The organism is Sphingomonas arabinosi, from assembly GCF_036663715.1.
In the GTDB taxonomy this organism is placed as follows: Bacteria; Pseudomonadota; Alphaproteobacteria; order Sphingomonadales; family Sphingomonadaceae; genus Sphingomonas.
Window position 1 is genome coordinate 1 of the sequence record NZ_JAXOJN010000014.1, and the last position, 56017, is coordinate 56017.

Sequence of the window (56017 nt, forward strand, 5' to 3'; positions counted from 1 at the left end):
TGTTGGCGGGCTGACGCCCGCCGATGCTGCCAGGCGGGTTGTGCAACACCGCCCCGAGGGGCACCATACCAACCCCGGACTCCAGCTATGACCGGTAGAGCTTTGGGGAGCACGTCAGTCTATCTAAGCCCGTTATTATGTACCGACCCCGGGTACGCTGCATGCGGGACCGATCGGCTTTGGCCCACGTCGTTTTTGGGCTTCGTCACAAGGGGGTGATACCGCACGAAAGCCGCGGATGCGCTGCGGGGTCTGATCGGCTCGCAGCAAACCTAGGGATGGCTGCTACGAGCGTGCCGTCCAGATGCCGACGAGCGCGGCCAGTGACACGAGCATGAGAAACCCGTTCATCACTAGGAGCAACGTCGCTGGCAGGCGCTTGATGTCCGGTCGTGGCGGCGGGGCGCCTGCGCCCATCTCTCGCCACACCGCAGCGGCGAAGCAAAAGGCGCTGAACAAGATCAGCATGGTCCCGGTCGCCGTCGCCAGCCACGGGAACACGACGTCCTTGAGCAGCGCGCGCGCGCCGATACCGGAAGCGAGCGCCGCCAGTCCGGTACGTACCCAGGCAGCATAGGTGCGTTCGCCGGCGAGGATTGTGCGGTCCGCGGCAAGCTCTGTGCGACGGTCGGCGCTGTCCACCTGCTGGACTGCGCTGTCCTTCAGCTTGCTCGCGCTCTCCGCCAGCTTCGCATGGGCCCGATCGGCGTCGTGCGGCGCGTCCATCAGCCAGCGGTAACGGCGATGCGATGCCAGGCAGTCGAGAGATAGCCGGCGAAGTTCCAGATCGCCTCGGGCCGTTCGGGCTGCATCTGCCCGGCACCGTCAACGGCGCGCACGATCAGGACGTGGAGTCCGGGAGACAGATCGACCGTGACGTGCCACTGCGTCCAGCTCCAAGGCGCATCGGGTTTTGCAGTCAGTTCCGCCTGCAGCCAGTCGGTGCCGCCATTGACGGAGACCTCGACGCGCGAGACCGCTCGGCCGAAGGCGACCGCATAACCCGCGATTTCGCACGCGCCGGCGCTGACATGCGCGCCGTCCACCGGCGCGCAGATCGCAGCATTGAGCGGCATCTCCTCGATAGTCAGACCCCGATCCCAGTCCGCGTACTCCTTCGCTACCGATGCCGGAAAGAGCTTGTAGTCCTTGGCCTGGATCGGCGCATCGGACGGGCGATCGCGCACCTCGATGCGCGTCAGCCACTTGGCGCTACGAACGCCCGCATAACCCGGCACGACGAGCCGCAGCGGTGCGCCATGTTCGGGGGCCAGCGCCTCGCCATTCATGGCCCAGACGATCAGCACGTCGGGCTCTAGCGCCTTGGCGATCGAGATCGAGGCACCGAACGGTGCTGTCTCACCATCGACATCCACGTTGTCGGCCCCCGTAGTGCCGACGAACGACGCGCCGTCCTGGATGCCGGCTGCGGCGAGCACGTCGCACAGTGCGACGCCGGTCCACGCCGCATTGCCGATCGCGCCCACGTCCCAGGGATCGCCCGAAGTCTTTTCCACGTCTTGAAGATGTGCCCGACGATTGCCGGCGCACTGCATGGTCGCGGTCACTGTCCGGGTCGCAAATGCCGTTTGAAGTTCGGCAACCGTGTAGGAGCGCGGGCGGTCGACTAAGCCGTCCAGCGCTATACGATGATCGTCGGCCAGTTCCGGCGTAGGTCCGTGGCTGCGGATGTAGAAGTTCGCCTGCGGCGTCAGGAAGGACGTGATCAGGTTATCCGGGGGCGTTTCCGCATTGAGCGGCTCCGGACAGCGGAGGATCAGATTCTGTTCGGCGCGATCGGATGCGGTCATGCAAGCGGCCTACCATGATGAAATCAATAGCGAAATCGATCGTTTTGCTAGGCGATGTCACCCAGACTCTTTCGATAGCTTATCCCTTTCTAGACGGCGGTGGAGCGATCACTATGCCGTCGCGCGAAGGCGCCGAGCGCCAGACAGCCTTTCCCGTAGATCGTCGCGATGTGGCTGGACTTGCTACGACGGCTTTGTCCCAAAAGTCGTCGCTAGGTACTAGGGATGACGGAAAACCCTGTCGCCATCGCAGATGCGCGACAAACGGGTGTTTTTCGACATGGCAGGTCAATCGCCTCTCACTCAATAGGGGGATGGCTGGGAGGGGTCACGAAGCCGCACATCGTGTTCGCGTAGGGTGAGCGGCAGGTTTTGAGAGAAGCCGCCATTTACCCCTTTGCTGAGGAACGGCGTGAGTTGGTCGAAAGCGGTCGTAAGCAGCTCAGCGGATGATTGGCGCAGAATGAGCACTCTGGTGGAGAGCGGCCTCTTCGTTTTGGAGCATTCGAAGGACCTAAGCGGCCGTTCGTTCGAGCAACTTGCCGCGTAGGATAAGTCACTGATCGTGGTCTCCTATGCCTCGGCAATTATACAGCTAAATGGCATCATGCTCTTTCTGCCTGAACCCATGTCAGCGATAGAGGGCCTATGCCTGAGGTGAAGATTACCTTTTGCAATCGAGCTTATGCGGATCGATGGTACGAAAACATGCAACTCCAGAACCCAAAGCACTTTGACGTTCTGAGGGCTATTATAGAGGACGTTTCGGCAAAAAGTGGCGGCGACATCAGCAAGGCAGATATCTTCAAGCGCCATCCCGGGATTGCAAAGCGAGTACAAGACGAAGGCTTCGATATCATACCGTCGGGTGGTCAGATGCTGCGGCGTAATGGCAACGGACTTCGCCATGCAAAATACGCCAAGTCGAGAAGCATTGCAGTGTTTTGGGAACTGATCGGCGATACCATCTATGTTACCTTCGATGACCATAAGAGGGCAGAGTATCACCGGGCCATCACCCATTTGCGTCATATCAGGCTGGGCAAACCAGCACTGCCGAAGCAGGCGCGCAACACGAGCCGCTTCATGAGAACTCTTAGGTACTTCGCGAAGCATGGTTATCATCGTCGCTTCAGAGGCTTCAACGCTACGAAGGCGTATTACGAGCTCGACCCCTGAAGGTCGTCAAGGAGCGACGACGTTTATCATGCGTCCCGCGAGGCCCTGGCGAAGCGGTCGCAGGAAGGAGTCGTCAAGCTCGGGTACTCACGGTTTGAAGCGGTCAATTCGCCCCCATCGAGCGCACCCTTCGCGTTGAGCGGTCGCTGCCCTCTGTGGCTGGAAGCGTTCCCGATGGCGTCGTTCGCTAACGACGTGGCAGGATACCTTCGATTAGTGCGCGAGGCTCTTGTACTCGCCCGACCGCGTTCCCAGTTTCCGCTCGGCTGCCGGTATTTTCGGCAAACGACATAGCCCAAATGTGTTTTCGGTCACTCCTGACGGCTGATAGCGGAAAAAACCGAGTTTTGGGTCGCTCTGGAAACGGAGCGGCCCATTTCCTTTCCAGCCCGGCATTTCCGTATGTAGCCAGGCGTTGAGACCTTAAACTACCGCGCGCGTCCGGTCAGCGGAGCGTTGTGAAAGGGATAGAGCCGATCGGTTTGGCCGGTGTCTTGGGGAAAGCCGTGTAACCAGGTCTTCTGACATTGCGTCTGGTCTCGTCGTAATAGACGGAGAGGATTCCTGTCAGAAGAAACTGAAAACCGTGATGCAGTTCCGCTTCTGTCAGCTCGAGATACAGGTATCTCGAGCGCTTGTTCGTCTCGTTCGGCTTTGCTGAAGGCCTGGCCTTAAAGACGTGCCAGCCTGAGAGGTCGCCGACAAAACCGACCATATCGTCAAAGGTCGTGCCCTTGCCGTACAGTTCTTGCAGCTTTTCGAAGATCCGGTTCTGCTTGGGCGTTACCGTATCTGCGAGTTGCGAATTAGCGCTTACGAGCGCGAGGAAAGGCCCGCGACGCCGCTCCGCCATGTTGGAGCGATCGCATCGGCATATCAGGGACGCATCCTTTAGCGCCTCGCATTCCGATGATATGTCGGCATCACGTAGAACTTTCTTCACCGACAGTATGGCGATGACCCCCTCCGGCGGGACGATGACTGTTTCGGCGACGCGCTGGAAGACCGGGTAGGTTCCGGTATCGTATACGATGATGTCGAGCTGTGTAGAATGAGCGTCCTGCTCGCCTGATCTGGACCGATCGTTGCCGCCGGTCTTGACTGCTGGTCGCAGAATGAATCCGGTCAGGACCTCCAAATCTTTTGGTAAATATTTTTGAAGATAGCTGCGGATTAGGGCTTCGACATATCGGCCGTCCTCACCGCGATGATGAGCGCCTTGCGTGACCGGGTTCGGCAACAAGGTTTCGAACTGCCGATAAACCGCGAGAAGCGCCGTAACTTCTTGATTCCAGAAATCTTGCAGGCGCCGGCCGTCCATATGGTTCCTTGTCTGCCGACTCGATTCACCGAGTGACTCGCGGTCCGGCACCCTGCGTTTGCGAGCACCGCCATGAAGCACAGTGCCATCATGCGTCGCAACAGCGCAACGCGTCTGGCCTCTAATGCCGGGCTCCCGCCTCATGAAAGGAGTCCTACGACTTCGCTCAAGCATCAATATCTCCATCCACAGACCGGCCGGGAGAGCGCCATTCTGTCCTCGCCGCTTTGAAGACCGCTACGGCGATGCTTTACGCGGCTGCGGCGGTACGACGTCCTTCTCATGGCGGTTGCCCTCGCAGCTGTGCGGCTGGAGAGGTGACCGCTCGCGCCCCTCGTGGTACTCTGTGAGCATGAGCGAGGCGTGCGGGCTAGACGAACTGAAGGTCGGCGACATCATCGCCGTAAGGGGCTCGGTCGTGAGATTCTTTACAAACGAGCAATTCCGCGAGAGGAAGTCCCGCCCCGCCGTCGTGGTCTGGGCGGACGGCGGCGTGATCGCGGCGCCGATATACACCACCAATGGCGAGAAACCCGCCGAGGGTTGGGACGGCCCGCGGCGGATCGGGCTCTTCGCTGATGCTCAAAACAAACTGCGTGAGCCGCGCTCGCAGTTTGGCATTTCGAATGCTTTCATCCTGAGCCCAGACAACTTAGGGTGCAGGTTCGGACGCCTCGCAAACGACGACAGGGAGATCGCAAGGCACGAATTCCTGCGCATCGCCACCATGGAAGCCGCCAGCTGAGACCCAATGGCGGACGTTCAGGCGCCCTTTCCTGCCTCCCAACTGCGGACGCTTGTTCATCTCCACGATATCACTGGCTCCGACCCCCAATGCGCGTTCACGACCGTCTGTCGGTAAAGGTTCAAGGACAAGGTTGAAGCCAGTACCTGACCGATCGAACGATCTCTAGGTGCGCGTCACGCGTTGGCTTGGCGATAGATGGAATGACATGATCATGGCAGATCGATCCATTGGCGCTGATGACCTGGGTGCCGTTGGCGAGGCGGAGTTTGAACGACGGTGCGCCGCTGCCGGGCTCATCGCCAACAAGTCAGGCCGCGACAAGATGGGCTGGGATTACGTCGTGGAGCGGGCGCCGGACGAGCAAGGCCCCGCGCTGGACAAGCGCCGCCTGTTCCCGCTCTGCCGGGTCCAGGTGAAGACGGTATGGAAACGCGATGGCGGTCGCGTTTCGCTGACGCTCTCGGCCGCAGAGAGGCTCGCGAAGCCCGAGGATCCGGCTTTCGTGGTTGCGTTCGAGGCCGAGGATGGCGCGGATGACGTTCAGATCGTGTCCGCGAGCCTGATCCACGTGATCGGGGCCGACCTCTCCCGCGTCTTAGAAAGGCTGCGTGCTGCGGGCGCGGGCCTGAAGAAGAAGTCGCTGAACGAGCAGGAGATCACGTTCCGAATCGATAGCGGCACCCCGTTTGCGACTGGCAAGGAGCTGCTGGCCGCGCTGCGCGCGGCGATCGGAAACGATCCTGACGGCTACCGCGACGCGAAGCGCGCGGCGCTGGCCAACCTCGGGTACGACGGGCCGCGCTACAGCGTGCAGGTAGCCCTGACCGCGGAAGACCCCGACCACCTCCATGACGCGCTCATGGGTCGCCGGCCAATCGAGGTGCGCGGGACAAATGCGGTGGATCGCCGCTTTGGCAACGAGATTCCCTCGGGCCATACCTGGGAGGCCGGGCCGGGCGGACGGCTGATGGCCACGTTCAAGCCGATCCCCAAGGGTGACTGCTCGATCGTAGTGCGGGGCGAGGGCGGCGAGACCGTCGGCTTCGACGGGACATTCTCCACGCTCCCGCTTCCAAACGTGCCCAAGGCCGAAGAGAGGCTCCTGTTCACCACGCCCACCTTCGAGTTGGATGTGCGCGGCAGCGGGCGCATAGCCCTGAACATTGGCGGCGAGCGCCTCGAGGCGAGTCGCCTTCCGCTCGCAGACTGGCGGACGTTGTTCAAGCTCGTCCGGCTCGTGAACGCCGGTCCGACAAAATTCGAAATCCGTGAGCGGAAAACAGGTGCGAGGTTCGAGGTCCCGCTGTCGAAGGCGGTCGAGGACAAGCATTCGTCGACCGGGTCCGAATTGCTGAGCCTGTTAACCCGGATCGAGGATCTCTGGGGTGAAGCCGGCGCACGAGTGCGGGATTTCACCCAGAAGGAACTCGCTGCCGCTGGTGAAGAGGTGGACGCCGTCCATCGCTTCTGGAAGGGTGACCTGCTTGAGAAGCTCAACTTCCCGATCGCCGGGTCGGAGTCGGCGGAAGCTACCGAACTCGTCCTGATCCGGGTGATGTCTGTGGAGCTCGCCGGCTCGCACGTGGCGGTTGGAGAGCGTCTTGTAATGACGAACGGAAGCGGTGGTGCAGAGTACACTCAGCGAGACCGCAGTGTGGCTACGGTCGAGGAACTCGGGGAGGCGGAGGACGCGGTGACCGAGTTCGCCAAACGGATTATGGAGAAGGTGGGCGCGCACGGCATCATGACGCTGGGCAGCGACTAATCCGCGCCTGGTTACGACAAGCTGCCCTTTCTGACCCAAACCCGGTCACCTATTGTCAGACCGGCGCTCCCCGGAAGCGGACGCCCATTCATGTGGGCGAAGGACAGCACTTGGTCATGCCACCGTGTTAACCTGTGCGCGAGGCGTCATGTACCCGGCAGCCAATGTCCGCGGCTCGCCCCACGCACAAGCGGTCCTCGACGATCTGTAAAAGATGTCGAGCAGCCCCACCCCTGCTCACCTCACAGGCGTTGGCTCAGCGAGCGATAATATCTCTGCTGGGCCGATCCCGACGGATGCTCAAACTGAAAACAGCCTGCAAAATCATCGATCGCCTGCATAACACCGCGGAGCGCTGGAGCTGTGAAGGCTTGGGTCTGCCCGGTCGACCAGTGGGACAGATAGTTTGACACGATGGTCGCAACGGCCGTGCTGAGGCCGGCGACTTGGGCGGGATTGAGGACCAGCTGGTTGGCGGCGCGGTGCAGCGCGACAGCGCTGTTAATCGCGTCGATCATGTTCTTGGCCATGTGCTTCTCATCGTTGAAGGCGAGGCCGATCGGTACGGGGATGTTCACCTTGGCGATGACCTCTTCGAGCTTGAACTCAAGATATTGCCGAACCCGGGGCGCGGCGTCGGTCGTGTTGCCTGTGTCGAGAAAGCCGATCGTTGCATCGCGGATTTTGTGTATCGCACCTGACTGCGGCAGCACCGACGTGCGCGCGGTGCCCTGGATGCACTGATGCCACCAGCCGTCGCCGTTGGAATGAGTGTTGAACAGCTTTTCCAGCGCTGTGTCGTGGCTGAGCAGGATCACCTGCGGGCCGGCGGCGACGCCTGGCCGAGCAAATTGGGATTTAATCACGTTCATCAGGTGGAACTGATGCCCGGAGTCGAAGCTCGAAGTGACGTCGTCGAGGATCAGGAATTTGGCGCCGCCACCGTAAAGCGACGCGGCGGCCAGGTAGACGCTGATCGCGAAGGCGTTGCGGTAGCTTTCGGACAGCACCGCCTGGGCCGAGACGTCGGTCAGCGACCAGAAATTGGCCAGCGAGATCGAGAGGTCCTCGCTGCCCGCCCGTTTCTTTAGCGCCGGAACGACGTCGCTGAACATGATGGCGGCGAAGATGCTGCGCGTGGCGGGCTCGATCGCCGCCAGACGCCTGGCCCCCGCATTGGACTCCGCCGTAGCGAAAGCGCCGCACGCCGTGTCGAGGAAGGCTTTCACCCGGGCGATGCGGGCCAGCTCGGCGCTGACGGCTGCGAGATCATTGTTCGCCGTGCGCAGGTCGCGAAGGTTTGTCTGCAGCCGTCGCGCGGCTTCGGCCTTCTCCACCACGGCGGTCAGCTTCTCGGGCAGCGAACGCTCGAGCGCCTCCCTGGCCTGGCCGAGCGCCTCGACCTTGGCGTTGGCGCGGGCGACGAGCAGCTCGACCCATTTCGTCAGGGCCCGCGCGGTCTCTGCGCTCAGGCGTCCCTCGACGCCGCTGGTCCGGGCGAGCGCGAGCGCCGCAGGTTCGTCGGGCAGGCGGGCAAGATTCTCCAGCGCATCGAGCTGGTTCCACCCGTTGGTCGACCAAGCGTCCGACACCGCCTTCGACGTCTGCTCCACCGTATCGAATGCCGCGAGCTTAGAGCGCACATGGTCCAGCAACGAGGCGTCGCCGGCCCGATCGCATGTCGGGCACAGCGCGGAGTCCTCCCAGGCCGGGTCGCTAAGGATGGTCTCACTCAACCCATAGAGCTGGCGAAAGACGTCGCCTTGGGTCTGCCGCAAGGCCGCGTCGCGGGCCTCGGCGAGGGAGATCAGCGCCTCGGCGTCGATCGCGCTCGGCGCGGTGTTGACGGCGTCCGACCATGCCGTGTGCTGGCGCAGCAGCTTGGCCAGTTCTTCGCGCTTTTCGCCGCCCTCGGCGGCTTTCGCTGCGTTGACGCAGGCGGCGGGGTCAATCGCCTCAAACGCGCGGCCCTCGCAAAGCGGCCGCAGTATTTCGATGCCATGCAGGGCGGAATGGGCTTTCGCCAGGAAGGTGGCCTCCGGCTCGGCCGGATCAAACGCATCGCCGACCAGCGCCAGATAGGCTTCCTTGATCGCTGCTTGCGCGCGCTGGCCGCTTACGGTGGCGCTGTTGCGGGTCGTCTCCTTGGCGCTGACCGCAAAATGATTGTTGAAGGCCTTGGCGTGCGACAGCGCGGCGAGCGCCTGGCGCAGCGCCGAATAACGCTTGAGGCCGAGCAGGCCGGCGAAAGACCGGCCGCGCTTCTGCGGTGTGAGGTCGATGAAATCCTGGAATGTCCGGCCGTCGAGCAGCACAAACTCCCGGTTCAGATCCTCGAGGATCGCGGCGCCATCGGCGCCGCCGGTCGCTGACACGGTTCGGCCGCCGGCCGCGTCGCGTTCCACCGTAACCGTGACGGCGTCGCCCAGTGCGGCGGGAAGCAAGGTCAGGGCGATCCGCCCGACGCCCCCGCTATGGAAACGGTTGAGATAATAGGACGCGCCCTTTTCGCTCGCGGGCAGGTCGTCGAGCTTCGCGATGCGCCCGGTAATGGCATAAACCACGGCGTCGAATATTGAGGTCTTACCGACGCCGTTGGGCGCCGAGATCGAGTTGATCTGATCAGGCCGGAACTTCAGGACGAGTGGCGCGCCCTCATTGTTGACGCCGCGAAAGCCCTCGATCGAGAGTTCCTTCAGATACCAGCCGCTCATTGTCCCTCGCCCTCGTGGGCCTCAGACGCGCCGGCGCTGGCTGGGGCTATCGCCGCGTAGAGCGCGTCAAGGAGCTGGTCCTGATCGATCGCGACGTCCAGGCTCAGGTCGGAAAGCACGGGGGCGAGAATGTCGGCCAAGGGTGCATCCGCCTGCTTCATCGCTTCAGCGAAGGCGGCGAGCGTCTGGTCGGCCGTCAGATTGTCATCGATCTCGAAGGCAATTGTCTGCTTGGGCATTTTTGTCCTCCCCCGCGCGCGATGCGGCCGACTCGCGCGACCAACGATACTAACGCGTGATTGCACAATAACAGAATTAGAGTTAGTGTGCAGCACGATGTTAGCGACCTCGACAGACCGGCATCTGACCCTGCTCGCGGCGACGGGGGCCTATGTCGAGACGGTGCTGCAGGCGCCGCTGGTCATCAACGGACCCATATCAGGCTCCAAGCTGCCAGCGTTCCTGACCCAGCGCTATGTCCTGATCGAAGGCGAAATTCTCGAGCGGCCCTGCATCCTGATGCTGGCGGTCGACATTCAGGACGATACCCCTGCCACGATCGCGAAGCATCGCGATCTCGTGCGTCGCCAGGCGCCCGGACGCGCGGTGATCCTCGTGACCGAGCGGCTGAGCAACCACAACCGCCATCGCCTCATTGCCCAGCACGTCCCCTTCATCGTGCCCGGCAATCAACTGTTCGCGCCGGAGCTGGCGGTGGATCTGCGGGAGCATTTTCGCAGCGAGCGCGACGCTCCGGCGGATGGTCTCGCGCCGACGGCGCAGCTGATCCTCCTGGCGGCCTTGATGGACCGCATCGCGCCCGAGACCACGGCGACCGAACTGGCGTCGCAGTTTCGCTACAGCGCGATGAGCATGGGCCGGGCGATCACCGAACTGGAGGCCTTCGAGCTGGCGCAGACCGAGGCCGCCGGCCGCTTCCGCCATGTTCGCTTCACGCTTCCACGCGAGGCTCTGTGGGCTCGCGCGCGTCTCCATTTGCGCTCCCCCGTGCGCAAGCGCCGCCGAGTGCGACAGCCTCCGCACGGCATCGACCTGCCGCTGTCGGGCGAGACGGCGCTTGCCGAACGAACCAACTTGTCGGCGCCACGGATCGAAACGCGGGCCGTGGCGGCGGCGGCCTGGAAAACCCTCGCGACGCGCTACCAGCTTGATGGTCCACCGGCCTGGGACGAGCCGGTGATCGAACTCGAGACCTGGACCTATGACCCTCTGCTCCTAGGCGACGCCGGGCTGGTCGACGTCCTGTCGCTATGGCTGAGCCTGCCAGACGGCGCCGATGATCGCGTTGCGGCCGCGAAGGACGCCCTGCTTGGCCAGGTGGGTCTGTGAAGGGACTCGACGTCTTTCGGCAGCATTTCGACGGCCTCTCACACCATTATGTGCTGATCGGCGGAGCCGCGTGCGAGATCGTCATGGAGGAGGTCGGTCTGGACTTCCGGGCAACGAAGGACCTCGACCTGGTCATTCTGGTCGAGGCGCTCGACGCCGCGTTCGGCGCGCGATTCTGGGCGTTCGTCGAATCGGGCGGCTATCAGCAGCGCGAACGAAGCGGCGGCGGGCGGGAATTCTACCGCTTCCAGAAGCCTGCCGATCCTCAATTTCCGGCGATGCTCGAACTCTTCTCGCGCGCGCCCGACGCCATCACGCCTTCCGAGGGCAGCGCGCTTACGCCGCTGCCGATCGATGAGGATATCGCCAGCCTGTCAGCCATTCTGCTCGACGACGCGTATTACAATGCCCTGATCGAGAACGGCCGCACGGTTGACGGCGTCGCGGTGCTCGATGAGCGAATGCTGATCCCGTTCAAGGCCAAGGCCAACCTCGATCTCGCCGCGCGGCGCGAGGCCGGCGAACCGGTCGACCAGAAGACGGTCCGCAAGCATAGAGCCGACGTATTCCGGCTGTTGCAGCTTTTGGCCGATGACGAGCGGATCGCTTTGCCAGAGGCGATCGCGGCGGACCTAGCGGCCTTCGCCCTGAAGGTCGATGCCGATGGAGATTTCCAGCCCAAGGACATCGGACTGGCGGGCGACGCCGCTTCCCAGACCGCGCGCTTGCGAAGCATTTATGGCGTCGCTGCCGCATGACCGCCGAGAGTGTTCAAGCGGAGCCGGCGGTCTCGCATGAGCGGCGCGCCCATGGTCCCTGGAGCGACCTGGCGCTGCACACGATCGGCTGGCGCGCTTTCCAGGATCTCTGCTCGCAGGTGTGCGAAGTGGTGCTCGGCCGCCCGGTCGAGATCTTCCGCGAAGCGCAGGACGGTGGCCAGGATGCCGTCTTCCTCATCCCCGGCGGCCTCAACGCATCGCCGATCGGCACGGTCCAGTGCAAGCATACATCGGACGCGGGCAAGGCGCTGAAGGTCTCCGACCTCACCGGCGAGATCAGCCATGTCGAGGAGCTGGTGAAAAACGGCCAGGCCGACACCTATGCATTCATGACCAATATGAGCGTGGACGCGCCGGTCGCCGCCGCGATGCGCGCCAGACTGCGCGCGCTTGGCGTGCGCAAGCCGCATATCCTTGGGCGGCAATATATCGTCCGCGTCATCCGCGGCAGCGCGCGCCTGCGCGCGTTGGTCCCGCAGGTCTACGGCCTTGGCGATCTCACCTTGATCGTCGACGAGCGGCTTAGCGAGCAGAGTCGCGCGCTGCTCGACAGCTGGATCCCGAAGCTGCGTACCTACGTACCCACGAAGGCGCATCGCGATGCCGTCAACGCCATCTCCGACCATGGCGTGGTGCTGTTGCTTGGCAACCCTTCGAGCGGCAAGTCAGCGATCGGCGCCATCGTCTCCACCATCGCGTCGGAGAATCCAGACAACACCGTCCTGGCGCTGACCAGCCCGCGCGATTTCGAAGCCGGCTGGAATCCCAACGATCCAGGCCGCTTCTTCTGGATCGACGATGCCTTCGGATCGAACGTGCTGCGCGATGACTATGTCCAAGACTGGGCATCTGCGTTCTCGAAGCTTCGCGCGGCGATCAAGCACGGCAACCGCTTTCTGCTGACGTCACGCAAGCACATCTACGAGGCGGCGCGCCGCCGGCTCGGCCAGCGCAATCTCGCGCAATTCGCCGATGGCAGCGCCGTCGTCGACGTTGGTGAGCTGACCTTGGAGGAGAAGGCGCAGATCCTCTACAACCACGTCAACTTCGGCGAGCAGAGCCAGAGCTGGCGCTCCAGCATAAAGCCGCACTTGGCGGCGGTCGCCGCCGTCCGCGATTTCTTGCCTGGTATCGCCGAGCGTCTTGGCGATCCGAACTTCACCAAGAGCTTGGCGCCGCGCGAGGCCTCGCTCGTCCAGTTCATGGAAGAGCCGACCGAACATCTCGTCGACACCGTAAATGCGTTGGACGATTCGCTGCAGGCGGCGCTGATCCTCGTCTATGTGCATCAGGCCGGTTTCGACCCGACCGATTACGACGCTTCGGCCGCCCAGGCCGTTGCCGAACTGACGGGCTTCGCCCAGAGCAGGATCCAGGATTGCTTCGTCGAGCTGAAGGGCTCTTTCCTCAAGCTATCTGGCGCCAGGTGGACCTTCGCCCATCCGACCATCTCCGACGCGCTGACGGAAATCCTGCGCCAGAAGCCGCACATGATGGCGGCGCTCCTGCGCGGCGCGACGATCGATACGATCCTGAGCAGTTTCACCTGCGAAGGGTCGCCCCTGATCCGGGACGCGCTGGTGATCCCGTCCACGCTCGACGATGCGCTGGTCGCCCGCCTAGGCCGGACTCGAGACGAGTGGCACCGCAACTGGATGCTCTTTCACTTCCTGTCCTATCGCGCCAGCGAGGCGGTGTTTGCCAAAACGGTCCGGCAGTTCCCCGACGTGCTCCGCCGGGATTGCTGGTCGACCGATCTTGCCGGGAACGATCCCCGGATGGCCACCTACGCCCGCGCGCATTCGCTCTCGCTGTTGCCGCAGGACCTGCGCACGGAGGCGGGCGAGAGCCTGGAATCCTCTGCGATAAACGGGCTCGACGTGTCCTTCTTCGCCGAGGAGGCGATGCTGGCCCTCATCCCGCCGCTGAAGCTCGTCGGACTGGGTCTCGCGCTGCGAACCACCGTTCTGCCCTCGATCGAAGATCGGATCGACGAGATCACCTCCGACGCCGATTTGGATGAAGAGCCCGACAGCCACTTCAAGAAGCTGGTGGGGGTCCTCGACCGCGTCGAGGAGATCGGCGTCGATGCCGAAGCTGCGGCTCTGATCGACGACGCGCGCGATCAGGTCAAAAGGTCGATCGAGACGCTCGAGGAGCGCAAGCGGGAACGGGACGAAGAGGTGAAAGACGACACCGACTGGACCCACATCGTGACCCAAACGAAGGACGAGCCGCCTTTACCGCCGGCCGCCGCATCGAAGCGCTCGGTGTTCGACGACGTCGACAAGTGATGCAGATCTCCTCAACCGATGCAGCGCCCATCAATGCGCTGTCCATCGCAACTGCGCTTATCGAAGCCGCCTCCGACGCCCATGGCCGATAACGAAGAGGCGCTCTGCGAAGCGCTGATCCGTCTCCTTGAGGGGGATCTCGAAGCCGAGCGCAGCGACGTCACTTATCCAGAGACTGATCACTCCGGGCCTCCGGTCCAGATGCGGCTGCGCCTCGGTGCGCAGAGGTTCGCCATCGAGCACACGCTCATCGAGCCGTTTCCCCAGGCGATCCAGACCGGAAAGTGGTTCCATGAACTGACTGAGGAGATCGAAGCCGGCCTGAACGGGGTGATGCCGCCGCCGGGAACCTACCGCCTGGTCTTCCCGATCCATCCCACCGAGGGCAAGCCGCGACGGACACACGCCGCGCTGCGTGAGCGTATCATGCAATGGGTTCGCGAGGCCGGCGAGGCGTTGCACGGCGAATGCCCCGAGCGGCTTGACCGAAACCGCCGCCCGCATGGCTATCGCGGTGTACGGACGACCGAGATCGAGGGTATTCCGCTCTCGCTATCGCTCGTCGTCCATTGGTCGGAAAGTGGTCGCCACGACGGCGCGCTGTTCTTGTCGCGCGCGGTCGGCGACGACGTCGAAGACCAGCGCCGCATCCGCATCCGGACCGCCCTCGACAAGAAGCTGCCGAAGCTCGCGGCGTGCCGGGCGGAAGGCGATGTAACCGTGCTGATCCTCGAATATTCGGACATCGCTCTGACCAACCAGGTGCTGGTCGCCCAAGCGCTAGAGGCCGAGCTGGTCGGTCGGGACGACTGCCCCGACCACATCTTCCTCGCCGACACCACCGGCGAGGAGATGTGGTACTTCTTCCAGCCGGTGGCCGACGGCCGCTTCTCGATCGACATGGACTATATCGACGTCGAGCCGCCCGTTGACGGCGCCACGAAAGAGGATCCGTGATGCTCGACGTGCAGGACATCCGCGGACCCACGATCGCACTCAGTGGCCTGGAAGGCGTCGATCGGGCCCTCACGTTCCACTATGATGAGACGAACAATATCCGTCGGCTGCTGCTGACGCCCGGCGGCTTGAATGTGCGCGCGCCCCAATGCTTTGTGCTTGGCGGCGTCGTGCATACCGGGCCCGTTCCGCAGCTCGAGTTCGAAGACATACGCCAGGCGTTCGGCCTGCAGAAATCATCGGTCGAACTGAAACTGGAGCACCTTGGCAAAGGCGATTTCCTGTCGCTGCTCGGCGCCCCCCGGGTTGGTCGCTTCCTGGACTGGCTGTCGGCTTCTGGCGCGCTTGCGCACTATCAGGTCCTCGACCCGCTCTATTGGTCTCTCGTCGATGTCGTCGATTCGATCATCACAGAGGATGGCAATGTCCAGCTCATGACGGTCGCCCCGTTGCTCAAGAACGACCTCTTCACGCTGCTGCGCGACGACGTCGACGGCACGGCTGAAATGCTCGGACGCTACAGCTATCCTGATGTCGGTCCAGCGCGGCGCTCGGCCTTTGTGGCGGAGCTCCGCGATCTCGTCGAGGCCCGATCGGGCCTGCTGCCCGCCTTCAACTACCAGATGCTGAAGGGGCTGCTGGAGATCGCTGCCAAGCTCGACAGCCTTCCGTATCTGGAGGATGAAAACCCCAATATCCTGATCGACGGCTTCGGCGCCTTCTACCTCCATCGCTTGGCGCTGTTTAAGAACGCGACGCACATCCTCGACATCGAGAAGACGATTGAGACCTACCTCGCGTCGCTCGATCTGCGGGATGGCTCGGCGCCGCTGAAGCATTTCGAGTTTGTCGACTCTCGCGCCAGACCCTGGGTCCAGCTGTCGGATGCCCTGGTGGGCCTGTTGGGCAAGCTCTTCAGCTACGCGAGCCACACACCCTTGCTGGAGATCGAGGCGGCGGTCGCCAATCTGAACGCTCGTCAGCGTCGCGCGCTCGACGCGCTCACGGACATCCTCAGCCGATCGCTCGACGATTGTGCGGGCTTCGCTCACTATATCGTGTCGCTCGAAGATCATCGGCGCCGCACCGCGATCCTCGGCTTCTGAAGATCAGATCTGCGACGATATGAGGCGGGCGTCGAATTGGCGGTGGACCAGCCATGAAAGCCGATCTTCGATCAGCCGGCCGTAGCTGCCGGCGGCGCCGCGCCGCCCGAGGCGATCGCTTCGGTGACCTCGCGCACCGTGGCGACGAACGCTTCAAGGAGCTGACAGCCTTGCTCGACCGGGTGCGTGTCGGACGCCGCGACCTTGGCGCGCTCTTTCCCGCTCGCGACGAGACTCGATCCAAGATGCGCGTCGGCGTTGCGGAGGTCGTTGATCCCGAACAAGGGCGCCATCGCCACCCGCGCGGCGGCGTCCCCCAGCGATTTCGCGACAAGCCGCTCCAAGGTCTTCAGCTCGCGGAGCTTCTCCTTGGCCGCGACACCCGCCGGCCCGCGCAAGGCGTCCAGATCGATGCGCTCGGTGAGCAGTCGGTTCAGTTCCTTGGCGAGGGCGAGCAGCCCGTCCTGCTCCACCGCTCGGAACCGATGCGTCCGTCTGATGATGGCCTCGACCGCGCCATGATCGCGAAGCACGGGAGCGCCGAACCGGCTCTGGAACGCCTTGTCGAGCGCATCGAGAACACCGGCGATCTGCGCCTCGGGCGCCGCCGTAGCAGCGGGTTTGCAGTTCATCTGGGCATCGAACAGCTCGCGGGACGCGCCGCCGTCCAGCGGCGTGCTGTGAGCCGCCCAGATCCGCTGCTCCCACCCATCGAGCTTTGCGATGTCTTTCGCAAAGATCGTGACCAGACCCAGCGCATTGACGCCGAAATGGATGCCGGTGTCGGCGGCGGCGATGCCGCCCGTGTCGCGGCTGTACCAACCCAGCCGTCCGCTCCGGAAGTGCAGCAGCGCGGGCACCAGCGTCGGCTTGAACGCGAGATAGGTCATCGCGCCGATGCACTGCGCGGCGGTCTTGCGATCGCCGTCCGTGCCGACCGCGAAACTCACATCATCGGGCTCCGGGTCGCCGCGAACGCGGATGCTCTGCTTGCCCGGCTCGAACCACTCGGTGCGCCAGAGGGCGCCGAGGCCCCGGAAATGAAACGACGGGTCGGGCGGGAAGTCCGCATCGGTGATGTAGAGTTCCCGGCTATCGCGACCGGCCGACCATTCACGCGGCATGTCAGCCCAGCTGTACGGCGGCTTCTCCGCGAAATAAGCGGATCGCTCGTGGTAGCTCGAAAGATACAGCGCCATTCCGCGGGCAGCGAGATAGTCGGACAGCATCTCGGCGCGGATTTCCAGAAGGACGGGGCTTCCCTCCGCATCCCGTTTCAGCCGGGCGACCTCGATCCATCCCTCATCGGGGCGGAACCAGGTGTCGCCCTCGCGCTCGAGCTTCAGGGCGATCGCGAGGTCCTGATGCAGGTGCCATGTCTGACGCTCGAAGCCATCCTTGCCCTGGGCGACGACGAGGCGCGTCCCGACGATCGCGCGTTCATCGCTCCAGTCGCAATGAACGTCCGCCTGCCGGTAGAGGCCTTTTTCAACGCTCGGGCTATGCGTCGAGGTATCGACGTCGCTCCACGTGAGCGTGTCGACCGCGCCGCGGTCGGCCGACAGAACCGCGAGGGTCGCGATGCCCGCATATTCGCGGATCGCGCCGATGCCGACGAACGGACTGTCGTGCTCGGTCTCCCCATCCTGGCGCAAGGGTATCCAGCTTCTCCCTTGCACCGGGCGGACATCGTCGAGTTCAAAGAACCGTGGGCTCAGGGTCGAGGATTCGGTCATGGCGAAGATATAGAGCTGGGCCGCGTCGGATGCCCGAGTAATTGTGTCCGTCCGTTTGTTTCAGCGGCCTCGAGCCGACGCGGCACGGTTCCAACAACCTGCCTCCAACCGAATCGGGGAAAGCGACGTCATGGGGAAGACTGCAAAAGCTCCCGCGAGGCTTTATAAATATCGCGGCTTCAGCAACCTGACGCTGGAGATGCTGGTCGGCGATACCCTGTATTTTGCTGATCCCAGCAGATTCAACGACCCGCTGGACACCAGACCGACGCTCGACACCGACGTCAATGCGCCTACGCTGGAATCGATGCTGACCCGTCTGGTCGAGCAGCGCGCCGAAGCCGAGATGTCGGCGGCCGCCAAGACCATCCGATACCGGGGACCGAAGACGATCGAGCATATCTCGCGGCACAGCCGGCGCGAGGCCGCGCGGTTGATCGAGCGCATCCGCTACGACGCGACCAATCCGGACTACGAGATCGCCGATCCCGAACGGTTTCTTCTCGGCCATTATGTCGAGAGCGAGCTGCTCCAGCGCTACGACAAGGGCGTGCTATCCCTGGCTGAACGGGCGCACTGTCCGCTGATGTGGAGCCACTATGGCGACCAGCATCGCGGGCTCTGCATAGGCTATTCCATTCCCGACGACGTCCGGCCAGACCTCCACAGGATCAGCTATGGCGGCAGTCGGTTGGTGCAGGCGAGCGCCGTCGGACGGATGCTCGACGGCGACAGCGCCGCCCGCGCACAGGTCGACGAGGCTGTGCTGCTGCGCAAGGCGGCCGAATGGCGCTACGAGAAGGAATGGCGCTTGATCGGGCCGCGCGGGCTTCACGACTCTCCACTCGAGCTTGAGGAAATCGTCTTCGGAATGCGGTGCACCAGCGCGGTGAAGTATGCCGTGATCAAGGCTTTGGAAGCGCGCCATCGCCGGGTCCGATTCTTCGAAATTCGCGAACAGGCAGGCCGGTTCACGCTTGAGAAGCGCGTACTCGACATCGACGAGTTGGCGTCGTCGTATCCACGCCGCGCCCGCTCAGTCCACGAAGCCTTCGAGGACGTCGAACGGCCCCAGTAAGGGCAGCGCAACCCGCCCACTGCGGCCTGCCCATCACCAGCTTGGAGACGGCGTTGAACGCATCGATGCGCTTGCCGATTGGTTCAGCCGCCAGCGGGGGAAAGCCTTCTCCTGACGGCGAGCCCTCGGTCTCGCCGTACCCCTTCTGCGGAAACTCGGTCGCCTGATCGGCCGCGCCAAGCCTCTCAGCCATACAACGAAGCTCGTCGGACGCGTCGAAGAAAGTCGGCGAGAAACTCCGGGTCATTGATTGCGCCGACTAACCGCGGGCGGAGCATGCGAATCGAGGAAAGCTGACGAAACCAAGCATGGAAGTGGTCGTCCCCAGCGAGCCCTTGCAGCGATAGGGTGATCGCGAACGGTCCCATCAGGCCCTGCTGCTTGAAGAAGTCCGCCAAGGCATCAAGGTAGTGCCGCGTCCCCTCCTCGAATTCGCCTAGACCAAGCCTCCCCTCTCCGCTCAACTGCTGGATCGCGAAAGCCGCATGCGCGTGAACGAACCAGTCGTCGCGCACAAACAAGCGCTCGATTCCGCGCGAGCGCAGATCTCGCGCGAAGACCTCATGACCATCCTCGGCGACCTTGAACCAAGGATCGGAATGTTCGTGAAACACAGGCCCGGGATGGCGGACGGGGCCGTCCTGCTCGAACGCGGCGCGGCGATGATCGAAATGCTCGGCAGGGAGGATTGCGATCCGCAAAGCCTGACGCGTTTCAACCTTCCCGCTGGCGGCAAGCGCGGTGTCTTCGGCCGCGGCCAGGTCGGCGAGCCGCGTCAGCAGACTTGCCTCGTCCACGAACCGGCTGCGCAACATTGCCGGCTCGATCGGAAGGTTACGGGCGCCCGACCGGATGAGGTAGCTACCCGTCAGTCGGTTCATAAATGGCCCACCGGTATGGCGGGGGATCTGGATGTCGAGGATGAAACCGCCCTCCAAGTGCAGCGGTACCACCTGAACGTCGACAGGAATGGGCGACACGCCGTCCTGGATGATCGTTTGCAGACGAAGCGCTGCTTTGTCAGCGTCACCCTGCTGGGGACGGAAGCTGTCGAAGCGCCCTCCCTTTTCCTCCACTCCGATCACGAGCCGTGCCGGCCCTCGGTTGAGGAATGCCACGACATCGTCGAGCAGCCGCGCCTTGGCCTCCGGCTTGTCCACGTGGACCTCGCGCTTGAAGTCGAGGCCCTGCCCCTCCTGCAGGTCGCCGCCCGCGATCTCCGCGACCGTTATCGGGCCGATGGTCTCCGGCAATCGTGCCGGTACTCCCGGCTCGTCCATGACCGTGACCATGATCATTTTCCTTGCCCGATTCCACCAGCTTGACGAGAGGGCGCCGCAGCTGCGTTGGCGCCCGCATTCGCTACTGCCGGCAACAAGGGCGCTGTCCGTTCAGGCATGGTTGCGGGCAAACCTCAACGTGTCGTCGGTGCGAAGAAGCTTCACCGCTCGCCAAGGCGCCGAAGCAAGCGCCGTCCAGGTCTCGATCGCGCCGGCACGCTCCAGGTAGCAGATCGCGCTGTTGATGCGGCGCGGCTCCCAACCGAGTTCCTCCGCGAGCTGCTTCGTTTGCACGCTGCGCGTCTCGCCGTTCATGATGCGATTGGCGAGTACGCCCGCATCGTCCTTCGGACTGAAGGGCATGAACGCGTCGTCGAAGTCGACGAACAACGCCGGCGTCGGCGCGTAGTGACCGCGCGCATTCAGTTCGCGCAGATAGCCCCCGCCTCTCAGATCGAGGAGCGCGATACGCAAATCATCCTCCGCGATGGTGAGCGCCTCCGCCAGCCCGGCAAGCGTAATCATCGGGTCGACGGCCATCGCGGAGACGCTGGTCTCGACAATGTGGCGCCCCACTGCAATCGCCGCCTGCGACCAGCCGGTCAGACCGGCGGGCGCGGGTTTCACATACTGCGGAGCCTCGCCCAGCGCCGGCTTTCGGCTCACGCCATGAAGCCGATCGACGAGCGCCTTCAGCTCCGCCTCGTTCGACGGATCGAGCTTCAGGAAAAGCATAGCCTGGAGGAAAGGCGACAGCTCGGCTGGATCCAGGTCGACAACGAGGGGCACGAAACGGCTCCTTCCGCCGACCTGCCGCACCAATCCGACGTCGATCTCCTTGGCCACCCAGGGCTTAACGATCGAGGTTTTGGTCAGCACCACGACGAAGTGCGTCATGGCCCCGAGGCCCTCTTCCATCTTCTGGCGGAGGCTGTCGCCGGGATCGATTTCCCACTCGTCGAACCAGACCTCGACACCGTTGGCCATGAGATATTCGGCAATCGGGCGGACCTGCGCCTTGTCTTCGCTCGCATGCGCAAGATAGATCTTGGGGTGTTCTGTACCGCCGGCAGCCATCGTCATCGTCACACTTCCTCGTTCCACGCCCAATCGATCCTCCACCAGTCGGGCGAAGGCAGGCGAACCGGTCGTGCGAAGCGCGACCTTGTTGCCGGGCAAGCGATCGACGAACACGTCCGCGTGGCGCCCCGTCTCCGGGTCGATGATCGAGGCTGCTGCGCCCCGCGCTTTCTCGATCAACGCCTGCACGCCCAGCTCGAGCGCCTTGGCCTCAATGTCCGAGGCAAAGCGCTTGGCGTCGAAGGGACGGCCGTTATACGTCATCTTGATCACCGCACGCGCTCCCGGATGTAGCGCTGCAGGGCGACCACATCGTCGTCGCCGACCAGGAGGCCAAGAACAGGGTAATCGGGCTGATCGGCGTTCCTGATCCGACCCTTGCCGATGCACGGCACGATCAGGGCAAAGGCGGGATTGAACCGGCGACGTTCCCACCCGGTCGCGGCTTCAAGGTTCCGCGCATTGCCGCCAAGGTTGCGATCCGCCAGCAGCATGCGCGCGAGGACGACCGAGTCCTCGATGGGGCTCCGACCGGTGATCGCCGCATCGCAGGCGACGAACAGCGCCACGGTCGTCCGCACGCGCGGGAGCTTGAGGTTGATCAACCGCGAAAGTTCGACCAGCCCCTCACTTTGCAGCTCCGACAGCGCCGCGGCGATCGTGTCGACACTCTCGTCCGGAAATGATGCCAACAGCTCCTGGCCGAAGTTCCCGATGAGCCCGTCGGCACATTGCTCGGCCATGTGTCTGCCAAGCCGCTCTGCAAGGGGACTTAGGTCCTCGTTCACGCACGCCTGTCCTGTTCTGTTGATCCCCCGGCAGGGTGATCTGACTTGACGTGAGATCTAGCCTGGACCGGAACAGGCTGGCAACATCGCCTGCGCCCGATCCGGCTGTCGGTATCGAATGTTTCGCGAGGCGAGAACGGAATATGGTGACTACGCGGTCGATCTCCCTCGCGATCCCCGACTTCAAGACGATGAGCGATGACGACGTCGAGGCGCACCTGCTCGCCCGTCACCGTGACGGACGATGGAGCACCCAGACCCGCTGGCTCCTGTCGGCGTTCGGCACGGAAAAGTTGGAGCTCAACGAGGCTTGGGCCGAGAACTGGACCGATTGGACCTGTCCCGCCTGCGGCCGCGCGAAGATCGAGCTAGCCCGTCTGACCGAACAGAATGTGCTGCTCTGCCAGCTCGACTGGCATCACGACCACCTGCGTGACCATGCGAGCAGGCTCATGAGGGCGCAGCTTACGAGGGACCCAGGCGAAAACGAGCGTCGAGCCGCCCGATCGATCTCGGCGGCGCTACCGTTGATCGAGCGCTTCTCGGAGACCCTGTTGTGCAACGACTGCAATGCGGCCGATGCGGCGATGAAGGCGCAGCTCGGCAAGCAAGTGCCCAGCTATTTCAGCTTCCGGCCCAGCGAGATAACTCGCTTCGTGGTGGTCGAACCCAATCGGACACATGGGCTGGACGTCGCTGCCGGTGAGGAGATCTGGGACGAGGTCAGCGCCGACCTCGCGCAGCGAACAGAATTCGCCGAGATGCTCGGAACCCGGATCGGACAGGGGCAACACGAGCGGGAAGAGGCGTCTTTCGCTCTGCGGCAGAGCACCGACGATCGGAAGCTTTTCTTCGCGCTCGGCTATGAGGCAATGAGCGGCCGCGCCAAGATCGACGGGATCGCCGCTGGTCTGGTCGCCCGATCACGCTCCACCGCCGGTCGGTGGAGCGCGACCAAGTCGAAGGTCCCACGCAAGTTGCAGGCGCCTGACCAGGCGACGTTTGAACGGCTCGACGCCGCGCGCAACAGCAGCTCACGCTGGTGGCGCGAGAGCGGTGAAGCGTGGCGCTGTCCCTGTTGCGCCCGCACGAAATTGGAGATCGTTCGAAAGTCGAACAAGGGTGACTGGACCGCGTTGATCATGGCCGTGAACGACTTCCACGCCGAAGCCGATTCCCTCTCGCTTTCGCGTCGCGGCCTATACCATCCAGGGCCGATCGTACTCGCCAGCCACTATCAAATCGGCGTGTGTCAGGATTGCCGCCAGATCCTAAGCGATGCCCTGACGATTCGGCCCGGGAACGTCGACGAATGCCTCAGCCTCGCGCAGCTCCGGGGGTTGATCGAAGGTCCGGCGCCACACACGCGTCACGCCCTCTCTCCCGAACTCATCGGCCTTTACATCGACGCCAACACCGACTGGACCGCCGGGGTGGCCGACTACTGGTCGCATCACCGCCACGCCTCTGACATCAGCCTGGAGCATTACCGGATCATGCAGTCGACCGGCCTTCGGCCGCAGGGGCCCGGGATATAGCCATTGCGAAGCTGGTTGCCGCTCAGAAGCTGCCCGCCGATGGTGCCGCCGGCTGGTTCGACTGGTTTATGCTCGAGGACAAGCGTATGCGAGCCGCTCCGACACGGGCAGGTGCCAGCACGTGATTGCGCCAGGCGGGTAGCGAGATTTCCACGAGAAGGGTGGCGAGAAGCCGCTAGCTATAAAGTCGGCCGGTCCACGACATATTCGACGGCAGCGCGGTCGCCCCATGCGTGCGCCACCCCAGCTGAACAAAATCCACCTTTGGAAGCGCCGCGTCTACGTTGAACCACCGATACCAGGTTGCGGAGCGGCCGTTACACCTCGCTTATTGATTAGTCGGACAGGCAGGGTCGCCGCCGGCTAGTCGCCATTCCGCCTTCACCCTCGGCAAGCGCCTAGGGCTTTTTGCCCCGCGACTTTAACAAACGGCAGCTTACCGCTAGCGCCGCCCGAATACGGCCGTTCCGCTTCCCACCAAAAAACAGCCTCTTCGCGTCGGTCGAAGCTACTCGAAAGCACGAAGTCGATCAGCTTCGGGGCGAGAGCTGAGGCGATGTAACTTCCTTGCCCATCTGTCGGAAAATGTTCGACCATCCATTTTCCCCGCCCCCCCCGCCGGTAGGCCGGGAAGCCACCAGCGTCGCCTATGGGGTTAATCGGCTCTATCCGGCCCAGGCTCGCCGACCGTCTGCTTCGTGAGATCGGGTGGTCGGTGAGACATAAACTCGTGCCACAGGAACATGTCGCTATGGATCAGCTCAAGGACGGCGTTGATCGCCGCCTCGCGCGAGGGCAGCCTAAAGTTCGTCTTGATGCGCTCGATCACGTCGAGCGACGTTGGGGAAAGCGCAACGCTAGAGCGGCGATAGCCGGCTTCGCACTCGCGTTGCTTACTGCGGCGCATGGAAGCGGTGCTCTTTTTCACCGTCCCGCGCTCGTCACTGGTTCCTTGAATCATGGCTCGCTCTAACGAAAGCGTCGCGCGAGTCTAAGCTGCTTTCGTCAGGAGAGGCCGTGGCCGGGAGGCTGGCTGCGCAGGAAGGAGCTTGCCAGGGTGCTGGCCGCCATCCGTGCTGTTTCTTCGACTCGCTCGGCCGTAACGTTGCTGGTCGTTGTGAAATCGGCGAGGCCGCGCGCGTAGCCGAACTCCACCATTACCTGGTCGAAGAAGGTGAGTGCCGTCGTGCAGGCGGACTGAAACCCGGGGTCGAAGTAGCTCATATGCGACATGGCGATGTCGACCGCGAACATGGCCCGAATGGGATTGATCCCGAGCACCTCGACAAACTTGTCGATTACCGGGGGAGTGAGCGGCGTCGTGCCGGCTTTGAGCTTGTTGGTGAGGCTCAAGCTCTTCCCGAGCCGTTTCGCCATCTGGGCATTCGTGAACCGCTGCCGGCGCCATTCCTCCACGAACAGCAAACGGTAGCGGTTCATCCGCTCTTGGTTCTGCCCTTCGGTTTGCTCCAGGTCCCGCATCACATCACCCCCCGGGGTACGGAAAGTACTATACCGCGGTATAGCGGGGGGCTGTCAACTCTCTTTTAACGTTTGGGTTGCACCCGATGTAGATACGATCCCAGGGAAGACGCAAAGCAAGCCGATTGTCATCGTAAGCCGGGTCGTGGCAGGCTCGCCTAGCGCGGCGCCGGCGTGGACTCGGGCCGCTTGAAAACACTCCTTCTGGGCGAGTTGCACCCGCAGTGTCACCCGTATCTCCCCCGCCTCATCGAACTCGCGTGCCTTGCAAATAATCTCGTGAGGATTGGTCGCGGACAGGAAATCCTCCAACCCTTTCATGGTGGTAGCAGAAATGGAGTCGAATCGCTCCACCGCGATCGCATGGGCACGCATGGCGTCTGCCGCCAGGCGGAAGAGGCGTGGGCCAACCCTGAAGCTGTAAATCACCTGTGACATTCTCAAGGCACTTTATGCCTCCTTCGCGGTCGGTTCCAGCGGGAGCCGGAGCCTTCGCCAAAATGTCATCGTTCGATGAATCGAGCTGGACGGCTTCGAAGATGAGCCGATCGGCTTTCGGTCCGATAGAGTAGTGTAAGCCGATTACACACCGTGTAACGAGGTTACACCTTTATGTATCGAGGTTACACTAAGATGTAAACCAGTTACACGATAGTGTGTAATCTTTTGAGCAAGTACAAATAACGCTTGCAGCACACTTTGGTTTCGATCTTCTTAACAGCGGCGAGGCAACCCGCTTCGTCTTGTTAGGGGAAAGAGCATGCACGCACTTTCGATGGAGAAGGACCGTGTCAACGGTATCCTTCTCGGCCTGGCCATCATCGCCGTCGTGATGATGCTGGGGGCATCGGCCGCCTACGCGGGCGCCGATACCACGTTCAATACCGCGCTGACCAAGTTCACCGACTTCCTCCAGGGGTCGGGCGGCAAGATCATCACCGTGATGAGCCTCGCCGGCGGCATTGTGGCGCTCGCTTCGGGCCGCTTCAGCCTGGGCCAGGTCGCAGTTCCCGTCGCGGTCGGCGTCGGCGCCGGCACCGGCGTTCCGATCGTCACCTCGACCGTCACCGCGACGATCTGAGGCAAGGACTAACCGCTGGGAGGGCGGTGTTCGCTTATGGACCGGTATTCCATTCCCTCGCATCTCGACGATCCGGAGCTCATTGGGTTCTGGACGCTGGACGAGTTCCTCGCGATGTCGATCCCCTTCATCTGGGGGATCCTCACGCAGCACGTCGTGATCGGGTTGATGGCTGCGGGATTCGGCTGGTGGGGTTTTCGCAAACTCAAAGCTGGTAAGGCCTCATCGTGGATTCTCCACATGGCCTATTGGCACCTGCCATCGAGTTTCACGGGTCTCAAGGCGATGCCGCCCTCTCACCTTCGCGTGATGGTGGGCTGAGATGGATTACAGTGTCGGGCTCGCGCAGTCGCAGCGGGTCATCAAGCAGCGCAATGCGCTCGGGATCGCTGCGCTGACCCTTGCCGGGCTCGTCGTGATTCTGTTCCTGGTAGGGGCGACCCGTGACCGGGAGATCGTCCTCCAGCCGATCGCAAGGACACCTCTGACGCTCTCGTCGAGCGGGGTTTCCGAAGATTATCTTGAGCTGGTCACGCGCGACACCGCGCTGATGACCCTCAACCGCAGTCCTGAGAACCTCGACTACTGGATGAAGTCGATCCTCGCGATTGCGACGCCGCAGTCGCACGGCGCGCTGAAGCGCGACCTGATGAAGATCGTCACGGAGCAGAGCGGCTCCAGCATCAGCCAGTATTTCACAATCGCGAGCATGAAGGTGGACCCGAAGGCGCTTACGTCCGAGGTCTCCGGCACGCTCCATACCGTCGTCGGCTCCAAGGCGGTCACCGGCGAGCCGAAAACCTTTCGCTTTTATTGGGCGTACAGCGGCCTGTCCCTGCAGCTGAAAGGCTTCGGGATGGTGACCAAGGACAACGCTGACGGCGCCTCGACCGGAGGCGACGCATGACGCCCATCTTCGCTTATGGACTGATGGCAAGTGGCGCCGCGGTCGCTTCTCGTTGGTGCCACGTCTCGCGCGGCCTTGGCGCGGCCATGATCGTCGCGGGGGCCATCGCCTTGTCCTCACCCGCGTGGGCCGACGAACGCGTCCTGGCCCGCGACAACAGCGAGGTCAGCTGCACCGTCTCGAAAAGCGGCCTGACGCGGGTCAGCCTCAAGGACGACCGCTTCGCCAGCGTGTCCAAGCTCACGACCGGGGTCGAGAGCGACGACTTCACTGTCGTCAACGAGCCCACACGCGGTGACATATACCTGTCGGTTCCCGAGGGCTTCTCGCGCCAGCGCGTGTCATTCTTCGGCACGACCGCGAAGGGATATGTCTACAAGTTCGCCTGTCGGTTGGGAGGAGACGACGCCCAGCAGGTCTTTGTCGAGAACAAGGACATCGTCGGGGATAATGCCCCGCAGGTGGCGCAGGCCGCCTCTCCGCAGGAGGCGTCAGCCTCGCTGGTTCAGGCGATGTACCAATCGGCGTCTCTCGATGGTTTCGACATTCTCCCGAGCCAGACGGACGCGGTTATGGTCGGGACCCTCAAGGTGCAGATGATCTCCGAGTACCGCGGCGCGGCGCTCGCCGGCCGGGTGCTCAAGATCGAGAACAAGGGCCGCCAGCCCGTGGCCCTTGGTGAGGGCACCATCGCCCCGTCGAACGCGATCGCGGTCAGCGTCGCCAATCCTCAACTCAAGCCGGGAGAGGCGACGACGGCCTACATTGTCACGCCTGCCGGCCTCGCGAACGGAGCCCGGCCATGAGCCTTGCAGACATGTTCAAGCGCAAGCCGAAGCAGCTCGACGCCGAGCCCGAGGAGGGCGACGGTTCCGACATGATGGCCGGCAACGAGGCGGTCCGGAAGAAGCAGCTCCTGTATATGTCGGGGGCCGCGGCGGCCGCTCTGGTTCTCGGCTCCTGGTACATCATGGACGACGACAAGCCGACCACGGTTGCCGATGCGAACGGCAGAGAAACCAAGATCGCCACCGACGACATCGTCAACAAGAACATGAGCCAGCGGGAGTGGCAGGCTGCTTCCGAAGCGCAGATGCAATCGATGAACAACCAGCTGAAGTCAGTCGATGGCCAGGCCGCGCAGATGCATGCTCTGCAGGAACAGGTCGCAGCGCTCCAAGGCCAGAACACGTCGATGGCGTCCGACGGCCAGCGGGTCATGGGCGCGTACCAGCAGGAGAACGATCAGCTGCGCCAGCAGCTCTCGCAAGCGCGCAGCGCGCCCGCGGCTCCTCCGGTTCCGGCGCCCATGTACGGCCCGATGGGGCCGCAGAACTATCGCGGCCCTGCCGCGCCTATGACGCCAGGCGAGGCCGCAGCCGCAGCGGTTTCGTCCTCCCGCCAGATCAAGCTGGTGTCGTTCGAAGGTGGCCCGGCGGGCACCGCCACGCGGATCTCGGGCGGGACCACGAGCTACACCGACAGCCCGAACTACCTGCCCCCGAACTCGATCGCGACGGCCAAGGTGATCGTCGGCGTGGATGCCTCGGCCGGTGTGCAGTCTCAGTCTGATCCGCTGCCCGTGGTGCTTCGCATCACCGGCCCCGCCCGGTCCGTATACCGTGACGGGAAGCTGCTCACGACCCGCATCCAGGGCTGCCTAGTCAACGGCGCCGCTCGCGGCGATCTCAGCAGCGAGAAGGTCTACGTCAAGCTGCAACGCATGACCTGCCCGCAAGCCAACGGCCGGTATGCGGTGTCCGATGTGAAAGGGTTCACCTCTTTCGCCGGCAAGACGGGCGTTCGCGGCCGCGTGGTCAGCCGCGAGGGCGGTCTCGTCGGGCAAGCCTTCCTCGCCGGCGTCGCCGGTGGGTTCGGTCGCGGCTTCTCGGCGAACACGGATGCAATCCTCAACGGGAGCAACGTGACCGTGAACGGCAAACGGCAGCAGCTGGGGATCGGCGAGCTCGCGCAAGGCGGCTTCGGCAACGGCGTCGCACAGTCGGCCGACATGGTCAGCAAGTACCTGATCGAGCGCGCCGAGCAGTACCAGCCCGTCATCGAAATGCCGACCGGCATCAACGTCGAGATCGTCTTCCTCGAGGGCGTCTTCATCCAGAACTGACCCGGTCGTGCCGGGATCGAGAGGCGTAATGGACATGGCACACAGCACAATCCTGACGGCACTCGGCGGCATCATGATGCTGACCGGCAGCGCGCAGGCACCTACATCCGCGCAAGTCGAGACAGCGCTCAAGGATCGCCTTCCCAAGACCAAGGTCAGCTCGGTCGACTGCTCGAAGGTCGATGGCCTTTGCGAGGTCGTTGCGGGTGAGAACCTCTTCTACGTCGACCGCACGGCCCGCTTCCTTGTCATCGGTCGCGTGTACGACATGCAGACAAGGCAAGACCTGACGGCTGCACGCCTCCTGGCACTCAACCCGGATATGCTGGTGGGCAGCGCGGCGAAGGCGAATGCCTCGGCCGAAGCGCCCGAGTCCCCAGCGGCGGGTGCTGGAACCCGCGTAACACAGCCTGCCGTCGCCCAGCATCTCGACGTCTCCCGGCTTTCCGACAAGGGCGCCATCGTTTGGGGCAAGGGACCGCAGCGGGTCACCGTCTTCTCGGATTTTCACTGCGGCTATTGCCGTGCCCTCAGTCAGACGCTGGAATCGATGAACGTGACGGTGATCGAGCGGCCGATCTCGGTCCTCGGCAGCCGCGAGATCGCCGACCAGGTGCTGTGCGCCCGCGACCGTCACGCTGCGGTGCGCGCCGCCTATGCGCAGGATCCGATCCGGCCCGGCCCGAAGTGCAACACCAGCGGGTTGGACGAGAACGAGGCTTTCGCCCGTGCCCATGGTCTCAATGGGACGCCGGTGATCGTGCGCTCCGACGGAGCCGTGCTGGAAGGTTTCAAGCCGAAACCCCTGCTTGAGCAATGGCTGAAGGGAGCCAAATCATGAGGAATGGAGTGATCCGGCTCCCGGCATGCCCGGTTGCCGACTATCGTCCGCGTCGGAAGCGGCTGGCCACGGTTCTCGCAACCGCAAGCCTCTGCGTTCTGTCGAGCTGCACGACATTCGGCACGAACATCAAGGGCAGCTTCGCTTGCGGCGCGCCCGAGGGCGGCAGCTGCGCCCCCGCCACTGTGATCGACGACAAGGCATTGGCGGAGATTACCGGCGACAGCAGCTATCAGCCTGCGGGGCCTTACACGGCGCCGGCACAGCGGGCGACACCGCAGCGTGTCGCCTACACCGCCGGAGCGCCGGCCGAGGTCTCGCCGCAGAAGGTCCTTCGGATCGTGTTCCCCGCCCATGTGGATGCGGTTGGCCGGTATCACGAGACCAGTGTCGTCCAGACCGTCGTCGACAACGGACAGTGGATGGCAGCGACCAACGGGCATGGTCCGGGGCTTGCCGCCTCGAGCACGCTGAACGTCAGCCCGGAGATCCTTTCGCAGCTCGGCGCGCCCATAGCGGCCGAGCCGCGTGAGGTCTCGGCCGCGGAGCCGATCGCGGTGCCGACACCGGCTCCCTCGGCTCCGACTGTTGCGTCGGTTGCAGCTGCCCGGGCCAAGGCGCGTGCGCCGAAATCGGACTCAGCTGCGCCATCGCCGGCCGCCACGGCTGCGCCGTCTCGCGTCGGTAGCAGGAAAGACCCCGGCGCGCCCCGGCTCGCGTCGACGGCTCCCGCCAACCGTCCCGCATCCTTCAACCCGACGATCGAGGACTGAAACGATGGCGTCCAAGTCCGGCTTCATGTCGCGCCTGCTCGGAGACACGCGCGGCCCCGACAAAGGGACGCCCTCGCACGGTGCCCCGATGCTTTCGCAGTGGCTCCCCTATCGGAGCTTCGACCGTAAGACGGACATCTTCTACCAAACGGACTCGATCGCCTTTGCGCTCGAAGTGGCGCCGCTGATTGGCGCGGATGAGCGGACGGGCGAGATCCTCGCGCAGCTCCTGTCCGAGAACATCCCGGCCGGGGCGCGGGTCCAGATCCTTGCCTTCCAGAGCCCGCGGGTGGGCTCCATCATCGCGCGCTATGCCCTGCCCCGCTTCGCGGCCGGTGGAGTTCATCGCAAGATCGCCGAGCACCGCTCCGCGTTTCTTCGGTCCGGCGCGTGGTTCAGCATGTCGAAGGACGGCCCCTTCCACGTCCGCAATCACCGGGTGTTCGTCTCCGTGTCGATCGCCAACGGCAAGGCGACGCCGGCCGAACTGGTCGCGGTCCGCGACAGCGTCGTTTCGACGCTCCAGTCGATCAACGTCGCCTCGACCCGGCTCGGTCCCGTCGAGCTGATCAGCTTGATCGACGACATCACGGCTCCGGCCTTCGACGTCACCGACCACGCGACCGAGTATTCCGAGTTCGATCCGATCGCCGACCAGTGCGTTCGCCGCGACGTCCAGACCGTAGTCCAGGCCGATCGCATGCTGGTTTCGGTCGAGCCGCTGCGCGCGGTCACCAACCTCTCCGGCGAGACGCACTACGAAGAGATCCGGCCGGACACGTTCGACTACCGTTTCTTCTCGGTCCGCAACTTTCCGAACCGCTGGGCGCCCTGGGACGTCCAGAAGGTGATCGGTGACATGTTCTCCGACAAGCTTCGCCCGGGCTGCCCGACGCTCACGTCGCTCTGCTTGTGCTACCAGGACGAGCAAGCGGCCGCCTCCAAGGCCGGCTACAAGTTCATGCGGACGTCGAGTCTGGCGGACAGCAAGTCGGCCCGCCTCCTTCCGCAGCTGAAGGACCAGAGCCGCGAGTGGGAGCATGTGAGTCAGGAGCTCCGGCTCGGCAAGAAGCTGGTCCAGGCCTACTATGCGGTCGGCATCATCAGCCCGAAGGGTTCGGGCGACGCCAACGAGCGCACGCTCAAGTCGATGTACAAGGCCGCGGGCTGGGACCTGCTCGACGAGCGCTTCCTGCAGATCATGGCATTCATGTCGTGCATGCCGATGACGCTGGCGAACGGGCTCGATTCCGACCTGAAGCGCATGAAGCGGCTCCGGTCGATGCTCACCAGCACGGCCGCGAATATGCTGCCGGTCCAGGGCGAATACCTCGGCGGAACGCAGCCGCACCTGATGTTCGTCGGACGTCGCGGCCAGCCCTTCTTCTGGTCCCCGTTCGAAAACAAGGCCGGCAACCACAACGTGGCGGTGTTCGGCAAGTCGGGATCGGGCAAGTCGGTCGCCCTGCAGGAGCTGTGTGCCGCGTTCGCGGGCGTCGGTGCCAAGATCATCGTGATCGACGACGGCCGGTCGTTCGAGCACATGGCCAAGAGCCTGGGCGGCAACTTCGTGGAGTTCCGGCTCCGCGACGGCTTCAGCCTCAACCCATTCTCGATGATCGACGAGACGCTGGTCGAGCAGGACGAGGACTACCTGGTCGACGCGCTCGCGATGCTCAAGTCGATCATCGGGCAGATGGGCCGTCACGTCGACAAGCTGAACGACACCGAGCGCGGCCTGATCGACAGCGCCGTGAACCGTGTCTGGGAGGCCAAGGGTCGCAACGGTGCCGTCGACGACATCATTGCAGCGCTCAAGGCTGACGGGACCCCCCAGGGTTCGGATCTTGCGATCGCGATGTTTCCGTTCTCGGGCGGCGGCACCTACGGCCGGTTCTTCCAAGGCGCGGCATCGGTGGACATGTCGAACGCGCTCACGGTTTTCGAGCTCTCCGACCTGTCGAGCCGCGAGGAGCTCCGGTCGGTGGTGCTGACCGCGATCATGTTCCTGTCATCGCAGACGATGCGCCGCATGGATCGCCAGATCCCCAAGGCGCTCCTGATCGACGAAGCGTGGCAGATGCTGCGCGGCGGCTCCATGGCGGATTTCGTCGAGACCTACAGCCGCACCTGCCGCAAGTACGGCGCATCATTGATCACTGCCACGCAGAGCCTCAACGACTATTACAAGTCGGAGGGGAGCCTCGCGGCGCTGGAGAACAGCGACTGGTCGGTCATCCTGATGCAGAAGCCCGACACGATTTCGGACTTCCAGAAGCACGGCCGCTTCGACATGGATCCGTACACTGAGAGCCTGCTCCGCTCGTTGAAGCGGAACGGCGCCGAATATTCGGACATCATGATCAAGGGTCCGGACAGCCAGGCGGTTGGCCGTCTTGTCCTCGATAAATACTCGGCGACGCTCTACTCCTCGAGCCCGCAAACCTTCGCGGCGATCGAGCACCTGATTGAGCAAGGCCTCTCGATGGACGAGGCCATCGAGCGGGTCGCCTTCCCCGAGCAGTATGTGGAGGCCGCGGAATGAGCGCCACGCATCATCTCGCGCCCGAGATCGAATGGACCGCCGCGCCCCGCACCCGCGGGTGGCGACCGGATCTCGGACAAGCCGTCGCCGATACCAGCTATGTCGCGCTCCGGCTGTCCGGCTGGCTTTTGGGCACCGGGCTGGCGAGCCTCGGCGTGTTTGCCCTGTTCTTCCTGATGCTCGGCAACTTCACGCCGCTCGGCTTCTTCTCCCACATCGGCAATCTCGGGACCCGGTTCGTGGCGGCCGACGAGGCGCGACGGGCAGCCTTCATGGGTCAGGTCCACGTTGTCCAGGCCGTGATCTTCGGCCTCACGGCGCTCGCCCGCGGACGCCTCCTTCTGACCATCCTTGATCTCACGAAAGGCCGTCGTCATGGCTGATGTTCTCGAACACGCTGCTCCCGTCGCGGACGCGATCCCTTCGCCAGCCGCTCCGGCGTCAGCCACACCCCTGCCCCGTCCCCGCGCCTCTGCGCCGCAGCCGGCAGCCACCAAGGCCCGTCAGGGCCTTCCCCCGATCACCTGGGCGCTCACCGCGCTGGCGGTCGTCATGCTCCTCTGGGCGGCGTGGGTGACCAAGCACATCGCCTCCGCGCCTCCACAGCTGCCGATGGCCAGCGTTCGCCTCGAGGCTCTGGTGACGGAATACGTTCAGGCGCAGAGCCACAGCAACGGGACGCCGGACGCCGTGACCCAGCAGACCGCCCGGTTCATGTCAGCGATCGAGGATGAGCTGAAGCGCGTCGGTGCGAGTGGGACGACAGTCCTCGTCGGCGAGGCGGTGCTTTCGAAGAACGTCCCGGACATCACCGACCAAGTTCGCAAGGCCGTTTACGCCAAGGTTCCGCTTCCCACAGCCGCGCCGGCCCCCGCGGCGGGACCGCAGCTGGGCGCGGCCGCCCCGGCTCCGATCCTTCCCCAGCAGGGGATCGGCGCCGCGGCGGTCACTGCGCCTTCTCCCTTCGCGGGTGCGCCTGTCGGCACCGCATTCCCCGGAGCGGCCTCGCCGATCGCCGGAGGCGGCAATGGCCTCCCGAATTGACGCGCGCCGGCAAGGCGATCTGTTCGCTCCGCGCGCGTCCGTACCGACCGGTCCGGTCGAGACTGTCGGTCGCAAGCGGCTGAGGCAATGGGGCGCGGTCGCCCTGCTGGCGGTCGTCATGGCGAGCTACAACGGGATCAGCGGCTGGCGCGAGACGCACGCGTTCATGATCAACGCGAGCGAGAGCCTGCCCAACTGGGCGTTCTTCGTGGAGAAGGGGAAGGCTGCGTCGCGCGGCGAATACGTCTTCTTCGTGCCCCCGGATAACGAGCTGGTGCGGCGGCACTTCGGCCCTGCGTCGGGCCCGTTCGGCAAGCGCGTGATCGGCATGCCGGGAGACGTCGTCAGCCATGAAGGATCGTGGGTGCTGGTGAACGGCGTCCGGGTCGCGCACATGAAATCCCGCGCGCGCACCGGCGAAGCGCTGACCCCGGGCCCCGTCGGCCGCGTGCCTGACGGCTGCTTCTATGTCGGCACTCCTCATCCGGACGGCTTTGACAGCCGCTATGCGGAGATCGGCTTCGCGTGTCGCAAGCAGCTCCTGGGCACAGGGACGCCCATCCTGTGATCCGGCGCGTCCTGCTCCTCGGCGGCTTGGTCGCCGCCAGCTCGCTCTACCCGTTCGCGCGCGCGGCTCTCGCCAAGGACCACGGCGTGATGGGCCAGACTTGGGGGATTGCGGAGCCCGACCTCCTCTCCACGATCGACGCCAAGCTGAAGGCGATGCAGGCCAATGGCAGCATCGACCGCATGCAAACCGCGCTGGCAGCCAAGGCTGAGGACCGTGTCCGCAACCCGACGCCGGTCATGGGGATCGGCGCGGTGCGCGAGGCGCGCAGCTGGAACTTCGATCCGTCGATCGTGCTCGAGCGCGATATCCGCGATCAGAAGGGTCGGCTCATTGCCCAGTCGGGGCAGCGGGTGAACCCGCTCTCGTTCGTCAGCATGAAGACCGACCTGGTCTTCATCGACGGACGCGACGACGCCCAGGTCGAGTGGGCCATCAAGCGGTGGACCGCCTCGGCCGCCAAGATCATCTTCGTGGCCGGCTCCCCGTTCGAGCGCATGGGAGAGAAGAAGCGCCGTTTCTTCTTCGACCAGCAGGGCAAGCTCACCGGTCATTTCGGCATAGCGCACGTCCCGGCGATCGTCGCGCCAGCCGGACAGGCGCTCAAGGTGAGCGAGATCGAGCTTCCAGGAGGCACGTCGTGAACATTTGGCTCGACTTCCTGAAGACGCCGATGGCCGCTCCCGAGACCCCGGGTTTGCGGATGCTTCGGATGGTGGTGCTGTCGCTCGCCGTCGCGCTCGCGCTGTCGATCGCCCTGCTCAAGCCTATGCGGGCCCTCCTTGGAGCCGGTGCGGGCGGGTCTGTCGCCGGGCTCCTCGTGGCGCTGTTCGTGCTGGTCCCGGTCTACGTCATCCGAAAGAACAGGGCTGACGACTCCTATCTCGACGACCTTATCCGCGACCGGGACGAGTCCGCCTCGGCCGTCGACGCGCCGAAGGTGGCGGGATGATTCGCCGCCTGCTCGCCCTGCTCGGTTTCGTAATCGCGCTGGCGGCGCTGCCGGCGCCCGCCTCGGCGGTGCCATCGAATTGCACGGGCAAATTCGTGAACCCGATTACCGACGTATGCTGGTCGTGCCTGTTCCCCCTGTCGGTGGGCGGCCTTCCGATCTGGCCCGGCAGCCGACCGGACACCAAGAACCCGGCCCTACCCGTCTGCGCCTGCGGCTCGCCCGTTCCGCGGATTGGTATCGCGATCGGCTTTTGGGAGCCGGCGCGGATGGTCGACGTCACCACCAAGCCATGGTGCTTTCCAAACCTCGGCGGTCTGCGGCTCAACCCCGGGCTCGACATCGGCCAAGGCCAGTACACGGGCCCACAGATGCTGGGGGGCCGCACGGCGAACACGGCAAACTGGCAGGCCCACTACTACGTGTATCCGCTGCTCTATTGGATGGAGATCCTGACCGACTTCGCCTGCTTCGAGCAAACCTCGTTCGACATCGCGTACATGACCGAGATCGATCCGCTGTGGAACGACGACGTCCTGACGACGATCATCAACCCAGAGGTCGCGCTGTTCAACAATCCGATCGCCGTGGCGGCGTGCGCCGGCGATTGCGCAGCCGCGACCGCCAAGCTGCCAATAGACGAGATGTTCTGGTGTGATGGCTGCAACGGGTCGATGTTCCCGATGAACGGCAACATCGCGGCGCATAACTCGCCCGTGCAGTCGTCGCGGCTCGCGGCCGAGCGCTTGCTGTTCAAGATGCACCGTCAGGGCCTGGCCTGGGGGACCGCAGGGTCGAAGGCGCTCTGCAACAAGTACATCATGCCGATCCTGAAGAAGTCCCAATACCGCATCCAGATGACCAACCCGACGCCCACGGTGAGCGGCAAGTATGCCTGCTCGTCCATCGGGGCATCCACGCTGCCGCCAGACGCCGGTCGCGCCTACCCCGTGGGGGGCGAGGACTTCGGCTACCTGCTCTGGCGCAAGCGCAACTGTTGCATGCTGTGAGGCCGCCCATGCGCAAGCTACTCTTCTCCGCGATCGGGATCGCCAGTTTCGGTACCGGTTGTGCGGTACTCGCCCAAACTGTCGAGGGATTGAACCTCGACGCGGTGCGCGGCCGATCGGCGACGATGGAAGCCGATGCGCGCGCGCTGTCGGCTGAAGTCGAACGTCGCGGCGACGCCTTCCGGCAGGATGCCGAGACACTCCGGTCGGTTGCGCTGGAGAAGGTTCGTACCATCGACAAGGCGAACCTCCCGAAGGGGCCGGCAGGGGCGGTCGACTTTGACGAGATGATCGACGCCGCGTCGTCGAACATGCGCGACAATCGGGGCACCGCGCCGCAATTCATGGTGTTCGTCTCGACGTCGATGCCCGAGCAGGCGCTGAAGCGGATCATCGCAGAGACCTCCGCCGCGGGTGGGGTCGTCGTCTTCCGCGGCTTCCCCGGCAACTCCGGGAAGGCGTTCATCGCCGCCCTTTCTAAGGTGGTCGAAAAGCAGCAGCAGTTCGCGTCGATCGGCATCGATCCCCGGCTATTCCGGGCGTTCAACGTCACCGCGGTCCCGACCTATGTCGTGTCATCGACCGACTTCACGCCGTGCGACGGCCTGACCTGCCGGTCGGAGCCCCCGCCCTTCGATCGCATGGTCGGCAACGTGACGGTTCGGTACGCGCTGGAGACCTTCGCTCAGGAGAACGGGCCCGGTGCGTTGATGGCACGCACCGCGCTCTCGAACCTCGGCCGGGTGCCCTAACATTGGCTGGGGGGCGGATCCTTGTTGGCGCGATCGCATGCGTTCTTGCAGTGCAAGGCGCATTGCATGCGCAGCAGCGTCAGCCGGCGGCCCAGGACGGCGGCTATTACGACCTGAAGGACTACAGCTACTTCAACGAGCCCCAGACGGCGCCCACCCCGTCGCCGTCACCGACCGCCCCGGCCAGCGCGGCCGTGACCGCGGCGGTGCCCGCGACCGCGGCGCCCCTTAGCCCGGTCGCGGCGTCGAAGGCTGCAGCGGCACCCCCCACAGCCGCGGTCAGCGCCGCACCCGCTGCGGCGGTCGCTGCTGCCGCTGCGGGAACGCCCTACGCCTATCCGAAGGGAGACCTCGCCAAGGCGAAAGCCGATGCCAAGGCGCTCGCGACGCCGGCGCGTCAGACCGCTGCCGGTCTTCCGACCGGCACGGACCTGGGGAGCACGATCCCCGGCTACACCGCCGCGACGCAGCCAGGAGCCGTCTATGCGGATGATCCCGACGGCCTGAGCAGCGCGGGCGCCTCGGCGGCGGGGGGCAACGACGCGTGGCGGACCGTAACCGATCCCTCGCGCCAAGTCGTGAAGCTCGCGCCCGGCGAGATTGCAGGCGCACAGGAGGTCGAGAAGGATCCGAACAGCTTCCTGTCGGGGCAGGCTCTCGGCGCAGCGGACGGCAGCTGCAAACCGCTGCCGGCACCGGGAAGCACCGACTATTACGAGGCGACCTGCAACAAGGGCGCACAGGTGGTCGAAACCCCCGCGACCTGTACCGGCCGTATCGACCCGACCGTCGTGAACACCCTTCGCTACTTCTATTACGGGGTGGCGCCGAACCAAACCGCATACGGCTTCGCCTCGACCGCGGTCCTGAGCGCCAAGGTCTCTGCCGGGATCTGCCGTGCCGAGCCGACGGTGACGCAGATTTGCGACGCTCAAATCGAGATGGGCGCTGGCGGTACTGACCCTGCCGGTTATCTCCGGTTCTGCCGCTCGAGGGTCAGGGGGACGGCGCAGCAATACTCCTGCGCGGCCGAGATCCCGCAAGGCGAGATCCCGGAGCACATCAACTATCGGACCGGAACTGCCTACCTGAAGTCCGAGGGCACGAGGTCGGTCACGGTGACGCGCAACGAGGGAACGTGCCCCGCCATGCTCGCGGATACGACCTGCACGGCGCAAGGGCCCGAGGTCTGCACCGAAGGGCCGGAGACGCGGATCATCGACGGTGTCGCCGTCACCCAGTCCTGCTGGGCCTGGTCACGCCCTTTCATCTGCCAACGGATTTCGCAGGCCTCGGACTGCTCCGAGCTCGAGAACAACGGCAAATGCACCTACGTCCGTGACGAGTGTCTGGACGATCCGCAGGACGGCCCCTGCAAGGTGACTACCAAGGTTTATAGGTGTCCGTTGCCGGCAAAGCCGAGCGACGGGACTGAGAAGTACATCTGCGGCGATGACGTTTACTGCATCAACGGCGATTGCGAGCCGATCGAGCGCGAGGCGTCGACCGAGTTCAAGGATGCAGCCGTCGGCCTGCATGTCCTCGGGCAGGCGAACGCCGAGTTCAATCCCGACACGCTGACGCTGTTCTCGGGCACGCGCGAGACCTGCAACAAGAAGATTTTCGGCGCGTCGAACTGCTGCTCCGGCAGCGGCGTCCCTCTCCTGACCCCGTGGCTTTGCAGCGCGGCGGAGAAGCAGCTCGACCAGAAGGACGACAAGGGCCTGTGCCACAAGCTCGGCAGCTACTGCTCCGACAAGGTGCTTGGCATCTGCGTCACCTCCAAAGACGCCTATTGCTGCTTCGAGAGCAAGCTGTCGCGGATCCTGCAGGAACAAGGTCGCCCGCAGATCGGAAAGCCCTGGGGCAAGCCGAAGAGCGAGACCTGCAAGGGGTTCACGCTGGACGAGTTCTCACACCTCGACCTGTCCGTGATGGACTTCTCCGAGGTGTACGCGGAGTTCACCGACGCCGCGAAGCTGCCCGACGAGATCGAGACCTCGAAGCAAATCCAGGAGCGGATCAAGGCCTACTATGACACGCACAAGGCTAACCCGTGATGGCTGACGTGGTCCGCTACGATCAGCGCCGCAAGCTGACCGACCTTTCCGTGGTCGAGTTCGCTGTCCTCACCGCCTTGTGCCGCGTCGGTCCGCACCCGGCGCCGTTCCTTCTCCCGACCCTGGGCGAGTGGTTCGGCATCACGCTGGGACTGGACGACATTCAGCCCGCGATCGGGCGGCTGAGCCGTGTCGGCTATCTCAGCCACGCGGGCGGCGTGCTCACGCCGGACGTCAGCGCCCGGGACGCGGTCACGACGCTCTACGGGATGCTCTACAGGATCCTTGGCTACGACCTCGTCAGGCTGATGGCCCTCAAGGATCCGTCCCTCCACGATCTGCTGCAACCGAAAGGCTCCTGACATGCGCGCGCCGCTGACCCTCGCCCTCACCCTGTCGCTCGTCGCGTCCGGCTTGCCGGCGACCTCTGCGAATGCACAGCTGGCGGACTCCGTATTCCTATCCGCGCCCCAGGAGGAGCCCGAAGCGGCTCGGGAAGCCGTGCCGGCGCAGGTGGCCGAGCAGAGCGGCGGCGACTTTTACTGCCGCGAGCGTAGGCTCGGCGAGTGGTTCTACTGCGAGAAGCCGAAGGCCAAACCCTCTGAGCAGCGCGCCCAGCAGCCGACGCAGTCATCCGCGGACCAGCTGGCCGCAATCTCCAAGCAGCTCGAGGAAATGAAGGCTCGCGCGATCCTGCAGCCGACCACGGAGAATGTGTCCGCCTACATCGCGTTCCAACGCGAGCAGCTGAACCGCGCCTCGTCGTTCGCGGACATGTGGCGCCGGACGATCTGGCAGAATCCGGAGCTCGATTACACGCTGCAGCGGCCGGTCAACCAGCTCGGTAAGCGGACCTGGCTCGACAACCGGACGGCCGACAAGAACCGGGTGCTGGCGTCGATTTCGAAGCGGTACGGCGTCTTCTATTTCTACTCCTCGGCGTGTGCCGCCTGCGAGGTCTTCGGCCCGATCATGCGAAGCGTGTCGGACCGGTTTGGGCTAACCGTCATGGCGGTTTCTCTCGACGGGGGTCCGTCGAAGGCGTTCCCGAACTTCACCGTCGACACCGGCCAGTATCGCGCGATGGGCATGCAGGGCCAGCAGGTCCCCGCGCTCGTACTCTTTGACACCCAGACCAAGCGCCCGATGCCGATCGGCTACGGCGTGATGGCCGCAGACGAGGTGATGGATCGCATCTTCACCCTCACCAGCGTCGAACCCGGGAGTGACTTCTGATGCGCTCGCTGCTCCGGCTCTGCGCAGCCATATTCGCGCAGCTCACAATGGTGTTCGCCCTCGGCGGCCTGGTCGTCACGCCGGCGATGGCGGACGTCGGTTCCGAGATGAATACCTATTTCAACTCGGCCGGCTCCGCGGCGAACGTCACGGGACCGACCGCGTTCAACGGGCAGGCCGCTGGCTACTATTCGGGCGGCAGCCTCTGGAGCCGCTTTCCGTCCAAGTCGATCAATCCGGTGAACGTCGCGTTGCCGAGCGCGCGCGCCGGGTGCGGCGGTATCGACCTCTTCGCCGGCAGCTTCAGCTTCATCAACGCCGACGAGATGGTCGCCATGCTGAAGGCGACCGCCAATAACGCGATCGGCTTTGCCTTCCAGCTCGCGATCGACAGCATCTCCGCGCAGATTGGCGGCGTGATGAAGGACATGAGCCAGCGCGCCCAGCAGCTGAACGCCTTCAACATGTCGAGCTGCGAGGCCGCCCAGCAGGCGATCGGATCGATCTGGCCGGCGATGGACGGGGCGAGTTCCACCATCTGCCAGCAGGTAGGTGGCGCCAAAGGCTTCTTCTCGGACGCCGCGGCGTCGCGCCATGGTTGCACCAACAAGGGCGAGCGCGAGGACACGATCGCAAAGGCTGGCGATGCGGCCGAGCTCGTCCAGAGCAAGAATTACACCTGGTACGCTCTGATGTCGAAATCCGTCACCAAACCATCACCGGAATATGCCGAGTTCCTCATGACGATGGTCGGCACAATCATCTACGATTCCACCAAGAAGGCCGACAGCATGGGTGGCTTCCACTTCATCGCGCCGGCCAGCTGGGACGTCTACCAGACCCTGCTCGACGGATCCGCGACGGCACCCGCCAAGGTGCTTCGCTGCGACACGACCGAGGAGAAGGGCTGCCTCAATCCCGCAACACAAGACCTCAGCGTGTCGACGGACCAGGCGTTTCGCACTCGTGTTCTCAAGATGCTGAACAGCATGAGCGACAAGATCCGGACGAACACCGCGCTTTCCGGCGAGGAGATCAGCCTGCTCGGGATGACGAGCATTCCGCTCTACAAGATCCTGGTGGTCGACGAGGCGGCCCATTTCGCCATGTCGCCGTCGGACAAGGCCAGCCTGTCCGAGATCGTCGCGATCGAGCTTTTGATGGCGCAGATCGACCGCATGCTTGACGTCGTTTCCCGCGCGCAGAGCGGTGCCGCCTTCGTCAGCATGGACGAGTTCAAGACGTGGCGGAATCAGGTCGACACCGTGAAAACGGAACTGGCTCGCAAGAGCCAGCAGATGAATGCGTCGCTCAACCAGACGTTTCAGGTCATCCAAAAGACCCAGATGCTGGAAGCGACGCTCAAGAACGCAATGAGCCCCCAGATGACCGCCTCTCTCCGCTTCGGGCGGGGACTGTCGGCTCAGGGAATCCGGTAAGGGGATCGGGCCGCCATGCTTGAAGTCTTCACGATTGGTGGCGGCGAGTACGTCGTCAACGTCTTAAACGCCGTGGCGGCATGGTGCGGAGGCGGCGGATACCGTTCACTCCTGCAGGTCGTGATGGTCATGGGGCTGGCCTACTCGCTCGCCGTCGTGGCCTTTAATCTGGATTGGCGAGCTTGGTTGAACTGGTTCATCCAGTCGACGGCGATTTACATGATGCTCATGGTGCCGACCGTGTCGGTGAAGGTGACGGACCGCATCGACCCCGGTCTTGCGCCGGCCGTCGTCGACAATGTCCCGCTCGGCCTCGGCGTCATGGCCTCGTTCACGAGCCAGATCGGGGACTGGATGACCAGGCAGGCGGAGACCGTCTTCGTCATGCCCAACGCGGTCGCGCTGTCGAATAACGGCATGATCTACGGCGCTCGGCTGATGGAGAAGGCTCGTACCTTCCAGATCACGGACAGCGTGTTTCGGGCGAACCTCGACGAGCAGCTGAAGCAATGCACGTTCTACGACGTGCTGCTGGGCTTCAAGTCGATGGATGACCTGACACATTCCACCAACGTATGGGCAGCGATCGGACCGGGCAGCCCGGCTCGCAGCCAGCGGTGGATCGCCTCGACGGGCGCGGGGACGACCGAGACCACCATCATCCCGTGTAACGAGGCCTATGGCCGGCTGGATGCGACGTTCAACGCGCAAATCGAGAAGGACCTCCTGCCCTTTGCTCGCGGCGCATATCCCAAACTCGTCGATAGCGTCGCCGCTCAGAAGCTGAAGGACGATCTACCGATCGTTGCAGCGCACATGCACGGCTCCTCGACGGACGTGTACGCATACCTGAAGCAGACCTCGACGATCGACAGCTTCCTGGCAGCCCGCGAGAGCTTCTCCGACGCGCGCTGGGACGCGTACGCCTCCCAGCGCGCGGACGCACAGGCCAAGAACACCTACACGTCAATCGCCCAGCAAGCGATGACGTGGGTCCCCCTGCTCGGCATCGTGCTCACCGTTGTTTTCTACGCGATGTTCCCCGTCCTTTTCCCGCTCTTCCTCTTTCCGCGAACTGGTGTCGCAACCCTCCGCGGTTACGCGGTGGGGTTTTTCTATCTGGCCAGCTGGGGTCCACTTTACGTCATCCTGCACATGTTCGTGATGAGCCGGGCTGCCAGCGCCTATCACGCGATTGCGCCGAATGGTCCGACCCTGCTGATTGCGGACGGCATCGATAGCGTGAACATCGACATCTCGACCCTAGCCGGGTTCTTGATGATGAGCGTGCCGTTCCTGGCGGCCGGCATGGCCAAGGGCGCGATGGCGATTGCCGGCCAGGCGACGTCCATGCTGATGCCGGCACAGAACGCCGCGGAACAGGCGGCGACGGAGCGCACGACCGGCAACTATTCCTACGGGAACACCTCCTTCCAGAACCTGACCTCCAACATGGTCCAGGCCAACAAGTGGGACGATCAGCCGAAGCATGTCTCCGGGTTCGGGGTGGGCAGCTTCATGAATGCCGATGGCGGCGTGACCACATCGTTCGCCGGGGGCAGTAACGCCTACGACACACGGCAGGGCATCTCGAGCCTCGCGTTCACTCCGTCGCGCAGCAGCGGCTTCGACCAGCAGATGAGCCAAGCGCTATCGGAAGGTCAGTCCCATACCCAACAGGTCCGCAACGCCGCGTCGCAATCCTGGCAGGCGACGGCATCGACCGGAACCGATCTTCTCACAGCGGCCGAGCACCGGAGGGGCAGCTCCACGGAAACTGGATCTGGCTTCAACAACAGCGTTTCGAAGATGACTGAGGCGTCGCGCAGTCTCTCGAGTGGGCTGTCGAGCCGCTTCGGTCTCAGCGAGGCCGACAGCCAAAGCATAGCGCGAGCGTCGCAGACATCGGGCGATGCTAATGCAGGGCTTTCGGTTCTTGCGAGCCGCTGGGGTGTCAAGGGCGAGGCTGGCGTGGGTGGCAAGCTTTCTACCCTCGCGTCTGAGACCACCGGAGCGAATCTCTCGGCCGAGCAGGCGTACTCCGATCTCCGCGATTACGTTAATCGCGAGGTTAATTCGACCCAGTCGCGCAACGCGCGCGACGAGTTTATGCGGCGGACGAGCAGCAGCGGCGACAGCCAGGTGCGCTCGCTGTCCGAAAAGCTGGGGGTTAGCGTCAATGATTCCCGGTCGGCGTCGTTGGAGGCTTCGCGGGCGGAAGAGGCATACCAGCGGGTAAGCCACGACGTGCGCGAGGCGTCGTCCCGCGGTTGGACCCTCAACAGCAACGAGACACAGGAATTCGTGGTCTTCGCTAACGAGCGCCTTCTGGAGGACCCGACGCTCGCCCAGGCAGGGTGGCATCCGAGCATGGTCATGCCCCGTACGCGCGAGCAGGCGCAGGCACGGGACATCCTGCTTCAGGAGTTCATGGACCAGCGCGTCAACGACGTCCGGCAGGAGCTTGGCATCCAAGTTCCTGAGCACCTCAACAACACGCTTTCTGGTCCCTCGATCACTACAGGAGCTGGTGTCAGGGCATGGGGTGACCGCAGCGCCAACGATGTTCGGGATAGAGGACCCCACGTCTCGGTCAGAGCGGACTCTCGCGACCCGGCGCTTGCTGACGAAGTGTCCGAGGCGATCATGGGCGGTTCGGCCCGCATCACGAATGGTGCGCTCGGCCTTGGAAACGAGGTTGACAACTCTCGGGAGCGCGGGGATGTTTTGAGCGGCCATGTAGATGATCGGAATGATAGGTCTTTGCTGACGACCATGCCTGTCGTGGGACCGGCGATCGATCGCATTGGCGATGCCGGAGCATGGATCGGTGACAAGTTGGGCCTCGGTGGTGGGCAGAGCCACGTCACCGAACTTCCGCGCGGGGAACGGGCAACACTACCCGTTTCCGGGCAGATCCGCTCGGGTATGGGCGGCCGTGTAGACCCGCTGACCGGACAGCACGGACGTCACAACGGTATCGATATCGCGGCGGCCGCTGGGAGTGAAATCCGGTCTCCGGCTTCCGGCACCGTGTTACGGAACGACTTCCAGGAAAACGGCGCCGGCAACTATGTGGTGCTCGGCCACTCGGACGGGTCAGAAAGCAAGTATTTCCACATGCAGCACCGGTCGGAGCTCGCTGTCGGAAGCTCGGTGTCAGCCGGCGATGTTCTCGGCCATGTCGGGAGCACGGGGCGGTCGACCGGCCCCCACCTGCACTACGAACTTTGGAAAGGCGGGGTGCCGGTCGACCCTAAGCGGCATCAACTCAGGGACTGAGCAACTAGATGACCAGGACGAAGATGATGAGGGCGGCGATCAAGAGGATCAGCCAGCCGGACTGCTTCGCCTCGCCACTACGGTTGCTCGACGACGGGTAAACCTCGTCCAACAGCTCTCGGCCTCGCGGTGTAGCGATATCGTACATGTTCTCAGGGCTCTGATAGTAAGCCGAGTTTGGAAAAACCGACGACGTGGGCTGATTGCGGTGATGGCCGAGTCGGAGATTATCAAGATCAGACATAGTCTCTACTCCAGCTCGACGTCGGCACCTTTCTGAGGTATAGTTTAGCACGTTCGGCAACGAGACACAAAGCCTTTAGCAGGACAGGTCGGGGCTGTCGCCGAGCGATCGTCGACCTACCGACTTTAATCGCTCATCCTCGCGCACTCTCAGGAAGGGGTCACCTCCTCGTAGCAGCCGGCGCGACGTAGCTGACGAACGATCCCGTTGAAGGCAGCAGTCACGCCTTGAGCGCGACCAATGTCGTTTGTTTGCGACCCGGAGTCCCAGTACAGCGCGAGAGGCCATTTTTCGGGGCAGTGCGGCAGCAGGCACCGCAGCGCCAAGCGGATCTCCGGAACGTCAACGCGCGCCTCGGAGCAGCGGCTGACCCCGCAGCGGAGTATATGCACGGATAGCGCGATCACGACGCGCTGGTGCCTTGGGAGCTGGGACACCGATCAGTGAAAGTCATGCGACTTGAAGCGCACGACCTCCTCGGGGTCCAGTCCGTCAGCATGTGGTGGCCAATATTGATTGCGCGGCTCTGGCTGCCAGCCCTTGTCGCCGCGATCAGGCGACCCTGGATGCTGCGCAGCATCGCCGCGGCCAGTCTTATGCGGAAACGACATGTCGCCAACGCGGTGGAGCAGATCTCCGTGGTCTATGATCCGGTCGCAGATCACATGGATGATCTCGCCTTCCTTCTGCACCCGCCCCTTCATGCCGACCATCGACGCTGACATAATCGTGCGCCGCTGCGCCTCGAAACGGTCGGGCCAGAGAATGCCGTTGGCGATCCCGGTCTCGTCCTCGATCGTGATGAACAGCACGCCTTTGGCGGATCCCGGCTTCTGGCGAACCAAGACGATGCCTGCGACTTCGACGCGGCGGCCGTCGCGGATGCTCGCGAGATCAGCGCATTTGGTGACCCCGCGCCGGGTTAGCTCGTCGCGGACGAAGGTCAGCGGATGCGCCCGGAGCGATAGCTGGAGCGCGCGGTAATCCTCGATCACCTCACGGCCGTCGGTGAGCGGTCGCAGCGTCACGTCGGGCTCGACACCTTCGGCGCTGAAGGTTTCGGCGGTTCGATCGGCCGCAGCAAAGAGCGGCAACGGGGCCTCTCCGAGACCCCTCACCTTCCAGAGACCCTGTCGGCGATCGACGCTGAAGCCGTGAAAGGCATCGCCATCTGCCAGCTTCTCGATTGCGGCCCGCTGGACCCCCGATCGCCGCCAGACGTCTTCGACGCTCTCGAAGGCGGTGGTGGTACGCGCCCCGACGATCTTGGCACCATCAGCGTTCGACAGGCCGCGGATCTGCCGCAGGCCTAGCCGCACAGCGAGGTAGCGCCCGCCCGTCTTCTCTAAGGTGCAATCCCAACGGCTCGCGTTCACGCAGGGCGGTCGCACCTCGACGCCGTGGTCGCGGGCATCACGGACGATCTGAGCCGGCGCGTAGAAGCCCATCGGCTGCGCGTTCATCAACGAAGCGCAGAACACGTCTGGATGATGATGCTTCATCCACGAGGATGCGTAGGAGATCTTGGCGAAAGACGCTGCGTGGCTCTCTGGAAAGCCATATGATCCGAAGCCTTCGAGCTGGCGGAAGGTTCGCTCGGCAAACTCGCGCGGGTAGCCGCGCTCGACCATGCCGTTGACCAGCTTTTCCGAGAAGTGCGAGACACCGCCAGTGAACTTGAACGTCGCCATGGCGCGCCGCAGCTGATCCGCCTCGGCAGGCGTGAAGCCGGCACCGACGATCGCGACTTTCATCGCCTGCTCCTGGAAGAGCGGCACGCCGAGTGTCTTCTCCAGCACGGCGCGTAGCTCGGGCCGCGGGTACTCGGGCTTTTCCAGACCCTCTCGCCTGCGCAGATACGGATGGACCATGTCGCCCTGGATGGGGCCCGGCCGCACGATCGCGACCTGAATAACAAGGTCGTAGAAGCGGCGAGGCTTCATGCGCGGCAGCATCGACATCTGCGCGCGGCTTTCAATCTGGAAGGTGCCGAGCGTGTCAGCCTTCTGGATCATGGCGTAAACGTCGGGATCATCGTCCTGCAGGTCAGCCAAGCCGACGCGTAGCCCCTTGTCCGCTTCGAGCATATTGAAGGCGCGGTTCATGCAGCCAAGCATGCCCAAGCCGAGAACGTCCACCTTCATGAATTTGAGTGCGTCGATGTCGTCCTTATCCCACTCAATTATCTGCCGATCCTCCATCGCAGCGGGCTCGATCGGCACTAGGTCATCGAGGCGGTCATGGGTCAGAACGAAGCCACCAGGATGCTGCGACATGTGGCGCGGCACGCCGATCAGCTTGCGGGCGAGTTCCAGTGTCAGCCGCAGCCGGCGATCGCCTATGTCGAGGTTCAGCTCGTCGACCTGCTTCTCGCCGACACCTTCTGCTGACCAGCCCCAGACGAGGCCCGCAAGCGAGGAGGTCAGGTCCTCGGGCAGCCCAAGCGCCTTGCCCACGTCGCGTACTGCGCCCCGGGCGCGATACCGCTGCACCACCGCTGTCAGGGCGGAGTGGTTGCGCCCATAGGTCTCGTAGATCCACTGGATGATCTCTTCCCGGCGCTCATGCTCGAAGTCGACGTCGATATCGGGCGGCTCACGACGCTCCCCGGACACGAAGCGCTCGAACAGCAGTTCGTGCTTAATCGGGTCGATCGAGGTGACGCCGAGGACAAAGCAGACGCAGGAGTTGGCGGCCGAGCCGCGGCCCTGACAGAGGATACTGCGCCGGCGTGCTTCGCGGACGATCGCGTAGACAGTCAGGAAGTAAGGCGCGTAGCCAAGCTCGCCGATCAGCCGCATCTCATGCGTGATCTGGTCAGTGTAGGCCTGGGGCACGTTGCCATCGAACATCCGGTCGACAGCCTCGTCTGCCAAGCGCTGCAGCGCTTCGTGCGCGGTCAGCCCGTCGATCAGCTTCTCATGCGGGTACTGATACTGAAGCTCGCCAAGATCGAAGGTGCAGATCCGCGAGATGTCGACGCTCGCCTGCAGTGCGTCGGGATAGGCGCGGAAGCGCCGGACCATCTCGTCGGGCGATTTCAGCGCGCGATCGGCGTTCACCTCGCGGCGATAGCCAAGCTCGTCGACGGTGCATTTCTCGCGCACCGCCGTGACCACGTCCTGCAGCAGCCGCGCTTCCGGCGCGTGGTAGAGTACATCGCCGGTAACGACGGCGCGCACGCCGGCACCGCCCGCCTGGCGGGCAAGCGCATCGATCCGGACCGCGTCTCCCGGCCGGCGCCGCTGGAACAGCGCCATGTAGCCGCGCCGCCCGTAGACCGCCTTCAGGTCCCTCAGCGCCGCAAGGTTATCCTCGTCCGCCTCGTGAGGCAGCAGGATCGCGACAACGCCCTCGGACCATGGTTCGAGATCGTGCCAGTGAAGGAGGCAACCGCCCTTCCCTGCCCGCGTCTTACCAACCGTCAGCAGACGCGTAATCCGCGACCACGCAGGCCGGTTGGTGGGGTAGAGCAGCAGGCGACGGCCGCAGGATAGATCAACGCGAGTGCCGGCGATTGAGCGGACGCCGGTCGCCTTCTGCGCCTCCCATGCCCGGACGACGCCGGCAACGGTGCCGATGTCGCTGACCCCGATCGCCGGATAGCCGAGCAACGCCGCGGCCGCGAACAGCTCCTCCGGACTGGATGCCCCGCGCAGGAGCGAGAAGTGGGTGAGCACCTGGAGCTCGACATAGTGGGTCACCCGAAGACCCCGTGCATCCACCAGGACAGATCGCCTGTATCGTCCTCGAAGCCGTCTCCGCGGCGGAACACCCAGAAGCGGCCGCCAGTCTCGTCCTCGACCCTGTAGTAGTCCCGGACGGCCCACACCTCCGCGTCGCGGCGCCACCACTCGCCATGGACGCGCTCAGGCCCGTCACCGGCAACCACCTTGTAGGTCTTGCCACGCCACTCGAACCGGCGTGGAGGCTGGTCGGGCATCAGTGCCAACACCCGGTGCAGCGGCTCTGGATGCGCGAAAAGGCGGATCGGACGTTGCCAAGCGGGCCAGTTTCCCGGAACCTCATTCGGGTCGGAGTGGGCGACGGCTCGCTCCGGCACATGACTTTCGACCGGGGCGATGCGGAAGACCGAGCGTACACCAATGCGGCCGGCAATGACGTCGACCAGCCGCGACGGATCGCGCACCAGCGTTTCGCCTGCCAGGACGGCACCGAGATCGACGGCGTCGAGTGGCTCGGTATGCGGGGCAACAAGCATGAATTGCTCGATGCCCATGCCTGGATCGATGCGCTCGATGCGCAGCTTCAGAAGCCGCAGCAGATGCGAGACCTCGCGCGTCGGCCGAGAGGTGCCGACTGCCACGAGCTGCTCGGTGCCGTCGACGCGCAAGCATGTCAGGCGAAGAGACCGAGCACCTAGCCCTTTCGCCTGCAGGACGACGGCGAGATCGCGCAGCAGGTCGCCCATGACCTGCTCGATCGCCTCGGCGGTCCCGATCGGCTCTAGTAGCCGGCGCTCGGCTGCGGGCACCTCCGGGTCGTCACGTGGCGTGATCGGCTCTGGGACGCCGCCTAGTGCCTGATCGAGCCGGGTGATTGCGGGCAGGCCAAGACGACGCGCTAACGGCCCGCGCGCGACCGGCAGCAGATCTGCGATCCGGTCGAAGCCGAACTTACGCGCTGCGGCCAGCGCCGTGGGTGCGAGCCGCAATGCTGCGAGCGGCAGCGGAGCAAGTGCGTCCGCTGTCCCGTGAGGTCCGACGCGGATGAGGTCACCCTTGCCGAAGCGAGCCAGCGCATGGGCAGCGCCAGGGGTGTCTGCGACGGCAACGCGCGCGGTGAAGCCTGCACGACGGCAGAAGGCAACCAGACGCCGGCAGAACCGCTCCTCACCGCCGTGGAGGTGGTCGCAGCCGGCGAGATCGATCCAGAGGCCGTCTGGCGGCGTCACGGCCGCGATCGGGGACCAGCGCCTGACCGCCAACAACGCCAGCCTGTCGAGCAGCGCCGCGTCAGCGTCAGGTTCTGCCGGACGGAAGTCGAGATCCGACACCAGCGCACGTGCATGGGTCGCCGCCATGCCGGGGTGGATGCCGAGTGCCTGCGCGCCGGTGCAGGCGGCGACTACCTCCTCCCGCCTACCGACCTTTCCGACGAGCGCGACCGGCGCGTGTTGGACCGGAGCTGCGGCAGGCGCGATAACCCGCGGAGCGAGCGTCGGGGCCTTGTACGGGTGGCTTGCCGCTTCGGATCTCCTGCCAAGCTCACGCATGGGCGGCTGGGCGTGGACCGGCAGTGACGCGATCTGAGCCTCGACTTCTTCGCGCGACTGCGCGCTGGATCGCGCCCACTTGGCACCAGGTCGCCAACCGCCGCCCCGCGGCACCGAACAGGCACCCGGGTCGTCGTCTATCGGCAGTTGCAAAGAGGGCCGCTCAGGCGGCCGCATAGCGGGCTGTTCCAGCCGTCTCAGCCGCTCGATGGCCAAGTTCGGCAGGAACAGCGAGACGACCCGTCTCATCGCTGCCCTCCACAATCAGGGAGAAGGATGCACCACCGCGCTGGCGTGCGAGTTCAACCGACCACCGCGCTCTTCCCACACCCGCGACGTCCAAGCGCGCCGAAGGCGCGGAGCCGATCCGCCAGCGCGTCCAGGCAGCGGAAGGCTCGGAAAACGGATCCTGGTCACGGCCGCGGCGACGGCGGAGAAGTAGCACCGGCATGTCGGCTTCTGCTGCCACCAGCTGCAAGCGACGCGTTGCGACCATCGCTACCTTGCTCGCTTCTGCAATGATGGCCGAAGGTGTGCCGTCTCGGACCGCATCCTCGATCACGGCCAGTAGCGCGGCATCGTCCTGCGACTGAGCGTAGATGACGTTGGCAGAGGCGAGGCCGGCTTGCTCCAAGGCGGGAGCGTACAGGTCGGCCCTGCAGCTCGCCCATAGAACGGGACCTCCGGTGTTCGCAGCCTCGCGGGCGGCGATCCCGGCAAGGAACAGCGTCGTTGCCGCATCGTCGACCAGCGCCGCACTCTGCGCGGTTGCCTCGTGAAGCGCACCGGCGCGCAATCCCCCTGCTCCGAGCCTGCTGTCGATCTCGTCGACGCCGAATGGCAGCACCCGGTACTCCGTCACTGGCGTGGCGATCGTCCGCAGGTGCGCTATGCTGGGCGCGAAGGAATCGAGGGCGGCGGACATCATGTTCTAAGACTCTACTCGTTCCCTTTATGTTCCGTTACCGGGCTTCATCGGTCAAGCTCGCATTCAATCGGTTCATCGATTCAGGCGGAACGGCTGCGCAACGGACCGCAAACAAAGCGGAAAAAGCGCTTCCGTTCTGGGCGCGCCTGACTCATAGAATCGCTATGCCGATCCGCCCTGAGAACCGCTGGCTCTATCCGATCGACTGGCAACAGATCTCGCGATCGGTTCGTTTCGAGCGTGCCGGCGCGCGCTGCGAGCGGTGTGCTCGTCCGCATCTCCGCCGTGTGGCCCATCTCGGCGACGGGCGGTGGTGGGATGCGGAATCGAGGTGTTGGCGCTCGGATCGAGGCAAGCGCATTGCGATCAAAGGGGGCTTCGTCCTCGCCTCTGTACGGATGACCTTCGTAGTCCTGGCATGTGCCCATCTCGACCACGACCCAGGCAACAACGCTCCTGCCAACCTCAAGGCGCTATGTCAGCGGTGCCACATGCTCCACGACGCGGCCGAGCATCGTTGGCAGCGCTGGTGGAACCTCTTTCGTGTTCGCGCCGTCCGCGACTTGTACGAAGATCCGCGCGTCACACGCGAACGGATCGCGCGGGTTCAGTAATCCAGCTCCCGTATTTTCATCTGCTCGGCAGCAAGATCTGCGACAGGTCCCAGCCCGCCGGTCAGGTTGAACACCTTGATCACGTCATGGTCGGCCAGCCTCTCGACCATCAAGCGGACGGCTGCGGCATTCGCCTCGTCCAGCACGGTCGTTGTATCATCGCTCGCGATGGCTAAGGTCTCACCGTTTTAATCAACGGAGAAGATCTAGCATGAACATTGGTGAATTGGCCAAAGGCGTTGCGGGTGCGACCGGCTCGAGCGAGGCGGATGCGAAGAAGGCAATCAATGCTGTTTTCGATCAGATTGCAGACGCTGCGGTGAAGGGTGAGGAAGTCTCGATCAACGGCTTCGGGAAGTTTACGGTGAAGGACCGGCCGGAACGTCAGGGCCGAAACCCATCGAACGGGGAGGCGATCACAATCGCAGCCTCCAAGAAGGTCACCTTCACAGCTGCGAAGGGCTTCAAGGACAAGCTCTGAGGTAAGCGCGCTGGCGACCAGTCTGCCGGCGCCGGATGGGAGGCGCGGATGTGCAATCGGTATCGGCTGACGGCGAAGCAGGCCGAGGTGGCTGCGACGTTCGGCATCCGCCCGCCCTATGAGCCGGACGAGACGTTTCCGGCCGGCGACGTCTTTCCGACTGGTAAGAAGACGCCGTTCTACGGAGCAGTGGTGGTCCAGGACGGCGCCGATCGGAAGATTGAGCGCATGGAATGGGGCGTCCCTACCCAGGTGCCGAGCAAGCGGGATCCGGCCGCCAAGCTGACGAAATACGTCACGAACGTGCGGAATCTCAGCTCAAGCTTCTGGCGGTCCATGCTGACGACGCCGGCACGGCGCTGCCTGGTGCCGGTGACTGCCTTTTCGGAGTACGGAGTGGCCCCGGGCGAGGACGGGAAAAAGCCGCTTCACTGGTTCGAAGTTCCTAGCCGGCCGATCTTCGCCTTCGCCGGCATCTGGCGGCCGACCGAGCGTGGCAACGCTTATGGCTTCCTGACCACCGAGCCGAACGCTGTCGTGGCTCCCATTCACCCGAAGGCGATGCCCGTGATCCTGCACGACGAGGACTACGATCGGTGGCTCTCGGCGCCTTGGGATGAGCTGAAGGATGCCGTGGCGCCCTACCCCTCCCAGCTGATGCGCGTCGAATGACCACCCTCAGCAGCGACGCGATCGAGGTGATCAACCGCAACGCGCTCGTGGAGCCCAGGAAAGGCGCTCTTCGATTATAGGCGGGCGCGGGCGCGATGATGGATCCTTGCGAGCCCCATCGCGAAGTCGGCGATGACAAATGAGAACTGGTCGGCGACGTCTCGCTCGTCGTCACATTCCGGGGCGAGTGTCGCGGCAGCGAGGACGAGGTGAGCTGCGGCGATCGGTGACCTGTCCATGAGATCGTATGCTTGCGCTCTGAAAGCAGCGGCAATGCTTTCTGATGATTGGTCGTCGGCAATCTGTGTCGGTATTTCGGGCGAAGGCATAGGTCGGCATCCTTCCGGTCATTGCATAAGGATGACTGTCGCCCGCTGGCGGGGCTCAGTCGGGAGTGCCGGTCGAGCGACGATGGCGGGTGGCGCGGAAACGACGTGCCGGAATCCGGAAACATCTTTCCAGCCGAGGCTGGCCGCAACAGGTCGATAGCTCCGCGGATGGACGCGGTCGGCCGACGGCTGAAACGATAGCGGCACGATCTGATCCCCGAATGTGGTGGCGACCCTCGCGACCACGCGCGCCGCAGTCGTGTTGTATGGCAACAGCCAGGTCACGCGCGCAGCCGTGACGCGCTGACGCACAAAGACGAGATTGCGCGTCAGCGAGGGGTTTGTCGGATCGTTCGAGCCGATCGCGAGCAGGGCGCGCGCGACCGGAGGACTGCCCTTCCACGTTTTCGCCACCTCGGCCGAGCTAGCGCCTACGCGGGCGTGGATCTCGCACCGGACCCCCTGAGCCGCCAGAGCCGAAGCCGTGCCGACGCCGGTGCTGTCACCCACGATGAGACACAGGGCGATCATTGCGCGCCCGTGAAGGCTGTGATGCCGATTAGTGCGATCAAGCAGCCCGCGAGGCCGAAAAGGATCGTACCGGCGCCGATCGCGCGGGCTATGCCGCCTCTGCGGACACGACCGAATATCCGGCTCACACCGGTGCGGATCGAGAGGTAGCCGTCTGCAACATCGCTCGCCCCGAACAGCGCAAGCGGGAAGGCAACGGCGAGCATTATGTGCCGCATGCTTCCTGTGCCGACCAGGGCAGTCGCGAGGGCAAGGACGAAGAGAAGTGCCGCGGTCGCGTGGACCGCGGCATAGAGCGGAATGATGCGAAAGCGGTCCCGCTTGAACAGCCCGCGATAGATTGCGAGCGGCCGCTGGCACCGCTCACAATGATGGACCCGCTTGCCTGCGGTCCAGGGCAGCATTCCTGCCGAGCAATAGGGGCACGGGGTGAGCCCGAACCGATCCATCATGTTCACGAGCTTGTCCTACTTGCCCGGAGGAGCCGAGGTCACGGCCGGCGCGGTTCCCGCTGTCGGCAACACGCCCGTACCGGCCTGCGGTGCAACGCGCTGCCTGGACGCCAAACGCGGCTGTGCGTCGGCAACCAGCTTCCGGTACGCGTCGAGCATCGCCAACGATGTGATCTTGCCGATGTCGGTCGAGCCATAGGTGCCCCCAAGCGCGCCCACACCCAGCCCCAGGAGCAGACCGCCCCCGACGACACCGAGATCCTTCTTGCGTGCCGACCCGCTCGCGACAGCCTCCTGGATCCCCGTGTCGACGTTGACGAGCGTGAGGAGGACCTGGCTCTCCAGGGTCTTGGACTTGAGCCCAACCGCTCCCCCAAAGGCACCGCCCAAGCCGCCACCGCTCTCCCGCGCCTTCGCATCGGAATACAGGACCTGCACCTGAATCAGGTAATCGGCTTTGGTGACCGGTCGCGCCGTCCCGCCGGCGAGCGCACGCTCGCGTTCCAATGCGTCGAAGGCAGCTCCCCGGTCCGCGACCGCGAAGCAGCCGCTGCGGGCAGCCATCAGTTTGACGAGCGGTAGGGGATCCACCTTGGCGGTGCTGCCCCCGTTCTGCATCTCCGCCATTCGCATCAGCGCCTGCAGCTGTGGCGAAAGATTGTCCGTCGCGCTGGCGGCTTTCTGCTCGACCAGCGCTGCGACGCCGAGCGGCGTGGCGCAACGTGGCAGTTCAGTCGTCTCGTCGACGCCCGTGCCGCCCTGGCCGAGCTTCTGCGCGTACAGGGTTGAAGGGGTGACGGCCGCGAGAGCGGCCGTCACTGCGAGGATGGTGGTCCGATTAGGCACCGGCCTTCGCCTTCTTCGCGGCCCCGTGCTTGGTCGGGTCGCAGATCCCCGCCGCCTCTTCCG

Annotated in this window: 55 protein-coding genes (1 of these 55 cut by a window edge); 33 read left to right on the forward strand and 22 right to left on the reverse strand. The window is 64.3% G+C overall.

Features of this window, described 5'->3' with window-relative positions; translation table 11 throughout:
• Positions 1–285 precede the first annotated feature (285 nt).
• A complete protein-coding gene (locus tag U1708_RS17330) occupies positions 286–726 on the reverse strand; it encodes a YidH family protein (protein WP_051916165.1) in 441 nt (146 codons plus the stop codon).
• Positions 726–1811 carry a sulfite oxidase gene (locus U1708_RS17335; protein ID WP_254688536.1) on the reverse strand — a complete coding sequence of 362 codons (1086 nt, stop codon included), beginning with the start codon at positions 1809–1811 and terminating at the stop codon, positions 726–728. Before U1708_RS17335 ends, U1708_RS17330 begins: the two co-directional genes overlap by 1 nt.
• Before the next feature lie 708 nt (positions 1812–2519).
• On the opposite strand from U1708_RS17335, the gene U1708_RS17340 reads away from it, so the two are divergent.
• Complete coding sequence (locus U1708_RS17340) at positions 2520–2990, forward strand: hypothetical protein (protein WP_332747286.1); 471 nt, start codon at positions 2520–2522, stop codon at positions 2988–2990.
• 445 nt (positions 2991–3435) lie between these two features.
• On the opposite strand, the gene U1708_RS17345 is transcribed toward U1708_RS17340, so the two are convergent.
• The gene (locus U1708_RS17345) at positions 3436–4311 is read right to left on the reverse strand and encodes a DUF6602 domain-containing protein (protein ID WP_254688534.1); all 876 of its coding nucleotides are present in this window, start codon (positions 4309–4311) and stop codon (positions 3436–3438) included.
• A 352-nt stretch (positions 4312–4663) separates the two neighbouring features.
• Between U1708_RS17345 and U1708_RS17350 the strand changes: the two genes are divergently transcribed.
• Both U1708_RS17350 and U1708_RS17355 read left to right on the forward strand, forming a co-directional pair.
• Complete coding sequence (locus U1708_RS17350; protein ID WP_254688533.1) at positions 4664–5056, forward strand: hypothetical protein; 393 nt, start codon at positions 4664–4666, stop codon at positions 5054–5056.
• Positions 5057–5264: 208 nt separating this feature from the next.
• Positions 5265–6824 (forward strand): hypothetical protein, encoded by a 1560-nt coding sequence (locus U1708_RS17355; RefSeq protein ID WP_254688532.1) that lies wholly within the window; start codon positions 5265–5267, stop codon positions 6822–6824.
• Positions 6825–7066: 242 nt separating this feature from the next.
• Here the strand turns inward: U1708_RS17355 and U1708_RS17360 are convergent, their stop codons facing one another.
• Both U1708_RS17360 and U1708_RS17365 read right to left on the reverse strand, forming a co-directional pair.
• Positions 7067–9538: an AAA family ATPase gene (locus U1708_RS17360; RefSeq protein ID WP_254688531.1), complete on the reverse strand. Its 2472-nt coding sequence runs from the start codon at positions 9536–9538 to the stop codon at positions 7067–7069.
• Positions 9535–9777 (reverse strand): hypothetical protein, encoded by a 243-nt coding sequence (locus U1708_RS17365; protein WP_254688530.1) that lies wholly within the window; start codon positions 9775–9777, stop codon positions 9535–9537. The genes U1708_RS17360 and U1708_RS17365 overlap by 4 nt, the downstream gene beginning before the upstream one ends.
• A gap of 97 nt (positions 9778–9874) precedes the next feature.
• Between U1708_RS17365 and U1708_RS17370 the strand changes: the two genes are divergently transcribed.
• The 5 genes from U1708_RS17370 (at position 9875) to U1708_RS17390 (ending at position 16024) form a co-directional block, all read left to right on the forward strand.
• The gene (locus U1708_RS17370) at positions 9875–10888 is read left to right on the forward strand and encodes a hypothetical protein (protein ID WP_254688529.1); all 1014 of its coding nucleotides are present in this window, start codon (positions 9875–9877) and stop codon (positions 10886–10888) included.
• A complete protein-coding gene (locus U1708_RS17375) occupies positions 10885–11646 on the forward strand; it encodes a hypothetical protein (RefSeq protein ID WP_332747292.1) in 762 nt (253 codons plus the stop codon). The genes U1708_RS17370 and U1708_RS17375 overlap by 4 nt, the downstream gene beginning before the upstream one ends.
• Positions 11643–13961 (forward strand): nSTAND3 domain-containing NTPase, encoded by a 2319-nt coding sequence (locus U1708_RS17380; RefSeq protein WP_332747293.1) that lies wholly within the window; start codon positions 11643–11645, stop codon positions 13959–13961. The genes U1708_RS17375 and U1708_RS17380 overlap by 4 nt, the downstream gene beginning before the upstream one ends.
• Positions 13962–14042: 81 nt before the next feature.
• A complete protein-coding gene (locus U1708_RS17385) occupies positions 14043–14918 on the forward strand; it encodes a hypothetical protein (RefSeq protein ID WP_254688526.1) in 876 nt (291 codons plus the stop codon).
• On the forward strand, positions 14918–16024 hold the full coding sequence (locus U1708_RS17390) for a hypothetical protein (RefSeq protein WP_254688525.1): 1107 nt from the start codon (positions 14918–14920) through the stop codon (positions 16022–16024). The genes U1708_RS17385 and U1708_RS17390 overlap by 1 nt, the downstream gene beginning before the upstream one ends.
• Before the next feature lie 71 nt (positions 16025–16095).
• Here U1708_RS17390 and U1708_RS17395 read toward each other — a convergent pair whose 3' ends face one another.
• On the reverse strand, positions 16096–17760 hold the full coding sequence (locus tag U1708_RS17395; protein ID WP_332747294.1) for a hypothetical protein: 1665 nt from the start codon (positions 17758–17760) through the stop codon (positions 16096–16098).
• Between the two features lie 130 nt (positions 17761–17890).
• Here U1708_RS17395 and U1708_RS17400 point away from each other — a divergent pair, with 130 nt between their 5' ends.
• Positions 17891–18838: a DUF2971 domain-containing protein gene (locus tag U1708_RS17400; RefSeq protein ID WP_332747296.1), complete on the forward strand. Its 948-nt coding sequence runs from the start codon at positions 17891–17893 to the stop codon at positions 18836–18838.
• Positions 18839–19023: 185 nt separating this feature from the next.
• Here the strand turns inward: U1708_RS17400 and U1708_RS17405 are convergent, their stop codons facing one another.
• From U1708_RS17405 to U1708_RS17415, 3 genes are all read right to left on the reverse strand, one after another.
• A complete protein-coding gene (locus U1708_RS17405) occupies positions 19024–20130 on the reverse strand; it encodes an AlbA family DNA-binding domain-containing protein (RefSeq protein ID WP_332747297.1) in 1107 nt (368 codons plus the stop codon).
• 99 nt (positions 20131–20229) lie between these two features.
• Entirely contained in the window at positions 20230–21462 is a 1233-nt protein-coding gene (locus tag U1708_RS17410; RefSeq protein ID WP_332747349.1) for a toll/interleukin-1 receptor domain-containing protein, read from the reverse strand.
• A gap of 5 nt (positions 21463–21467) precedes the next feature.
• A complete protein-coding gene (locus tag U1708_RS17415) occupies positions 21468–21941 on the reverse strand; it encodes a hypothetical protein (protein WP_332747299.1) in 474 nt (157 codons plus the stop codon).
• Positions 21942–22177: 236 nt separating this feature from the next.
• On the opposite strand from U1708_RS17415, the gene U1708_RS17420 reads away from it, so the two are divergent.
• Positions 22178–23524: a hypothetical protein gene (locus U1708_RS17420; protein WP_332747301.1), complete on the forward strand. Its 1347-nt coding sequence runs from the start codon at positions 22178–22180 to the stop codon at positions 23522–23524.
• Positions 23525–24179: 655 nt separating this feature from the next.
• On the opposite strand, the gene U1708_RS17425 is transcribed toward U1708_RS17420, so the two are convergent.
• From U1708_RS17425 to U1708_RS17435, 3 genes are read right to left on the reverse strand one after another with little or no spacing between them, the layout of a single operon-like run.
• The gene (locus tag U1708_RS17425) at positions 24180–24485 is read right to left on the reverse strand and encodes a hypothetical protein (protein ID WP_201302721.1); all 306 of its coding nucleotides are present in this window, start codon (positions 24483–24485) and stop codon (positions 24180–24182) included.
• A 44-nt stretch (positions 24486–24529) separates the two neighbouring features.
• Positions 24530–25006: a helix-turn-helix domain-containing protein gene (locus U1708_RS17430; RefSeq protein ID WP_202096549.1), complete on the reverse strand. Its 477-nt coding sequence runs from the start codon at positions 25004–25006 to the stop codon at positions 24530–24532.
• Between the two features lie 54 nt (positions 25007–25060).
• On the reverse strand, positions 25061–25444 hold the full coding sequence (locus U1708_RS17435) for a hypothetical protein (protein WP_159513258.1): 384 nt from the start codon (positions 25442–25444) through the stop codon (positions 25061–25063).
• Between the two features lie 322 nt (positions 25445–25766).
• Here U1708_RS17435 and U1708_RS17440 point away from each other — a divergent pair, with 322 nt between their 5' ends.
• From U1708_RS17440 to U1708_RS17535, 20 genes are read left to right on the forward strand one after another with little or no spacing between them, the layout of a single operon-like run.
• The gene (locus U1708_RS17440) at positions 25767–26087 is read left to right on the forward strand and encodes a TrbC/VirB2 family protein (protein WP_159513259.1); all 321 of its coding nucleotides are present in this window, start codon (positions 25767–25769) and stop codon (positions 26085–26087) included.
• A gap of 36 nt (positions 26088–26123) precedes the next feature.
• Entirely contained in the window at positions 26124–26408 is a 285-nt protein-coding gene (gene traL, locus U1708_RS17445; protein ID WP_159513260.1) for a type IV conjugative transfer system protein TraL, read from the forward strand.
• Position 26409: 1 nt separating this feature from the next.
• Positions 26410–26994 carry a type IV conjugative transfer system protein TraE gene (locus tag U1708_RS17450; RefSeq protein ID WP_159513261.1) on the forward strand — a complete coding sequence of 195 codons (585 nt, stop codon included), beginning with the start codon at positions 26410–26412 and terminating at the stop codon, positions 26992–26994.
• The gene (locus U1708_RS17455) at positions 26991–27800 is read left to right on the forward strand and encodes a type-F conjugative transfer system secretin TraK (protein ID WP_159513262.1); all 810 of its coding nucleotides are present in this window, start codon (positions 26991–26993) and stop codon (positions 27798–27800) included. The genes U1708_RS17450 and U1708_RS17455 overlap by 4 nt, the downstream gene beginning before the upstream one ends.
• Positions 27797–29119 (forward strand): TrbI/VirB10 family protein, encoded by a 1323-nt coding sequence (locus U1708_RS17460; RefSeq protein WP_332747317.1) that lies wholly within the window; start codon positions 27797–27799, stop codon positions 29117–29119. The genes U1708_RS17455 and U1708_RS17460 overlap by 4 nt, the downstream gene beginning before the upstream one ends.
• A 34-nt stretch (positions 29120–29153) precedes the next feature.
• A complete protein-coding gene (locus U1708_RS17465; protein ID WP_159513264.1) occupies positions 29154–29960 on the forward strand; it encodes a DsbC family protein in 807 nt (268 codons plus the stop codon).
• Entirely contained in the window at positions 29957–30733 is a 777-nt protein-coding gene (locus tag U1708_RS17470) for a TraV family lipoprotein (protein WP_159513265.1), read from the forward strand. The genes U1708_RS17465 and U1708_RS17470 overlap by 4 nt, the downstream gene beginning before the upstream one ends.
• A gap of 4 nt (positions 30734–30737) precedes the next feature.
• Positions 30738–33278 (forward strand): type IV secretion system protein TraC, encoded by a 2541-nt coding sequence (gene traC / locus U1708_RS17475; RefSeq protein WP_159513266.1) that lies wholly within the window; start codon positions 30738–30740, stop codon positions 33276–33278.
• Complete coding sequence (locus U1708_RS17480) at positions 33275–33661, forward strand: hypothetical protein (protein ID WP_159513267.1); 387 nt, start codon at positions 33275–33277, stop codon at positions 33659–33661. Before traC ends, U1708_RS17480 begins: the two co-directional genes overlap by 4 nt.
• The gene (locus tag U1708_RS17485; protein ID WP_159513268.1) at positions 33654–34322 is read left to right on the forward strand and encodes a TrbI F-type domain-containing protein; all 669 of its coding nucleotides are present in this window, start codon (positions 33654–33656) and stop codon (positions 34320–34322) included. The genes U1708_RS17480 and U1708_RS17485 overlap by 8 nt, the downstream gene beginning before the upstream one ends.
• Entirely contained in the window at positions 34306–34890 is a 585-nt protein-coding gene (locus U1708_RS17490) for a S26 family signal peptidase (RefSeq protein ID WP_159513269.1), read from the forward strand. Before U1708_RS17485 ends, U1708_RS17490 begins: the two co-directional genes overlap by 17 nt.
• The gene (gene traW, locus U1708_RS17495; RefSeq protein WP_236559402.1) at positions 34887–35534 is read left to right on the forward strand and encodes a type-F conjugative transfer system protein TraW; all 648 of its coding nucleotides are present in this window, start codon (positions 34887–34889) and stop codon (positions 35532–35534) included. Before U1708_RS17490 ends, traW begins: the two co-directional genes overlap by 4 nt.
• Positions 35531–35842: a hypothetical protein gene (locus U1708_RS17500; protein WP_201302718.1), complete on the forward strand. Its 312-nt coding sequence runs from the start codon at positions 35531–35533 to the stop codon at positions 35840–35842. The genes traW and U1708_RS17500 overlap by 4 nt, the downstream gene beginning before the upstream one ends.
• Positions 35839–36852 carry a conjugal transfer pilus assembly protein TraU gene (traU, locus tag U1708_RS17505; protein WP_159513270.1) on the forward strand — a complete coding sequence of 338 codons (1014 nt, stop codon included), beginning with the start codon at positions 35839–35841 and terminating at the stop codon, positions 36850–36852. Before U1708_RS17500 ends, traU begins: the two co-directional genes overlap by 4 nt.
• 8 nt (positions 36853–36860) lie before the next feature.
• Complete coding sequence (gene trbC / locus U1708_RS17510) at positions 36861–37604, forward strand: type-F conjugative transfer system pilin assembly protein TrbC (RefSeq protein ID WP_159513271.1); 744 nt, start codon at positions 36861–36863, stop codon at positions 37602–37604.
• A 50-nt stretch (positions 37605–37654) separates the two neighbouring features.
• On the forward strand, positions 37655–39664 hold the full coding sequence (locus tag U1708_RS17515; RefSeq protein ID WP_254688523.1) for a conjugal transfer protein TraN: 2010 nt from the start codon (positions 37655–37657) through the stop codon (positions 39662–39664).
• A complete protein-coding gene (locus U1708_RS17520) occupies positions 39664–40026 on the forward strand; it encodes a hypothetical protein (protein ID WP_159513273.1) in 363 nt (120 codons plus the stop codon). Before U1708_RS17515 ends, U1708_RS17520 begins: the two co-directional genes overlap by 1 nt.
• Position 40027: 1 nt before the next feature.
• Complete coding sequence (gene traF, locus U1708_RS17525; RefSeq protein WP_159513274.1) at positions 40028–40900, forward strand: conjugal transfer protein TraF; 873 nt, start codon at positions 40028–40030, stop codon at positions 40898–40900.
• Entirely contained in the window at positions 40900–42339 is a 1440-nt protein-coding gene (locus tag U1708_RS17530) for a conjugal transfer protein TraH (RefSeq protein WP_225883572.1), read from the forward strand. The genes traF and U1708_RS17530 overlap by 1 nt, the downstream gene beginning before the upstream one ends.
• Before the next feature lie 15 nt (positions 42340–42354).
• Positions 42355–45621, forward strand: coding sequence for a conjugal transfer protein TraG N-terminal domain-containing protein (locus U1708_RS17535; protein WP_159513275.1), 3267 nt, complete (start codon positions 42355–42357; stop codon positions 45619–45621).
• A gap of 4 nt (positions 45622–45625) precedes the next feature.
• Here U1708_RS17535 and U1708_RS17540 read toward each other — a convergent pair whose 3' ends face one another.
• From U1708_RS17540 to U1708_RS17555, 4 genes are all read right to left on the reverse strand, one after another.
• Positions 45626–45769, reverse strand: a complete 144-nt coding sequence (locus tag U1708_RS17540) for a hypothetical protein (protein WP_332747326.1) — start codon at positions 45767–45769, stop codon at positions 45626–45628.
• Between the two features lie 536 nt (positions 45770–46305).
• The gene (locus U1708_RS17545) at positions 46306–49569 is read right to left on the reverse strand and encodes an error-prone DNA polymerase (protein ID WP_159513294.1); all 3264 of its coding nucleotides are present in this window, start codon (positions 49567–49569) and stop codon (positions 46306–46308) included.
• Positions 49566–51350 (reverse strand): Y-family DNA polymerase, encoded by a 1785-nt coding sequence (locus U1708_RS17550; RefSeq protein WP_236559404.1) that lies wholly within the window; start codon positions 51348–51350, stop codon positions 49566–49568. The genes U1708_RS17545 and U1708_RS17550 overlap by 4 nt, the downstream gene beginning before the upstream one ends.
• Positions 51265–52026 (reverse strand): ImuA family protein, encoded by a 762-nt coding sequence (locus U1708_RS17555; protein WP_201302719.1) that lies wholly within the window; start codon positions 52024–52026, stop codon positions 51265–51267. Before U1708_RS17555 ends, U1708_RS17550 begins: the two co-directional genes overlap by 86 nt.
• 401 nt (positions 52027–52427) lie before the next feature.
• On the opposite strand from U1708_RS17555, the gene U1708_RS17560 reads away from it, so the two are divergent.
• Positions 52428–52643, forward strand: coding sequence for a hypothetical protein (locus tag U1708_RS17560; protein ID WP_332747329.1), 216 nt, complete (start codon positions 52428–52430; stop codon positions 52641–52643).
• On the opposite strand, the gene U1708_RS17565 is transcribed toward U1708_RS17560, so the two are convergent.
• A complete protein-coding gene (locus U1708_RS17565) occupies positions 52637–52789 on the reverse strand; it encodes a hypothetical protein (protein WP_159513277.1) in 153 nt (50 codons plus the stop codon). The two genes, U1708_RS17560 and U1708_RS17565, sit on opposite strands and share 7 nt — an antisense overlap.
• 65 nt (positions 52790–52854) lie before the next feature.
• Between U1708_RS17565 and U1708_RS17570 the strand changes: the two genes are divergently transcribed.
• Entirely contained in the window at positions 52855–53124 is a 270-nt protein-coding gene (locus U1708_RS17570; protein WP_159513278.1) for an HU family DNA-binding protein, read from the forward strand.
• A gap of 48 nt (positions 53125–53172) precedes the next feature.
• The gene (locus U1708_RS17575; protein WP_159513279.1) at positions 53173–53796 is read left to right on the forward strand and encodes an SOS response-associated peptidase; all 624 of its coding nucleotides are present in this window, start codon (positions 53173–53175) and stop codon (positions 53794–53796) included.
• Positions 53797–53870: 74 nt separating this feature from the next.
• Here U1708_RS17575 and U1708_RS17580 read toward each other — a convergent pair whose 3' ends face one another.
• From U1708_RS17580 to U1708_RS17600, 5 genes are all read right to left on the reverse strand, one after another.
• Positions 53871–54035, reverse strand: coding sequence for a hypothetical protein (locus U1708_RS17580; RefSeq protein ID WP_332747332.1), 165 nt, complete (start codon positions 54033–54035; stop codon positions 53871–53873).
• 108 nt (positions 54036–54143) lie between these two features.
• Entirely contained in the window at positions 54144–54656 is a 513-nt protein-coding gene (locus U1708_RS17585) for a hypothetical protein (protein WP_332747334.1), read from the reverse strand.
• On the reverse strand, positions 54653–55114 hold the full coding sequence (locus tag U1708_RS17590) for a hypothetical protein (RefSeq protein WP_332747336.1): 462 nt from the start codon (positions 55112–55114) through the stop codon (positions 54653–54655). Before U1708_RS17590 ends, U1708_RS17585 begins: the two co-directional genes overlap by 4 nt.
• Before the next feature lie 9 nt (positions 55115–55123).
• A complete protein-coding gene (locus U1708_RS17595; protein WP_236559405.1) occupies positions 55124–55954 on the reverse strand; it encodes a CsgG/HfaB family protein in 831 nt (276 codons plus the stop codon).
• Positions 55947–56017, reverse strand: partial view of a hypothetical protein gene (locus tag U1708_RS17600; RefSeq protein ID WP_236559406.1) — the 3' portion only. Its footprint extends 280 nt past the window's final position; only the last 71 of its 351 coding nucleotides appear in the window; its start codon lies off the right edge, out of view; the stop codon is at positions 55947–55949. The genes U1708_RS17595 and U1708_RS17600 overlap by 8 nt, the downstream gene beginning before the upstream one ends.

Excerpts from the sequence above, each read along its gene's own strand:
- trbC (WP_159513271.1), top strand. The coding sequence starts at position 36,861 with ATGCGCAAGCTACTCTTCTCCGCGATCGGGATCGCCAGTTTCGGTACC.
- U1708_RS17560 (WP_332747329.1), top strand. The coding sequence starts at position 52,428 with ATGACCTTCGTAGTCCTGGCATGTGCCCATCTCGACCACGACCCAGGC.
- U1708_RS17470 (WP_159513265.1), top strand. The coding sequence starts at position 29,957 with ATGAGGAATGGAGTGATCCGGCTCCCGGCATGCCCGGTTGCCGACTAT.
- U1708_RS17340 (WP_332747286.1), top strand. The coding sequence starts at position 2,520 with ATGCAACTCCAGAACCCAAAGCACTTTGACGTTCTGAGGGCTATTATA.
- U1708_RS17415 (WP_332747299.1), bottom strand. The coding sequence starts at position 21,941 with ATGGCCGAGCAATGTGCCGACGGGCTCATCGGGAACTTCGGCCAGGAG.
- U1708_RS17465 (WP_159513264.1), top strand. The coding sequence starts at position 29,154 with ATGGCACACAGCACAATCCTGACGGCACTCGGCGGCATCATGATGCTG.
- U1708_RS17570 (WP_159513278.1), top strand. The coding sequence starts at position 52,855 with ATGAACATTGGTGAATTGGCCAAAGGCGTTGCGGGTGCGACCGGCTCG.
- U1708_RS17405 (WP_332747297.1), bottom strand. The coding sequence starts at position 20,130 with ATGGTCACGGTCATGGACGAGCCGGGAGTACCGGCACGATTGCCGGAG.
- U1708_RS17400 (WP_332747296.1), top strand. The coding sequence starts at position 17,891 with ATGGGGAAGACTGCAAAAGCTCCCGCGAGGCTTTATAAATATCGCGGC.
- traF (WP_159513274.1), top strand. The coding sequence starts at position 40,028 with ATGCGCGCGCCGCTGACCCTCGCCCTCACCCTGTCGCTCGTCGCGTCC.
- U1708_RS17345 (WP_254688534.1), bottom strand. The coding sequence starts at position 4,311 with ATGGACGGCCGGCGCCTGCAAGATTTCTGGAATCAAGAAGTTACGGCG.
- U1708_RS17385 (WP_254688526.1), top strand. The coding sequence starts at position 14,043 with ATGGCCGATAACGAAGAGGCGCTCTGCGAAGCGCTGATCCGTCTCCTT.
- U1708_RS17440 (WP_159513259.1), top strand. The coding sequence starts at position 25,767 with ATGCACGCACTTTCGATGGAGAAGGACCGTGTCAACGGTATCCTTCTC.
- U1708_RS17540 (WP_332747326.1), bottom strand. The coding sequence starts at position 45,769 with ATGTACGATATCGCTACACCGCGAGGCCGAGAGCTGTTGGACGAGGTT.
- U1708_RS17350 (WP_254688533.1), top strand. The coding sequence starts at position 4,664 with ATGAGCGAGGCGTGCGGGCTAGACGAACTGAAGGTCGGCGACATCATC.
- traL (WP_159513260.1), top strand. The coding sequence starts at position 26,124 with ATGGACCGGTATTCCATTCCCTCGCATCTCGACGATCCGGAGCTCATT.
- U1708_RS17395 (WP_332747294.1), bottom strand. The coding sequence starts at position 17,760 with ATGACCGAATCCTCGACCCTGAGCCCACGGTTCTTTGAACTCGACGAT.
- U1708_RS17520 (WP_159513273.1), top strand. The coding sequence starts at position 39,664 with ATGGCTGACGTGGTCCGCTACGATCAGCGCCGCAAGCTGACCGACCTT.
- U1708_RS17410 (WP_332747349.1), bottom strand. The coding sequence starts at position 21,462 with ATGACGTATAACGGCCGTCCCTTCGACGCCAAGCGCTTTGCCTCGGAC.
- U1708_RS17355 (WP_254688532.1), top strand. The coding sequence starts at position 5,265 with ATGATCATGGCAGATCGATCCATTGGCGCTGATGACCTGGGTGCCGTT.
- U1708_RS17380 (WP_332747293.1), top strand. The coding sequence starts at position 11,643 with ATGACCGCCGAGAGTGTTCAAGCGGAGCCGGCGGTCTCGCATGAGCGG.
- U1708_RS17585 (WP_332747334.1), bottom strand. The coding sequence starts at position 54,656 with ATGATCGCCCTGTGTCTCATCGTGGGTGACAGCACCGGCGTCGGCACG.
- traU (WP_159513270.1), top strand. The coding sequence starts at position 35,839 with ATGATTCGCCGCCTGCTCGCCCTGCTCGGTTTCGTAATCGCGCTGGCG.
- U1708_RS17550 (WP_236559404.1), bottom strand. The coding sequence starts at position 51,350 with ATGAGACGGGTCGTCTCGCTGTTCCTGCCGAACTTGGCCATCGAGCGG.
- U1708_RS17450 (WP_159513261.1), top strand. The coding sequence starts at position 26,410 with ATGGATTACAGTGTCGGGCTCGCGCAGTCGCAGCGGGTCATCAAGCAG.
- U1708_RS17580 (WP_332747332.1), bottom strand. The coding sequence starts at position 54,035 with ATGGACAGGTCACCGATCGCCGCAGCTCACCTCGTCCTCGCTGCCGCG.
- U1708_RS17480 (WP_159513267.1), top strand. The coding sequence starts at position 33,275 with ATGAGCGCCACGCATCATCTCGCGCCCGAGATCGAATGGACCGCCGCG.
- U1708_RS17335 (WP_254688536.1), bottom strand. The coding sequence starts at position 1,811 with ATGACCGCATCCGATCGCGCCGAACAGAATCTGATCCTCCGCTGTCCG.
- U1708_RS17490 (WP_159513269.1), top strand. The coding sequence starts at position 34,306 with ATGGCCTCCCGAATTGACGCGCGCCGGCAAGGCGATCTGTTCGCTCCG.
- U1708_RS17555 (WP_201302719.1), bottom strand. The coding sequence starts at position 52,026 with ATGTCCGCCGCCCTCGATTCCTTCGCGCCCAGCATAGCGCACCTGCGG.
- U1708_RS17360 (WP_254688531.1), bottom strand. The coding sequence starts at position 9,538 with ATGAGCGGCTGGTATCTGAAGGAACTCTCGATCGAGGGCTTTCGCGGC.
- U1708_RS17460 (WP_332747317.1), top strand. The coding sequence starts at position 27,797 with ATGAGCCTTGCAGACATGTTCAAGCGCAAGCCGAAGCAGCTCGACGCC.
- U1708_RS17330 (WP_051916165.1), bottom strand. The coding sequence starts at position 726 with ATGGACGCGCCGCACGACGCCGATCGGGCCCATGCGAAGCTGGCGGAG.
- U1708_RS17575 (WP_159513279.1), top strand. The coding sequence starts at position 53,173 with ATGTGCAATCGGTATCGGCTGACGGCGAAGCAGGCCGAGGTGGCTGCG.
- U1708_RS17530 (WP_225883572.1), top strand. The coding sequence starts at position 40,900 with ATGCGCTCGCTGCTCCGGCTCTGCGCAGCCATATTCGCGCAGCTCACA.
- U1708_RS17455 (WP_159513262.1), top strand. The coding sequence starts at position 26,991 with ATGACGCCCATCTTCGCTTATGGACTGATGGCAAGTGGCGCCGCGGTC.
- U1708_RS17430 (WP_202096549.1), bottom strand. The coding sequence starts at position 25,006 with ATGCGGGACCTGGAGCAAACCGAAGGGCAGAACCAAGAGCGGATGAAC.
- U1708_RS17365 (WP_254688530.1), bottom strand. The coding sequence starts at position 9,777 with ATGCCCAAGCAGACAATTGCCTTCGAGATCGATGACAATCTGACGGCC.
- U1708_RS17535 (WP_159513275.1), top strand. The coding sequence starts at position 42,355 with ATGCTTGAAGTCTTCACGATTGGTGGCGGCGAGTACGTCGTCAACGTC.
- U1708_RS17370 (WP_254688529.1), top strand. The coding sequence starts at position 9,875 with ATGTTAGCGACCTCGACAGACCGGCATCTGACCCTGCTCGCGGCGACG.
- U1708_RS17425 (WP_201302721.1), bottom strand. The coding sequence starts at position 24,485 with ATGATTCAAGGAACCAGTGACGAGCGCGGGACGGTGAAAAAGAGCACC.
- traC (WP_159513266.1), top strand. The coding sequence starts at position 30,738 with ATGGCGTCCAAGTCCGGCTTCATGTCGCGCCTGCTCGGAGACACGCGC.
- U1708_RS17435 (WP_159513258.1), bottom strand. The coding sequence starts at position 25,444 with ATGTCACAGGTGATTTACAGCTTCAGGGTTGGCCCACGCCTCTTCCGC.
- U1708_RS17485 (WP_159513268.1), top strand. The coding sequence starts at position 33,654 with ATGGCTGATGTTCTCGAACACGCTGCTCCCGTCGCGGACGCGATCCCT.
- U1708_RS17390 (WP_254688525.1), top strand. The coding sequence starts at position 14,918 with ATGCTCGACGTGCAGGACATCCGCGGACCCACGATCGCACTCAGTGGC.
- U1708_RS17420 (WP_332747301.1), top strand. The coding sequence starts at position 22,178 with ATGAGCGATGACGACGTCGAGGCGCACCTGCTCGCCCGTCACCGTGAC.